Genomic DNA, 56,031 nt, shown 5'->3' with positions numbered 1-56,031 from the left:
CCCCCTTGTCGCCGCGAACGCGGGACCGGCATACCCTGTTTGAAATACTATATTAGCATTTACTGGTTGGAAACCATAAAACCGTCTGATGGTAAACCTGAACAGCTTGTCAGGGACTCATCTTGACAGCGACAGACAAACCTCTGCCGAGGCGGGCCTTAGATCAGCAGCAGGCCCTTCATCGAGGCATTGCCCTTGCGGCCGATGATGATGTGGTCATGAACCGCGATGCCAAGCGGTTTTGCCGTGTCGATGATCTGCTTGGTCATCTCGATGTCGGCGCGCGAGGGCGTGGGGTCGCCAGACGGATGGTTGTGTACCAGGATGATGGCGCTGGCGGAGAGTTCGAGCGCGCGTTTCACCACCTCGCGCGGATAGACCGGCGTGTGGTCGACGGTGCCGGTCTGCTGCACCTCGTCGGCGATCAGCCCGTTCTTCTTGTCGAGGAACAGGATGCGGAACTGCTCGCGGGCTTCGAAGGCCATGGCCGAGCGGCAATAATCGAGAAGCTGCGTCCAGTTGGACAGGACCTCGCGGCCCTGCACCTGGCCGCGCGCCATGCGCTGGGCGGTGGCGGCGATGACCTTGAGATCGGTCGCCACCGTCGGCCCGATGCCTTTCACCTCCTCGAGCAGGGATGCCGGCGCGCCGAGCACCTCGGCCAGCGAACCGAAGCGGGCGATCAGCGCCTTGGCGATCGGCTTGGTGTCGACGCGCGGGATCAGCCGAAAGAGGAGGAGTTCGAGCAGTTCGTAGTCGGGCAGGGCGTCGGGTCCGCCGGCGAGAAATCGTTCGCGCAGGCGGTCGCGATGGCCGTGGTAGTGCGGCTTCTCCGCTTCCACGGTCTTTTTCTGCGACTTTTGTGGCGGTTCGATCCAGGCTTCGGAAAAGAACGCCCGCTCGTCCTCGATATTCCCCATGGCCCGCCCACTCCCCCTTCAGGCTTCGGCCGAAGACTAGGCCGGCAGGCCGGGGCGGTCGAGCTTTTTCGGCGACAGCGTGAAGATCTCGCAGCCGGTGTCGGTGACGCCGATCGTGTGCTCGTATTGTGCCGACAGCGAGCGGTCGCGAGTCACCGCCGTCCAGCCGTCCGACAGCACCTTCACATGCGGGCGGCCGAGATTGATCATCGGCTCGACGGTGAAGATCATGCCGGGCCGCATCTCGACGCCTTCGCTGGCCGTGCCGTAATGCAGGATGTTCGGCGCATCGTGGAAAAGCTGGCCGACGCCGTGGCCGCAGAAATCGCGCACCACCGAGCAACGCTCGGCCTCGGCGTAGGTCTGGATCGCGGCGCCGATCACGCCGGTGCGGGCGCCCGGCTTGATGGCGGCAATGCCGCGCATCAGGCATTCGTAGGTCACCTCAAGCAAGCGCTCGGCGGCACGCTTGATGGTGCCCACCGGGTACATGCGCGATGAGTCACCGTGCCAGCCGTCGAGGATGTAGGTGACGTCGATATTGACGATGTCGCCGTCCTTCAGCGGCTTGTTGTCGGGAATGCCGTGGCAGACGACGTGGTTGATCGAGGTGCAGGACGATTTGGTGTAGCCTCGGTAATTGAGCGTCGCCGGCAATGCGCCGTGGTCCATGCCGAACTCGAAAACGAAGCGGTCGATGGTCTCGGTGGTCACGCCGGGCCTCACCATCGATACCAACTCGTCGAGGCAGCGCGCGGTGAGGTCGCAGGCCTTGCGCATGCCCGCAAAACCTTCCTCGCCGTAGAGGCGGATCTGGCCGGTGTTTCTTAAGGGGGCGGTGGCGGCGTCGAGATAGGTAACCATTTTGTCCGTTTGCGGGTTGGCTCCTGACGCGAGCCGGTGCGGAAAATTTCCTCCAGATTTGGCACTGGAAGCCGCAAGGTTCAAGGACGAAGTGCCATCAACGGGCCGCTGCGGGAAATATTCGTTGGCGCAAGGTTGGCGCCCCAGGGTTAGCGCAACGCTTTCCTTTCGACATCCCATCGGGTAGGGCGGGTCTGGATAAGGAGATTTGCTCCGTTGACGGCATCGCAACGTGCAAGATCGAGGCTGGCGCCAGTCAGGACCGCATGCTCGGCTCTGATAGCGCTGCTTGTGCTTGCGCTTGTCGGCTTCGCCCAGGCTGAGGTCTCCGCCTCGACAGCCGCGGTCTCGGGCGGCGCCGGCATCAGCGTGACGCGGCAGGGCGAAACGCTTGCATTGCCGAGGGCCATTGGCAAGGCGCAGGCGGTCGAAGTCCGCGCCGGGCGGCCGCTGCCCGCAAAGGTCGGCAGCGGCGATCCCGGTTTTCTCGCTCCAGCCTGCGATTTCCTCATTGTTGGCCAGGCTTGGCCGGCGCAGGCGAGCATCGCGCCTGTCTTTGTGGCCGCGCCGCTCTCGCATGCCAACCAGCCTCGGGCGCCACCAGCCGCCTGAATCCGGCGGTCGTTGACCGCAGTTTCAACACCCCAAACATTCATTCGCGTCACGAACTGGCGACGGCCGACGGCTGTCCGCCGGCCGCTTGGCGCGTCATCCGGACGAATCCCAATGCAACGCATCAAGACATTCAAAACCCTCACACGCGCGGCTGCCGCCGCTTCGTTTCTCTCCGTCCAGGCAATCATCTGCATCGGCACCATCCACTGGGCCATCGCCGAAACGCTTCGCATGGAAGGGACGGCGGCGATCGTGCTCGGCGTCATCTTCGCCGGGCCGTCCGCCTATCTGCTGATGGCGGTATCGCGCATGGCCTACGAGGCGGAGACGGATCCGGCGAACCAATAGGCCCAATGACATGCGGATACGTGTGACGGGGCGATGCCGGTGCATCGCCCGGTCGACGACCGGTTATTTCCACACAGAATGCGGGCGGGGCGCCGATCCGCCGCACCCGGCCTCGATCTGCCGACCGCACTGACGTCACATTCCTGCGTCAGAAATCGGCCAAAGCAACTTTTCTGAACGAACGGCATCGACGCCCCAACTTCGCCAGTTCGGGAGACAGGGGAATGGACAGACTGCAATTCGAGGTGCCGGTGCGCATCACACCCGCGCCCGGCCTGCCGGTCGAGGAGATCTACAGCGTCGAGCAGGCGCTCGATTTCCTGCAGGATTGGCCGAAGCGCCGGCAGGGCAAGGTCTATGAGGCGGCCTTCAACGCCTGCTTTGGCGCAACGGTCGACGTGGCAGGCGCCGAGGAAGCCTGCCGGGCATTCATGGCGTTCTGTCGCGTCAGCGGGTTGCTCGCCAGGGATATGATGCTGCCGGTCAAGCGCGGCGGCAGCGCGAGGGGGTTTCGCGAAGCGCGGGCGTAAGGTTCAACCGCCGGTTCAGCCGGCGAAAGACACGCCCCGGTAATGCATTCCGACCTGCACGCTGCGCACGATCAGCCGCGAGAGGATTTCCATGTCCAGCGGCATCTGCGGGCGCCATACGTCAAGCAGCAAGGCAATGCGCGCCTGATCGGCGTTATTCATGACCTCATGCTCGAACGTGTCGTCCCAAAGCATGCACTCGCCGTCGGAGATCCGCTTCTCCTGGCGGTTGATCATCATGATCGTTGCCGGGCGGCCGTCCGCCTGCTTCGGGATGACCAGACCGAGGTGAAATCTCATGATGCCGCGAAAAGGCCCGCGATGGGGTGGGATATGCTTATGCGGCGCCAGGAACGAGACGGCGGCCGATTTGACCTCGGGGCATTCGGACAGCAGCCGGCTGAGGGTAGGCATCCGCGCGAGGTTTTCCGGGATCGTCATGTCATAGGCCTTGAGCACAAACATACGCCAATCGAGCCCGTCATTGGCCGATATCTCTGCCTGCTCCGGCATGATGTCGTGGAAGCGCGGCACCCTGTTCAGCTGCACCGAAAGCGCTTCGTCGCGAATGCTCTGCCAGGCAGCCTCGAACTTCGTCGCATTTGGAAAATGCGTGCTGGTATCAAGAATCGCCGGTGCATCTATGCGCTTTTCATAGATGCGGCGTATCAGGTCGGTCCCAAGATCGTAGATGTTCGACATCGCATTGCCTCGACCGGTTTATAGTATAGTGGATGATTGCTTTCAGCTATTGCTCACGCAGATTTGTTCCGCGGGTTCAGGCAGGCGTTCGGTTTCGTATCATTGCGTCTTCGACGCCAGCCGCGGACCAGTCCCGGCGTCGATGACTTCGGGCTTGGTGCTGTCGATCGCGCCGTCCCAGCCGCCGCCGAGCGCTTTGTTGAGAGCGATGTAATCGGTGGCGATCGACACCCGGCTCTGCAGCAGCGTGTCTTCGGCCGAATAGAGCGACCGCTCTGCGTCCAGCACGTCGAGAAGGCTTGTCTCGCCAGCTTCATAGAGCGTGCTTTCGAGCTTGGCGGCATCGCCGTAGGATTTCGCGGAAGAGGCGAGCTTGCCGTTTCTGATGCGCTCCTGCGACAGCGAGACAAGAGCGTTTTCCACGTCCTCCAATGCCGTCAGCACGGCGGCCTTGTAGGCAATGAAATACTGGTCGCGCTGGGCTTTGGCGATGTCGACAGCGGCCTGCAACCGGCCGGCGTTGAACAGCGGCACGCTGAGCGTCGGCCCGAAGGACCAGCCGATGGTGTGGAATCCTTGCCGAGGTCGCCGAGCTTCAAGGCGGTGGTGCTGATGCGCGAGGAGGTGAACCAGGACGCGGTGGAGGCGGTGGAGCTCGACAGGTTGGTCCGCGACATCGAGACAGAAATGGTGTCGCTCGGCTACGCGGTATCGATCGACCATCTCGATCATTTATCGGTCAAGGCCGGCGCGCTCGGCCTGCGCCGCGCTCTGCGCAACCCGATCGTCAACGCCGCGACGCACGGCAAGAGCTGCACCGTCTCGCTCGCAGGGCAGGGCGGCCGGGCTGTCCTCACCATCGCCGACCGCGGCCCCGGCATCCCGACGAACCTGCTGAACAAAGCCTTCGAGCCGTTCTTTCGGGTCGATCCGGCGCGCACGCAGTTTATTCCCGGCGCGGGAATGTGCTTGGCGATCGCGAAGGAGATCATCGAGCGCTACGGGGGGACGATCCGGCTGGAGAACAGGCAGGGGGGAGGGTTACTGCAAACGGTGGTTTTCGACGCTGTTTCCTGAGGGAATCGGCACCATCGAGATTGCTTATTTGGCCTTTTTGATCACCGGAGCCGGCTGCTGGTCAGTTGCTGGAGCCGGCGTGCAATCTTGCCCCTTGCACTGCTGGACAGGGTTATCCTTCGGGGGCAAGCAATTTTGCCCCTCGCAGTGTTTTGCCCGCTGTTCTTGCGCCGCCTCACTGTTCGGCTGGGCAGGCTGATCCTCGGCGCGGAGGGGCTGCAGTCCTGCGAGGCTGATGGCAATGCACGAGAGCGCGGCCCGAAGCAAGTTCATCCCGGCGCCTCCTCGGTTGAGAGCGCCCATAATTCTACACTTGCGGGCTGAGGCTGATATACCGTCGCTCACGAACGAAGTTAACGGCGCGTTTTCGCCCACGCTCGATACAGATCTCGCGCACGTTGTCGATTCTCGTGGGAAGCCTGGTACGCCCAAGGGGAATCGAACCCCTGTTACCGCCGTGAAAGGGCGGTGTCCTAACCGCTAGACGATGGGCGCGCTCAGACGAAGCGGCTTATAATTGCGTTGTTGGCAACCGGCAACCCATGCGCAGCCGCCTGCGACAACTTTTTTCCAAGGGTGGCAAAACGCACGATTTTGGCCAGCCATTGTGGCGCCGCGTTCCTTCGCACCCCCCTCTGTCCTGCCGGACATCTCCCCCGCAAGGGGGGAGATCGGGCGTCACTGCCGCTTTCGCCAATCGCCTACGTTGGAGGAAGAGCGCCGTTGATGAAGCTGCCAATCTCCCCCCTTGCGGGGGAGATGTCCGGCAGGACAGAGGGGGGTACTGTCCCGCCGGTGTCTCAAAGATTCTCCACCACCGCGACGCTCTGAGGTAACGACATGGATCCTTGGGTCTGCGCTGCGCGTTGCGTCGCTCCGCCCAAGGATGGCGAGGGCGGAGAGTATCAGCCGTCCTCGCCGCTGCTGGCGCGGCGGCGGCAGCGCCAGTTCCAGTCGCGCTCGGGGCCGACGTCGACGTGGATCGATTCGGTGTGGCAGTAGGTGCCGACGCCGCCGCGGCCGGGCATGGAGCGGACATAGCTCGCCAGTTCCCATTTGGAGACGCCGGGCACCTGGATGTCGGCGGCGGCACAATACATGTGCAGCGAGTTCTTGGCGCCGTTGGCGCGGAGGTTGCGGGCGGGATCGCGATAGCCGGAGGTGACGATCATCTTGCGGCCGAAATGGCCCTCGATCGTTTTGAGCACGCGGACCAGCGACGGTTTCAGGCAGGCGACATCGACACTTTCGTTCTGCTTCAACAGGCCGTTGGGCGCGAGCCGCGCCATGCCGGCGGCGGAGGCCACCTGGTAGGAGCCGCCGCCTTCGTCCTCGTTGAGGTCGACGTCGCTCTCGTCGTCGATGCCGGACTTGCGCTTGATCTCGAACAGCGCCGTCTGCCGCACGCCCGGCAGGGCGTCGGCGCCGGTGATGTGGCCGCTTTCTTCGCCGAGGGAGGCCAGTTGCACCGGCTTGTCGCCCGGCGTCGCGGAGGCGAGGTTGACGATCGGCTTGGCCGGCTCCGGCGCGGTCTTGGCCTGCGCCGCGGGCTGCTCGCTCGAGCGCGTGTTGATCAGAGGGGCGGGCGCGGCGGAAGCCGGCGTGGTGCTGAACAGCGAGGCGAACAGACCCTTCTTCGGCGCGGCGATCGGCTGCTGCTGCGGCTCGGCGGCCGTCACATAGACGCCGGTGTTCATGGCCGGCGCGGCCTGAGCCTGCGCCTGCGAGGTGGCCGCGGCGGCATCGCCGGCCGCGACCTGCTTAGCAACGGCCTTCGTCTCATCGGCCGTTTGCGCCTGCTGAACCAACGGTTGCGGCGTATTGCCTGCGATCGTGGTGGCGCCCGCGGGAACGGCGACGGAGGGGAAGGCAGCGCCGGGGCGCGTCTCCGGCACATAGGCAACCTTTTCGGGCAAAGGCGTGTCGCCCTCGCTCATCACGGTCGACGCCGCTTCAGGCGCGGCCGAGGCCACCTGCAGCGACGAATCGGTCGAGGTCACGGGCTTGGCACTGGTGGCCGCGCTCATCTCGGTGGCGGTTGTATTGTAGGCGGGTGTGACGACCGACAGCGTCGGATCGCTTGTCGAGGTGCAGGAGGCCAGGAGCACGGAGAAAAGCGCTGCCACAATGCTGCGGCTTTCCCTTCGTGCGAGACGCCAACCTGCTGGTTTCAAAACAAAATTCCCCCTCGGCATCCGGTCCGTTCATCATCGCCGCGGCGCTCCAGTGCCTTGGCGACGACCTCCTGTTCCCGAACCGGAAACGGGATCTGTGTCGAATCTGCAAGCCTCGTATTTGTTCTGCGTCTGAAGGCGAATTGAGGTTGCGAAAACGATTAACGCCACCATTTCGCCCTGTTTTGGCGGCCCGTCAACTCACCAGACATTACAGTCCGTTACACACGCACCTTCACATAGGTGCCCGGCGCATCCCCCAAGGTTTTCATGCGCTTGCCGGGTTTGCGGGCAGGTACATGCACATTGTCCTGGCTTTCGATCCAGTGCTGCCAGTGCGTCCACCAGGAGCCCGGATGCTCGTGCGCCGCGGCGAACCACTGGCCGAAGTCGCCCACCGGCTTGGCGCCGGTCCAGTACTGGTATTTGTGCGCCGCGGGCGGATTGACGACGCCGGCGATGTGGCCGGAGCCCGCCATCACATACTCGACGTCGCCGCCGAAGTATTGGGAGCCCAGGAAGACCGAGAGCGCCGGGGCGATGTGGTCCTCCTTAGTGGCCAGGTTGTAGACCGGTATCGTGATGTCGGCCAACGAGACCGTGCGCCCCGCAAGTTCCATCGTGCCGCGCGAGAGATTGTTCTCGAGATAGCAGTTGCGGAGATAGAAGGAGTGGTTGGCCGCCGCCATGCGGGTCGAATCGGCATTCCAATAGAGCAGGTCGAAGGGCAGGGGGTCCTTGCCGCGCATGTAGTTGTTGATGACATAGGGCCAGATGAGGTCGCCCGAGCGCAGCATGTTGAAGGCGGTCGCCATCTTGGTGCCTTCGAGATAGCCCTTCTCGCTCATCGAACGCTCGACTGCGGCGACCTGGTCCTCGTCGACAAAGACCTTTAGGTCGCCGGCATGGGTGAAGTCGACCTGGGTGGTGAAGAAGGTCGCCGACTTGATGCGGTGGTCGCCTTCCTGCGCCAGCAACGCAAGCGCGGCCGCAAGCAGCGTGCCGCCGACGCAATAGCCGATGGCGTTGACCTCCTTCTCGCCGGTCGCCTTCTCAACCGTGTCGAGGCCATATTGCAGGCCCTCGCGGATATAGGCCTCCCAGCCCTTGGCGCCGTGGCGCTCGTCCGGGTTTATCCAGGAGATCACGAAGACGGTGTGGCCCTGCTCGACCGCCCAGCGGATGAAGGATTTCTGCGGGTTGAGGTCGAGGATATAGTATTTGTTGATCCAGGGCGGGCAGACGAGCAGGGGGTGCTTTAGCACCGTCTCGGTCGCCGGATCGTACTGGATGATCTCGGCCACGTCGCTGCGGCCGATCACCTTGCCGGGCGTCGTGGCGATGTTCTTGCCGATTTCGAACGGCGCGTAGTCGGCCTGCCTCAGCTTCAGGTCGCCTCGGCCGGCGGCGATGTCCTCGGCCAGCATCTTCATGCCGCGCACCAGGTTCTCGCCGTTGGAGGCGACGGTCTCGCGGAACAGTTCCGGATTGGTGAGGATGAAGTTCGACGGCGCGATGGCGTTGGAGACCTGCTTGACGTAGAAGCCCGCCTTGTGGCGGGTGTGCTCGTCCAGTCCCTCGGCGTGCTCGACGAGGTCCGTGGCCCAGCGCGAGGTGACGAGATAGGCCTGTTTCAGGAAATCGAAGAAGGCGTTGCGGCCCCATTCCGGATCCTGGAAGCGCTTGTCGCCGCGCTCGGGCTTCACCGCGTCCTCGGGAGCCTCGGCATTGGGGTTGACCTTCTGGATGGCGTTCGCCCAGACCGTCATGTAGCCGGCGAAGAGCCGCGTCTGCGCTTCCAGCGCGCGCTGCGGGTCGGCCAGCCAGTATTCCGAGAGCTTCGAGAAGGTCTTGACCATGTCGACCACGGGTTCGGCGACATGATCGCGCACCTCACCCTTCTCGCGCGGCTCGGCCCAGGCGGAGGCCGCCTTGCCTGCCTGCTCGATCATGCGCGCCATGTTGAGCGCAAAGCGCTCGGGATCTTTCACCAGATATTGCTCGACGGTCGAAGGTCCGCCATTTTCCGCTTTGTCCGAATCGGGCGCTTTGGACATGGTTCGCGGGGTTCCTCCCGGAGCGTTTTGTTGACATATTATCATGGGACATCTGACCGGGTCCAACACGCTCTAACCCGGCTGCCAGGAAAACAATATGACGATTAATGTTGGCGGGACTCATTTTCTCGGGGCCGGTTCGATTTGCCGCATCGCCGCCGCGGCCGTGCTGCTCTGCGCGCCGCTGCTTACGGGCGGCTGCACCACCAGCAATACGAACAATTCGGCGCCGACGGCGCTGACCGAGGGGCCGAAGGACACCGGCTCCTATCCGAACCTCAACATCAAGCCTCAGGTGGCCGCCAAGCAGCTGAGCAAGGAAGAGACCGCCGCCAAGCTCGGCGAGCTCAAGGCCGACCAGCAGGCGCAGCTTGCCAAGGGCGGCAGCGCCAAAACGCCTGCCAGCACGACGGCGCTCAACACGCTCGCCAGGACGCATGGCAACGACACGCTGAAGCAGATCGAAGGCAAATGCGATCCCGCCCTCGACCCTAACTGCAATTAGGTTTATATCGCGCGCCGATAGCGCCCCCGTTTGATCGTCTGGAACTGAAATGGAAGAATTTCACAAGGTCCGCCGGCTTCCGCCTTACGTGTTCGAGCAGGTCAACCGGCTGAAGGCCAGCGCCCGCTCGCGCGGTGCCGACATCATCGACCTTGGCATGGGCAATCCGGATCTGCCGACGCCGAAAGCCATCGTCGACAAATTGTGCGAAGTGGTGCGCGATCCGCGCACGCATCGCTATTCGTCCTCGCGCGGCATTCCAGGCCTGCGCCGCGCCCAGGCCAACTACTATGCCCGCCGCTTCGGCGTGAAGCTCAACCCCGACACGCAAGTGGTGGCGACGCTCGGCTCGAAGGAGGGCTTCGCCAACATGGCCCAGGCGATCACCGCGCCGGGCGACGTCATCCTTTGCCCCAACCCGACCTATCCGATCCACGCTTTCGGCTTCATCATGTCGGGCGGCGTCATCCGCTCGCTGCAGGTCGAGCCCGATGACGGCTTCATTCCGGCGGTCGAGCGCGGCATCCGCCACTCGATCCCGAAGCCGCTGGCGCTGATCCTCAATTACCCGTCGAACCCGACGGCGCTGGTCGCCTCGCTCGATTTCTACAAGGACGTGGTCGCCTTCGCGAAGAAGAACGACATCATCATCCTGTCGGACCTCGCCTATTCGGAGATCTATTTCGACGGCAATCCGCCGCCTTCGGTGCTGCAGGTGCCGGGCGCAATGGACGTCTGCGTCGAGTTCACCTCGATGTCGAAAACCTTCTCCATGCCAGGCTGGCGCATGGGCTTCGCGGTCGGGAACGAGCGGCTGATCGCGGCGTTGACCAGGGTCAAATCCTATCTCGATTACGGCGCCTTCACGCCGATCCAGGTGGCGGCCGCGCATGCGTTGAACGGCGACGGCGCCGACATCGCCGAGGTGCGCGAGGTCTACCACAAGCGGCGCGACGTCATGGTCGATTCCTTCGGCCGTGCCGGCTGGACTATTCCGGCGCCGGCGGCCTCGATGTTCGCCTGGGCGCCGATCCCGGAACAGTTCCGCCAACTGGGCTCGCTCGAATTCTCCAAGCTGCTCATCGAGCATGCCGACGTCGCGGTGGCGCCTGGCATCGGTTTCGGCGAGCATGGCGACGACTTCGTGCGGCTGGCGCTGGTCGAGAACGAGCACCGGATCCGGCAGGCGGCGCGCAACATCAAGCGCTTCCTCGCCTCGACCGCCAAGCAGCCCAACAATGTGGTGCCGCTTTCGGCCCGCCGCTAAGCTCGCCGCACATCACACCGACCAAATCTTTGAGGGGCGTCGCCGGACATGGCTGAAGCGTTGCGTGTTGGAATTGCCGGCCTCGGCACGGTTGGCGCCTCGGTGGCGCGCGTGCTCCGCGAAAAGGCCGCCGAACTCACCCGCCAATGCGGCCGCGACATCGTCGTCGCAGCCGTCTCGGCCCGCGACGCGAGGCGCGACCGCGGTGTCGACCTTAGCGCCGCCAAGTGGTTCGACGATGCCGTGAAGATGGCCGAAACGGCCGACATCGATGTCTTTGTCGAGCTGATCGGCGGCGACGAAGGACCCGCCCACGCATCGGTGAAGGCGGCGCTCGAGGCCGGCCGCCATGTGGTTACCGCCAACAAGGCACTGCTTGCCAAGCATGGCGTTGCGCTTGCCGAGATCGCAGAGAAGAAGGGCGTGCTGCTCAACTACGAAGCGGCCGTTGCCGGCGGCATCCCGGTCATCAAGACGATGCGCGAGGCGATGGCCGGCAATCAGGTCACCCGCGTCTTCGGCATCCTCAACGGCACCTGCAACTACATCCTGACCCGCATGGAGGCCGAAGGCATCTCCTTCGACGCCTGCCTCAAGGACGCGCAGCGGCTCGGCTATGCCGAGGCCGACCCGACCTTCGACATCGAGGGCCACGACACGGCGCACAAGCTGTCCATCCTGACCAGCCTTGCCTTCGGCACCAGGATCGCCGCCAACGACATCTATATGGAAGGCATTTCCAACATCACCCAGGCCGATATCCGCGCGGCGGCGGAACTCGGCTACCGCATCAAGCTGCTCGGCGTCGCGCAGCGAACCGAAAGCGGCATCGAGCAGCGCGTGCACCCGACCATGGTGCCGACGGCATCGGTCATCGCGCAGGTGCACGGCGTCACCAACGCGGTGGCGATCGAGACCGACATTCTGGGCGAGCTGCTGCTCTCGGGTCCCGGCGCCGGCGGCAACGCGACGGCCTCGGCTGTGGTCGGCGATATCGCCGACATCGCCAAGAGCCGGCCGGGCTTCCAGCACGCACCAGTCTTCGGTTGGCCGGCGAGGGAATTGAGGCCCTACAAAAAGGCGCAGATGCGCAGCCACGCCGGCGGCTATTTCATCCGCCTGACGGTGCATGACCGCATCGGCGTCTTCGCGGCGATCGCCAAGCGCATGGCCGACAACGACATCTCGCTGGAATCGATCGTGCAGCAGGGGGCCGGGCCGGAAACCGAGGCGCAGAAGACGGTGATCCTCGTCACCCACGAGACGACCGAGGCTGCGGTGCGCAAGGCGGTCGAAGGCGTCACCAAGGACGGCCATCTGACCGACAAACCGCAGGTGATCCGGATCGAACGGGCGGAATAATTCTAGCCACAATTCGCCTTCAATCGATTGATATTGCTGTGGTTTCAAAAATTGCCGCGGCAAGTCTTGCCGTTGTCATGGAGCTTTGCCAGAAGAACCCCGCCTCTGGCGGGAGGCGCGAGCAATTCCAGGAAAAGTGCTTGGCGGTTTTCCGTCCGGAATTGCTCGAAGCAACAGTCAACGAGGAATATTGATTCATGAACATAGCCCAGAACATCGCTGCCGGCCTCGACCGGATCCTCACCATGGAGGTGGTGCGCGTCACCGAGCGAGCGGCGGTGGCGGCCGCCAGGCTGCGCGGGCGCGGCGACGAGAAGGCCGCCGACCAGGTCGCTGTCGACGCGATGCGCCAGGAGCTCAACCGCCTTGCCATCAAAGGCACGGTGGTGATCGGCGAGGGCGAGCGCGACGAGGCGCCGATGCTCTATATCGGCGAAGAGGTCGGCACCGGCAAAGGCCCGGCGGTCGATATCGCGCTCGATCCGCTCGAAGGCACGACGATCTGCGCCAAGAACCTGCCCAACGCGCTGGCGGTCATCGCCATTGCGGAAAAGGGCAGCCTGCTGTTCGCGCCGGATGTCTACATGGACAAGATCGCCATCGGGCCCGGCTACCCGGATGGCCTGATCGACATCGACGCGCCGCCGGCCGAGAACATCGCCAATCTCGCGAAGGCCAAGGGCGTGGCGGTAACCGAGATCACCGCCTGCATCCTCGACCGGCCGCGCCATGCCAAGCTGATCGACGCCGTGCGCGCGACGGGCGCCGCCATCCGGCTGATCGGCGACGGCGATGTCGCCGGCGTCATCCACACCACCGATCCGGAAGAGACCGGCATCGACATCTATCTCGGCACCGGCGGCGCGCCGGAAGGGGTGCTGGCCGCGGCAGCGCTGCGCTGCACCGGCGGGCAGATGCTGGGCCGGCTGATCCTCGACACGCCGGAGAAGGTGGCGCGGGCCGAGAAGATGGGCATTTCCGATCCGAAGCGGATCTATCGCGCGCAGGACATGGCGCGCGGCGACGTGCTGTTTGCGGCAACCGGCGTGACCGATGGCAACCTGCTCGATGGCGTGAAATTCGGCCGCACCTTCATCACCACACACACCATCGCGCTGCGCTCGTCCTCGCGCACCGTGCGCGAGATCAAGGCGCGTCACCAGGATCTGGAAAAGTTTTGATTTCGCCCTGCTTGAACTCTTTTGACGCAATTCCAGAGGGAAAACCGCTTTACACTTGTCCTGGAATTGCTCCGGACGTCGCATATTGATATCGCTGACATGACAATATGCAGACGGCGCGTCGCGTGACGGGGGAAAAACGCTTCTTTCTCGATGTCAGACAATCGGCGACCGGTGTCTCCTGGGAGCACCGGCTGACCGAACGGCAGGACATGGCCGCTTTAGCCATCGCGCAGGGCCATGGCGTGCCGGACATCGTCGCAAGGGTGCTCGCCGGGCGCGGCGTGACGGTTGAGCAGACCGAGCGCTTCCTCGATCCGACCATCCGTGAGTTGCTGCCGAATCCGGCCTCGCTCACCGATATGGAGAAGGCGGCGGCGCGGCTGGCGGGTGCGATCGTGGCCGGCGAGAAAGTGGCGATTTTCGGCGACTACGATGTCGACGGCGCGGCCTCCTCGGCGCTGCTCAAGCGCTTTCTCGCGCATTTTTCGGTGCCGTCCGAAATCTATATTCCAGACCGCATCTTCGAAGGTTACGGCCCCAATCCCGAGGCCATGCGCGAGCTCATTTCGCGCGGCGCGAAGCTGATCGTCACGGTCGACTGCGGCACCAACAGCGCCGCGTCGATCGAGGCGGCCAAGCAAGCCGGCGCCGATGTCGTGGTGCTCGACCACCACCAGGTCGGCGGGCCGCTGCCGGCGGCGGACGCGGTGGTCAACCCGAACCGGGAGGACGATCTTTCCGGGCAGGGGCATCTCTGCGCCGCCGGCGTCGTCTTCCTCTGCCTGGTGCAGACGGCGAAGGTGCTTCGCGAAAAGCTGCCGGACGCAGCGCCGCCGGATCTGCTCATGATGCTCGATCTCGTCGCTCTGGCGACGGTTTGCGACGTGGTGCCGCTTACCGGCGTGAACCGCGCCTTCGTGGTCAAGGGGCTGCAGGTGGCGCGCCAGCAGAAGAATGAGGGACTGGCGGCGCTTGCGCGGGTCTCGCGCATCGGCGAGCCGATCAACACCTTCCATCTCGCCTATCTGATCGGGCCGCGCATCAATGCCGGCGGGCGCATCGGCGATGCCGCGCTCGGCAGCCGGCTGCTCGCCACGGACGATCCTGTGGAGGCTGCGAGCATTGCCGAAACGCTCAACGGTCTCAACCAGGAACGGCAGCAGATGGAGATGGAGATGCTGACCGAGGCGCGGGCCGAGGCCGATGCCGAGCTTGCCGGCGGCAGCGGTCCGGCCATCGTCGTCACCGCCAGCAACAGCTGGCATCCCGGCATCGTCGGGCTGCTTGCCTCGCGGCTCAAGGAGCATGCGCGCCGTCCGGCCTTCGCCATTGCCTTCAACGCCAACGGCATCGGCACCGGCTCGGGACGCTCGGTCTCCGGTTTCGATCTCGGCCGGCTGGTGCGCGAGGCGGCGGATGCCGGGCTGATCGTCAAGGGCGGCGGCCACGGCATGGCGGCCGGCATCACCGTCGAGCGCGCCATGCTCGGCGCGCTCAGGGCCTTCTTCGAAGAACGCGCCGCGGCCGACGTGTTCCGGCTGCAGAACGAGGAAAGCCTGGCGATCGACGGCGCTTTAGCCGCCGAGGGCGCAACGCTGGCGTTGCTCGACGCGCTGGAGAAGGCCGGTCCGTTCGGCGCCGGGCATATCGCGCCGGTGTTCGTGCTGCCACGCCACAGGCTTGCCGATGCGCGGCCGGTCGGAACCAACCACATCCGCGCCGACCTCCGGTCGCAAAGCGGCGGCAGTATCCAGGCGATCGCATTCCGGGCCGTCGATACCGCGCTCGGCGAATTCCTGTTCAGGAACAGGGGCAAGACCGTGCATGTTGCCGGCTCGCTGTCGGGCAATTACTGGAACGGCAATCGCACCGTGCAATTCCGCATTACGGATGCGGCGATCGCTTGAATTCGAAGCTTCGGATCAGGCGAGGACCGTCTGCAGCCGCGTCAATTCGCCGATCTGGGACATGGTCGCCTGATAGCCGAGGCGGATCGCCTCGTCGGCGCGGTGGAATTCGGTCAGGCCGATATGGCTGAGCTTCGGCTGAAGCGACATGTCAGGCGGATCGCCGGCCAGCCTCGCGCGCGAAATCCGGTCCTGGATGATGTTGAAGGCCTCGACCATGACGCCGGTGATGCCGAGGCGGGTCTGGTGCGGCTGGTGGTGAGGATTGGCCTGGCCGGGACGCGGCGCATCGTTCTCGATGACGAGCTCGCCCGCGCTGTGCTTGATCACCGCGGCACGGCCGAACAGGTCGTAGTGCAGGTTGACGGCCACGACGAGCGGCTGCTCATAGGCACGGCAGACCGAGACGGGCACCGGATTGACCAGCGCGCCGTCGACCAGCACGCGGCCGTTGCAGTCCACGGGTTCAAAGACGCCGGGCAGCGCGTAGGATGCGCGCATGGCGGTGATCAGCGAACCGTTCGACAGCCAGATTTCGTGGCCGGTGCGGATTTCCGAAGCGACGGCGACAAACGGCTTCGACAAATCCTCGAAACGGATGCCGTTCATATGCTCGCGCAGCCGGGCGTCGAGCTTCATGCCGCCAAACAGGCCGCTGCCGCGCAGATTGAGATCGAGAAGGCCGAAGAGACGCCGCTTGTTGGTCAGGCTTCTGGCGAATTCCTCCAGCTCGTCCAGTTTGCCGGCAAGATAGCAGCCGCCGACGAGCGCGCCGATCGAAGTGCCTGCGATCATCGAGACTTCGATGCCTGCTTCGTCCAGCGCGCGCAGGACACCGATATGGGCCCACCCGCGGGCACAGCCGCCGCCGAGCGCCAGCGAAATGCCCGTCTTCCTCGTGGTTATCGGCTCGGGCACGCCGCCGGACGATGCAGGGCCGTTGGCCTCCTGAACGTCAGGTCTGCTGCGCAATGACGCCCATTCGAGCATCACGATCTCCCCTTGTCCCGTATCCCTTCTACATCAAGGATGTTTGAGAATAGTGAATGTGTGTGGTTTGTGAATATTGAATGGTTCACACCGGCTTCCGATACGTTTTTTCCGCATCGAACAGCGGTTTGCTGCCATCGTCGGCAAGCGTTGCCTTGCCGTCGCTGAGCCCCACCGTCCGATAAAAACAGGAACGTCTCCCGGTGTGACAAGTTGCGTCGTGGCCCTGTACTTTGACGGTCAACCATATCGCATCCTGGTCACAATCCGTGCGCATCTCGACGACGCGCTGGAAATTGCCAGAGGTCTCGCCCTTCTTCCAGATCGCGTTGCGCGAACGCGACCAATAGTGGGCGATGCCCGTCTCAAGCGTCAGCGCCAGCGCTTTCGCGTTCATATGCGCGACCATAAGAAGCATGCCGTCGCCAGCGTCGGTAACGACCACGGTCACGAGGCCCGCGGCATCGAAGCGCGGAGAAAGAACAGTGCCTTCCTCCAGCGCCTTCTTGTCTGCAGGAGCTTTGGGAAATTCGAGTGCCGACATGGCCGGTCCTTGATTTAAAGCCGTGCTGATATCCAGGGAGGCCGGGCCTGCGAAAATGGCGGCTTGCTTCCGGAGCTCACGTACTTCAAATACGCTCAGCTCCGGACCTTGGAAACCACCATTTTCGACTCAGTCTACGCCTTTAGCAGGTGGCGGCAGACGATCAGCCACGCACCATGGTGACGAAGCGCACCTGTTCCTCGGGGGTGTCCTTGAAGACGCCGGTGAAGGTCGAGGTGAGCGTGGTCGAGTCCTGTTTGCGGATTCCGCGCATGGCCATGCACATATGCTCGGCCTCGATCATGACGGCAACGCCGCGCGGGTTGAGCACGTCCTGGATGACGCCGGCGATTTGCGCGGTCATCGCCTCCTGGGTCTGCAGGCGATGCGCGAAGATGTCGACGACGCGAGCGATCTTCGACAGGCCGACGACCTTGCCGTCCGGCAGGTAGCCGACATGCGCCTTGCCGATGATCGGCACCATGTGGTGCTCGCAATGGGAGTGGAACTTTATGTCCCTGACGATCACAAGATCGTCATAGCCGGCGACCTCCTCGAAAGTGCGGCCAAGCTCTTCGGCCGGGCACATGTCGTAGCCATTGAACATCTCGCGGAAGGCCTTGGTGACGCGCTTCGGCGTATCGACCAGGCCCTCGCGATCAGGGTTGTCCCCCGTCCAGCGCAAAAGCGTGCGCACGGCGGCTTCGACCTCGGCCTCGCTCGGTCGGTCCGTGACCGGCTTTTCCATATAGGAGGAAGGGGGCATGAGTTTCTTGATGACGGCATCCATAAAGGCGTCTCCCGTAGTCCCGCTCAAAGGCGGAACGAGTTGAACGGACCACGACCTTTCGGGTGAAACTCGCCCGGTTTCCAGCCCGCAAGCGGCGTGAACACATGAGCAATGACAATGGCTTGAGCTTGCCTTGTCGATGCCCGACTGCCAGCATTATATATGCTCGTGCAGAGCGAAAGGAAGACGCAACAGCGGCAAACGCTGTTCGCTCGGCGGCGACGGATTGGAAAAATATGATCGACGACGTCTACAATGCGAAAATTCTGGGCTTCGCTGGAAACATCGCCCGGATCGGCCGTCTCGATCACCCCGATGCGACCGCCAGGGCGCATTCCAAATTGTGCGGCTCGACCGTCACTGTCGATCTCAAAATGGACGGCGATGTGGTCACCGATTTCGCCCATGACGTGAAAGCCTGCGCGCTCGGCCAGGCCTCCTCGTCGATCATGGCCCAGCATGTGATCGGCGCGAACGCCAACGAGTTGCGCGCCGTGCGCGAGACCATGCTGAAGATGCTGAAGGAAAACGGCGCGCCGCCGGAAGGCCGTTTTGCCGATCTCAAATATCTGGAACCGGTGCGCGACTACAAGGCGCGCCACGCCTCGACCATGCTCACCTTCGATGCGGTGGTCGACGCGATCGGCCAGATCGAGAAGAAGCGCGCCGGCCAGGCCGCCTGACGACACCGTCCTAAACCATACTTCTGCATTCGGCGAATTCGTCTCGTATCCAGTCGGCGAATGCCGCGGCCGGCTCGGAAAGGTCCGCCAAGTTCCTTGCCACCAGCCAGTAGGCGCCTGACGCGACATCGATGTCGAAGGGTTTTACCAGCGCGCCGGAAGCGAGCTCTTCGCCGATCTGCAAGAGATCGCCGAGCGCCACGCCGTGGCCGAGCAGCGCCGCCTGCTTCGACAGCGAGGCGTCGGCGAGCATCGGGCCGCGTGCCGGGATGGCGTCGGCCGGCACGCCGGCCGCCTCGAACCAGCGCGTCCAGCTCTGGCGGTTTTCCTCATGCAGCAGCGTGTAGTGACGAAGGTCTATCGGCTTCTCCAAGGGAGGGCCGGACGCCAGCAGCGCCGGCGACAAGACCGGGGAATCGACGGTCGAGGCAAGGCGCTCTGCATCGCTGCGCGGCCAGGAGGTCGCGCGCTGGCTGAAGCGCAGGGCAAGCTCGGGCTGGCCGCTGCGGAATTCGATCAGCCTCGGATCGACATCCAGGGAGACGTCGATATCGGGTCGCAGCTGGCGAAAGCGATTGAGCCGCGGCACCAGCCATACGGCGGCAAGCGAGGGTTCGACGCTGACGCGCACCACCGACTGCGCCGGCGAGGTCGCCAGTTCCGATAGCACCCGGTCGATGTCGTCGAAGCTCTTGACCAACTGGTCGAGCAGCCGGCGACCGGCATCCGTCAACTCGACGCGGCGGTGGAGGCGGAGAAAGAGGGGTTGGTGCAGGAAGGTCTCGAGCTCGCGGATCTGCCGGCTGATCGCGGCCTGCGACACATAGAGCTCCTCCGCAGCGCGGCTGAAGCTCAAGTGCCGGCCGGCCGTTTCGAAACTTCTCAGCGCCGTCAGCGGCAGCCGGCCACGCTTCATCACGCATAACCTCAAGTTATCCGTGGCGGAAATTATACTCGTTTGAGGGCGAAGGCCAGCGGCAGTCTAATCGAGCTCGAAGGAGCAACTGCCATGAACCAGTTCCTGGCTATTTTGAGCGACGTCATACGAGTCGCGACCTTTCAATGGCATGGCGAAGCCCGGCCCGGGCGAGGTTGCCATGATCATCGACATAGTTCATGTCACCGTACGCCGTGGACGGACCGGTATCCTAGTCGCTGCTCCAGACCATGAGGGCAAAAGATCATTGCGTTGACGGTTCGAAGCTCACATCTTTCGCGAAGAAGAACGCTGTGGAGCAAAGCGGTTGGCTGACCACCATGGGCATACGCATGGCGTCCGGCGGGTCCAGCACGGGCGCAACTGGCCGGGACCTTGGCGCAAGACGCCGGGTCGTGTCCTTGGCACGTCGCTGGTGCGACTTTACCAGCTGACGCTCTCCGGCTTCGTCGGCAACAATTGCCGGCATTTGCCGACCTGTTCCGAATATGCGCATGAAGCGATCGCCCGCCATGGCCTGTGGGCCGGAGGCTGGATGGCGCTGTTTCGGGTCTCGCGCTGCGGACCGTTCGGAACGCACGGCATCGACCGCGTGCCGGAGACTCTTGCCCACCGCTACGTCTGGTTTATGCCGTGGCGCTACTGGCAGATCGGCAGGAAACGCGGGGAGACGGACCGCTAACGGCGAAACACCGACCGAACAGTCGGCCGGAAACGGGTGGCGACGCTCTCGCGCCGAAACGACACTGGAGCATCAGAACATGAGGTGTTTCCATGATGTCGCTGTTTCTGGCCATTCACGTCCACGCCGCCCAACGAGGCGATGGACTGCTTCCCGAATTCCTGGGAGGTGCGCCGCAGCCGCGCGACGTGGCGAAGGCGAAGGACGAAAATCCCGCTGTCGGTGAGCAGGAGCCGAAAAGCACCGCCAAGCACGATCCGCGGGAGCGCAGGCGCCGGTCCGAAAACCGGTCGTCCTGTAGCTCTTGTGCATCGAGATCGGGGTCGGTTTTAACGGTCTGGTAGGGTTAATGACAAGCTGCACAAACGCTGCGAATTTGAGACAAAATCGAGACAAGACGCCTCGCTAAGCCGCTCCCCGCAATTCCTTCCCAGAGTGAGCTTCGCATGCGCCAGATCGACCGCTATCCCTTCATTATTGCCATTGTCCTCTTCCTTCTGGCCTGGATGCTCGGCCTGCCGATGCGGGCGCAATCGGCGCCGCTCGAGGACATCCACTGCACGCTGATCCAGGAATCGGAAAGCGGCGCGACGCTTTACCAGGACGGCGTCTGCGACCGGCGCGTCAGCCCGGCTTCGACCTTCAAGGTGCCTCTGGCCTTGATCGGCTACGATGCCGGGATCCTGAGCGATCAGCATACGCCGAGCTGGGACTACAAGCCGGAGTTCAACGCGGTGAAGCGCGATCGCAAGACCGTCGATCCGACGATTTGGGAACGCGATTCCATCATCTGGTATTCGCGCGAGGTCACGCGCAGGTTGGGAGCGGATCGTTTCGCTGGCTATGTATCCAAATTCGGCTACGGCAATGCGGATGTCTCAGGCAGCGCCGGCAAGAATGACGGCCTGACCAATTCCTGGGTGGATTCCTCGCTCGAAATCTCGCCCGTCGAGCAGACGGCTTTCCTGCGCCGGCTGCTTGCCGGCAAGATGCCGGTCTCGGTGAAGGCGCATGAGATGGCGAGAGCGATCATCCCGAGCTTCAAGGCGGGTGACTGGAGCGTGCAGGGCAAGACCGGCAGCACGGGGCTCGACAAGAACAAGCGGTCGCTCGCCTGGTTTGTCGGCTGGGCCGAGAAGGACGGCCGCCGGATCGTGTTCGCCCGATTGGTTGTCGATGGCACGCGCGGCGACAAGCCCAAGGGGCTCGCCACGCGAGCCGGCTTCCTGAAGGATCTGCCGCAACTGGCGAAATGATCGGCTTCAGGCGTTCCGGCGGGCGCGCAGCAAGTGCCCGCCGGAATTGCTTCGCCCGGCGTTAGGGGCGCTGGAGAAGCGGGCGGCGATGGCGCTGCTCTCGAGATCCTCGACTTCGTCGAAGCCGAGGTCGTTGAGGGATGTAGCCAGCGCATCGGGATCAAAGAAGCTGATCCAGGGCTCGCCGACAGATGCGACACGCGCGGCATAAAAGGCAAGCGCTGCCTGTCCCGGCACATCGCGGTTCTCGGCCGGTTCGCTATAGTCGAACACGACCTCGGAACCGGGAGTACCGGCGATGTAGGACAACGTGCCGAAGATCGCTTCCTTGGTTAGGTAAGGCACGACCCCCAGCCACATGAAGAAGCTTGCCTCGGTCGGCTTCAGACCGGCGGACGACAATTCTTCCGACAGACGCTGCCGCTCGAAATTCACCGGCACAAATGTGGCGCCCCGCGGCTCCGCGAGGCCGGCATCGGCGATGAGCCGGCGTTTCCAGGCTTGCGTTGCCGGGTGGTCGACCTCGAAGACAGCGAGGTCCGGGTGCGGGTTGCGCAGCGAAAATGTGTCGAGACCGGCGCCGAGTACCACGAGCTGGCGCACGCCGCGCCGCACCGCTGCAGACAGCCAATCCTCGGCGAGCCGGGCACGCGCCGCCACGAATAGGCGCATGCGACGGCTGTGCTCGTCTTCCTGCTCGATATCCTGTGCCGCCGGGGCGGCGTCACCCAGGATCGCGATGGCGTAGGGGTCGCGAAACAGCCCGGCCTGTGGCGAAGACTGGTGCACTGCCCGCAAGCGGGCGACGCGCAGGGCGGTTCGGCTGGGTGTTGCGTCTTCCATAGCGGTCATCCAAAGCTGTCGCGCGATCATTCGCAAGCCTTCGCGACCGGCCTGCGACATCGATGGCGACATTTCCTGACAGCTCAACCGATGACCGCTCTTTACCTCACGCCATACTGCCTCTAAAACCGCGCCCGCCGGGCATCGTCCATGTGATTGGCGCTCCCGGCTAACCCTCTGCATGCTCCAGCCGACATGCATTTTCACCACCCGCGCTCGTTTGCGGGACTGGATAGGAGAACTCTGATGCTGAATTCTGTTTCCCTGACATTTCCCGATGGCTCCGTCCGCGACTACGACGCGGCGATGACCGGCGCCGGCCTTGCCGAATCGATCTCGAAGTCGCTGGCCAAGAAGGCCGTGGCCTATGCGATCGACGGCACCGTTCGCGACCTTTCCGACCCGCTCGGCAAATCCGGCAAGGTCGAGATCATCACCCGCGACGATCCGCGCGCGCTCGAGCTTATCCGCCACGATGCGGCGCATGTGCTGGCCGAGGCCGTGCAGGAGCTGTGGCCGGGAACGCAGGTGACCATCGGTCCGGTGATCGAGAACGGATTCTATTACGACTTCGCGAGAAACGAGCCGTTCACGCCGGACGATTTCCCGGCGATCGAAAAGAAGATGCGCGAGATCATCGCCCGCAACAAACCGTTCACCAAGGAGGTCTGGTCGCGCGAGAAGGCCAAGAAGGTCTTTGCCGAAAAGGGCGAGCGCTACAAGGTCGAGCTGGTCGACGCCATTCCCGAAGACCAGGACATCAAGATCTACGCGCAGGGCGACTGGTTCGATCTCTGCCGCGGTCCGCACATGGCCTCGACCGGGCAGGTCGGCAACGCCTTCAAGCTGATGAAGGTGGCGGGCGCCTACTGGCGCGGCGATTCCAACAACCCGATGCTGACGCGCATCTACGGCACCGCCTTTGCCGACCAGGCACAGCTCGATGCCTACCAGACGCTGCTGGAGGAGGCCGAGAAGCGCGACCACCGCAAGCTTGGCCGCGAGATGGACCTGTTCCATTTCCAGGAAGAGGGACCCGGTGTCGTGTTCTGGCACGCCAAGGGCTGGAAGATGTTCCAGAACCTGGTCAGCTATATGCGTCGCCGCCTCGACGAGCACGGCTACCAGGAGGTCAACGCGCCGCAGGTGCTGGACAAGAGCCTGTGGGAGACCTCCGGTCACTGGGGGTGGTACCGCGACGCGATGTTCAAGGTGACGGTGGCCGGCGACGATACCGACGACGACCGCATTTTTGCGCTGAAGCCGATGAACTGTCCGGGCCACGTGCAGATCTTCAAGCATGGGTTGAAGTCTTATCGCGAACTGCCTGTGAAGCTTGCGGAGTTCGGCAATGTGCATCGCTACGAACCGTCGGGCGCCCTGCACGGGCTGATGCGCGTGCGCGGCTTCACGCAGGACGATGCGCATATCTTCTGCACCGAGGAGCAGCTGGCCGCGGAATGCCTGCGTATCAACGACCTGATCCTGTCGACCTATGCCGATTTCGGCTTCGACGAGGTCGCCGTGAAGCTGTCGACGCGCCCGGACAAGCGTGTCGGCACCGACGAGGCCTGGGACCATGCCGAGGCGATCATGAGCAATGTGCTGGAGACCATCCGCACGCGCTCCGGCAATCGCATCAAGACCTCGATCAATCCGGGCGAGGGCGCCTTCTACGGTCCGAAGTTCGAATATGTGCTGAAGGACGCCATCGGCCGCGAATGGCAATGCGGCACCACGCAGGTCGACTTCAACCTGCCGGAGCGTTTCGGCGCCTTCTATATCGGCTCGGATTCGGAGAAGAAGCAGCCGGTCATGGTGCATCGCGCGGTGTGCGGCTCGATGGAACGCTTCCTCGGCATCCTGATCGAGAACTATTCCGGCCATTTCCCGCTGTGGTTCGCGCCGCTGCAGGTGGTGGTGGCGACGATCACCTCGGATGCCGACGACTATGCGATCAAGGTCGTCGAGCGGCTGAAGGCGGCCGGCCTGCTGGCCGAGGCCGACCTACGCAACGAGAAGATCAACTACAAGGTGCGCGAGCATTCGCTCGCCAAGGTTCCGGTCATCCTCGTCTGCGGCAAGCGCGAGGCGGAAGAGGAGACCGTCAATGTCCGCCGGCTGGGCTCCCGCGACCAGGAATCGCTGAAGCTCGCCGACGCGGTGACATTGCTGGCCGACGAGGCGATCTCTCCGGACCGCAAGCGCCGCGCGGCTTGATTTTCCTCCTAAAGCGCGTCGCGCTGCGACGCGCTTTAGGTCTTCGTTTTGATGCATGTCGCTTTCCCAAAACCGCTGCACACTTTTGGGCGACATGCATGGGAAACGGCGCTGGCATGATCCACCGCCATTTTCATACGCCTGTCACGCCCACCCTGTAACGAGCCGCCATGCTCAAGCTGAAACTGCGGGAAAGGCCGTTTCCCGAGCTCTCCTACGCCAACCAGCATCAGCCGGCGCTGACGCGGTGGTTCATCCACTCCGTCGAGGGTCTGTCGGGCCGCGACCGCTTTGCCGTGCTCTATGACTTCTGGCGCCGCCAGGTTGTCCCAACCGGCGAAGGCGTGTTCAGCCGCATGCTGGAGCTGATCGACGTGAGGGTGCGCAACGCTGCCGAGTGGCCGCCGACGAGTTTGCCGGACACGCCGCTGGTGATCGTGGCCAACCATCCGTTCGGCATCGGCGACGGCATCGCCGTCCTGTCGCTGGCCGAGCAGCTCGGCCGTCCCTTCCGGGTCATGATCCATAAGGATCTGCTCAGGATCCGCGAGATGGAAGCCTATTCGCTGCCGATCGATTTTTCCGAGACCAAGGAAGCGCTGAAGAACAACATGGCGGTGCGCCATGAGGCGGTCCGGCTGTTGAAGGAAGGCGTCACCATCGTCGTCTTTCCGGCTGGCGGCGTCGCCACGGCGCCGAAGGGGTTCGGCCGGGCGATCGATCTGCCGTGGAAGATGTTTCCCGCCAAGCTTATCCAGGAGGCCAAGGCCTCGGTCATCCCGATGCATTTTTCCGGCCAGAACGGCCGTTTGTTCCATCTGGTCAGCGGGCCGATGAACATGGCCGAGCGCGACAACCGCGTGGCGAAGTTCGTCGGCAAGGCCTCGCTGACGCTGCGCACGTCCTTGCTCATCCGCGAGTTTGCGCGCCTTTCCGGCAAGGCGATCGAGGTGCGCATCGGCGATGTGCTGAGATGGAGCGAACTGGCGCCGCTGCGCGACCGCAAGGCGCTATTGGATCGGCTCTACCAAGCGGTCTTCGATCTGGCGCCGCCTGCTGCGCCGCGCGGGCGCGTGCCGTTCCTGCCAAAGCGGATGCGCAGGGCCGCCTGAGCAGACCGACTAGTCCGCGCCTTCCTCGGGGTCGATGGCGGAGGATTCGTTGGCCACGACCTCGATCTCCTGATTCTGGCCGGCCACCACCGTGAAATCCTTCTGGTAGATACGGTCGCGGTTCTTGGCGATAATGGTGTATTGGCCTTCGGCCAGCACCATTGAGGCGAAGGCGCCGACGGCTTCCTTGATCGGATCGCCGGATTCGTTGAGCAGCGACCAGGAGGTGTCGGCAATAGCTTCGCCGCCGGGCTCGCGCACCAGCTTCATCGTCATCTCTGCCGCGCGGTGCTCGACGGTCGCCTCCGTCAGCTTGCCGGCCTCGACGCGGATGTCGGAGCGGATCACGGCATTGACCGCGCCGTAGGTGGAGACGACGTGGTAAGTTCCGGCGTTCAGCCGCACGACGGTGTTCGGCTCGACATCGGGCGCGATCAGCGCGCGGTCGCCATTGGGCTCGGCATGACCCTCATAGATCGCGAAACGGAGCTTCTTCGGCGGGATATGCGCGCCTCCGGAGGTCACTGCGTCGAGTTTCAGGCCGCCGGCGTCGAGCACGAGGCTCTCGCGCTTGGCATCCTTGCCGACGGTGATGCGCTTGGTAGCGCCGGCACGGCCATAGGAGGCATGGACGAGATAGCTGCCGGGGTCGAGCTGGAACACCGCCGTGCCACCATGGGAAGACGCCACCATCGGCAGCTTGCCGTCGCTGGCGGGTCCGGGCTTGAACACGCGCCAGACGATGCCGCGGGTGATGTCCGCGCCCTTGTCGGTCAGTTGCGCCGAAAGGGTGATCGTGCCGCCGCTGCCGAGCGCCAGCGACCTCTCGCTCTTCGGCGTCGCATAGTTCGAAATGCCCGGCAGTTTAAGTTTGTCGACCTCGTTGGCGTTCTGGGCCAGCGCGAAGGAAACCGGCACCGCGAACAGCGCGGCGACCAGCCAGACCACGACAAAGCGCAGAGTCCCCTCAAACATGCCTTGCGTTGAAGCCCAAGGCGGTGGCAATTTCAAGGCTCAAGAGCCTGCCGCGCTCCGCCAGGGCTCTTTATCCGGCGCATAATGCGTCATTGCCCGAGCCGCCCGACCTCCCGATGGCGCGCTTCAGCCCAAAATTGAACGTTGTAGGAGACTTGCGCCCATGGCGTCGCCGATCATCGATTTCCTGCTGACCCGCAATTCCGTGCCCATACCCGACCTCAAGGCGCCGGCGCCGAGCGACGCGGAAATCGCCACCATGATCGCCGCTGCCTCGCGCGTTCCCGATCACGGCCGACTCGAACCCTGGCGGTTCATCCTCTATCGCGGCGAGGCGCGGGTCGAGATCGGCAGGAAGCTCGCCGCGCTTGCCGAGCAGCGCGAGGGGCCGCTGTCCGAAGGCCGGCGCAACCAGGAGCTGGCGCGTTTCTCGCGCGCGCCGCTGGTGATCGGCGTGGTGTCAGTGCCGAGGGAGAACCCAAAAATCCCGCAATGGGAGATGTTCCTGTCGGGCGGAATGGCGGCTATGAATCTGATGATCGCGGCCAACGCGCTGGGCTACGGCACCAACATGATCAGCAACTGGTATTCCGACGTTGCGGAGGGCAGGGCGATCCTCGGATTGTCGCCGCAGGAGCGCGTCATCGGCTTCGTTCATATCGGCTCCTACCAGGGGCCTTCGCCGGAGCGGCCGCGGCCCGATCCGGCGAAGCTCTATGCCGACTACTCCGGGCCCTGGATCGGCTGACATGTTCTACGAGCCTTCGAAGGGGCATGGCCTGCCGCATGATCCGTCGAAGGCAATCGTAGCGCCGCGCCCCATCGGATGGATCTCGACCATCGACAGGGAAGGCCGGCTCAACCTCGCCCCCTATTCCTACTTCAACGCCTTTTCGACGCGTCCCTTCATCGTCTGGTTCTCATCCGAAGGCCAGAAGGACAGTGCGACGGTCGCGGCGGAGACGGGTGAATTCGTCGCCAACCTCGTCAGCCGCGAGCTCGCCGATAAGATGAACCGCACGGCGGTCGATGCGCCGCGCGGCGTCAGCGAGTTCGCCTATGCCGATCTCGCCATGGCGCCGTCGCGCCTCGTCGCGCCGCCGCGCGTGGCGGAAGCGCCCGCCGCCCTCGAATGCAAGGTGACGGAGATATTTCGGCCGCGGGCGCTGGACGGCACCGAGACCAGCGCCATCGTCGTCGCCGGCGAGGTCGTCGGCGTCCACATCGACGACGCCTATCTCAAGGATGGCCTGTTCGACATCGTCAGAGCCGGCAATGTCGCCCGGCTCGGCTATATGGACTATGCCAGCGTCAACGAGATTTTCTCGATGCGGCGGCCCCGCTGGGGGAAGGACTAGCACGATGCGCAGTCATGACGGCGCGCACATAGCCCGGCTCGCCGATCCGGATGCTGCCGTCGGGAAGCCCGAGAATGCGGTCGAGGGCGATCTCGTAGAGCCTAACGCGCCTCTCCAGGGCTTCGATCGCGATTTCCATATCGGCATCCCTGCCTCCCGCAAATGCCTTGGCGATGACGTCATGCGTGGCCGTGCCGAACTGCATGACGATGTCGGCGACGCCTTCCGGGTCGAAGGTGCGGAACGTGCCGTCCTCGACGCCTTGCCGGATGATCTCGACCAGCACAGGCGAAAACGATGCGCTCGCCGCCAGATTGATGCGGTGGAAGAGCACCAGGTTTTCCGGCCGGAACAGCGTCTCGAACAGCGCCCAGGCCTCCGCCGCGGTCTCGATCTTGGCCTGCCGCGATTTTGCGAGCAGGGCATTGAGGCGACCGAGCGGATCGAGGGCCGGATCGGCGACTATGTCCTGGACACCCGCGAGCGCCTGTCTCGCGAAGCGCTCGGCCAGCGCCTCCAGCAGCGCCTCCTTGGACGGAAAGTAGTGGTAGAAAGCGCCCTTCGAGATGCCGGCGGCGGCAATCACGTCATTGAGGCTCGCCTTGTCGTAGCCATGCGTGAGGAACAGGGCCTGGGCATAGTCCAGCAATTCTTCGCGCCTCAGTTCCGGGTGCTTGACGATACGGGGCATGGCGAAACCTTCTGCACGCGACGACCGTTCCCATCCAGATGCCTGAACGTCGATCGGGGTTGATAATAGACCGCCGGTCGGTATAATAGACCAATGGTCGGTTTCGACCAATAGCAGGGCATGTCACGCAAGGTTGGCCATGGTCGCGAAATTGGTTGTCCAGACATTTTTGTGGTTCGGCGTCATGGGCGCGCTGCTCTTCGTGTCGGCCGGAACGCTGCATTGGCTGGGAGCCTGGGTATACATAGTTGCGATGGTCGGGCTCAGTCTTACCATGGGTGTGGCGCTCGCCCGGCGTGACCCCGGCCTGATGAATGAGCGCCTTCGCCCGCCGATCCAGAAGAGCCAAACCGCAGCCGACAAGATTCTGCTGAGCATACTGCTGCTGGGCATCTTCGGTTGGTTGGCAATGATGGGGTTCGACTTCCGTTTTGGCTGGTCGGTGGCTCCTGTCTGGGTGCAGGCCGTTGGGGCGCTGATCCTGCTCATCGGCATCTGGATCTGCTATCTCACAATGCTGGAAAACAGCTTCGCCGCGCCCGTCGTGAAGATCCAGGAGGAGCGCGGCCAGAAGGTGATCACCACAGGGCCTTATAGCTATGTCCGCCACCCGATGTATGCCGGCGCCATCCTCTATTTCGCCGGCACGGCGCTGCTGCTCGGCTCCTGGTGGGGGCTGGCCTCGGTGCTTGCCTTCATCGTGCTTCTTGCCATTCGCACCTTCATCGAAGAAAAGACGCTGCGCACCGGCCTGCGCGGCTACGACGATTATGCGGCACACGTTCGCTACCGGCTGATCCCGATGGTCTGGTAGCGGCGCGCGCGGCTCAGCCCAAGATTCCCGCCGCTTTGGCGCGCGCCAGCAGCCGTTCGGCGAGACGCAGATGCGGACGGTCATACATCTTGCCGTCGATGCCGACCACGCCCGGATTTCCCGCCGCGGCGAAGGCGTCGACGATCGCCTGCGACCGCTCGACCGCTTCGGCCGAAGGCGTGAAGGCGGCGTTGATGACCGGCACCTGCGCCGGATGGATCGCCATCTTGCCGGTGAAGCCGTCGCGCTCGGCCTCGCGGCATTCCGCCTCGAAGGCGGCCATGTCGCGGAAATCCGGAAACACGGTATCGATCGCGGCAACTTCCGCGGCGCCTGCTGCAAGGAGGGTCATGGTGCGCGCCAGGCGGAACACGTCGGCGTAGTGGCCGGTCTCGCCGCGCGCCGAACGCGCGCCGATCGCCGCGGACAGGTCCTCGGCGCCCCAGGTCAATCCCGCGAGGCGCGCGCTTGCGCCGGCATAGCTCGCCGCCGCCAGCACGCCAGCCGCCGTTTCGGTGATGATCGGCAGGATTTTTATGCCGCCATCCGGCAACCCGCTTTCGGCTTCATGCACCCGAAGCTTTGCAGCAAGCTGCTGGACATCCTGGCCGCTGTTCGACTTCGGCAGCATGATGCCGTCGGGTTTTGTCGGGACAAGTGCCGCGAGGTCGTCGTCGGTCAGGCCTGTCGACAGGTCGTTGACGCGCACATAGATGGCGGAACTGGTCTGCTGCCTCTGGCTGGCGATGAAGCGCGCCGCGACTTCACGCGCTGCCGTCTTGTTGGCTGCGGCGACGGAATCCTCCAGGTCGACGATGACCACGTCGGCGCCGGCGCCAAACCCTTTTTCCAGCTTCCGCTCGGAATCGCCGGGCACGAAGAGCAGCGAGCGCATCAGGCCGCCTTCTTCATCATCATCGCCTGCCTCGTGCATTTGGCGACGAGCATGTCGTTCTGATTATAGGCGCGATGCTCGAACTCGACGATGCCGCGATCCGGCTTCGACTTGGACTCGCGCACCGAAACGACCGTGGTCTCGACCCGGATGGTGTCGCCGTGGAAAACCGGGTGCGGAAACACGGTCTCCTTCATGCCGAGATTGGCGACAGTGGTGCCGACGGTGATGTCGTTCACCGAGATGCCGATCATCAGCCCGAGTGTGAACAGCGAATTGACCAACGGCTTGCCCCATTCGCTTTTTGCCGCGAAGTCGAAATCGATGTGCAAGGGCTGCGGGTTCAGCGTCATCACCGAAAACAGCATGTTGTCGCTTTCGGTGACGGTCTTGCGCAGCGTGTGGCGGAAGACGTGGCCGACGACGAACTCCTCGAGATAAAGCCCGGCCATGGTCGATCTCCTGCGCTTATCCTTGCTTGATAGGCGTTGGCTGCGGCCCCATCAAGCCGGTTAAGAAACATGGTGAACCGTTCGTAAACCATTTCCAGCCTACCGTTCCCAGCGGGGCCGGGAAACGTTCCGGCAAGGGCGTAGCTGATCGGCATGGTTGTTTCGCATTTTCTGAAATGGATCGATAAGGCAAGGGTCTCCGAGCGCGCCGCCGCCGCAAGCGCGCTGGCTCGCGCCTACATCAATTCCGACCTGCCGTTTGAGGATCGCTGTGCCGCTGAGGCGGCGCTCACATTCCTGCTCGACGATGTCTCCGCCAAGGTCCGGCAGGCGCTCGCCGAAGCGCTGTCGATGAGCCACCACGCGCCGCCGCAGGTGATCAGCGCGCTGGCCTCCGACCAGCCGGAAGTGGCGGCGCTGGTGCTGGCGCGTTCGCCTTTGCTTACCGATGCAGATCTCGTCGACCGCGTCGCCTGTGGCCAGAAGGCTACCCAGAAGCTCATCGCCAACCGTCCGGTAGTCTCGATGTCGCTTGCGGCCGCCATAGCGGAGATCGGCGAGCCGGAGGCCTGCGCCACGCTGATCGCCAACAGCGGCGCCGACATCGCATCGCTGAGCTTCCGCCGCATGGCCGAGCGGCACGGTCACCTGCCGCTGGTGCGCGAGGCGCTGATCGCCGACGCGCGCCTTCCCGCCGAGTGCCGGCACATGCTTCTGGTCAAGCTCGGCGAGACGCTGAAAGGTTCGCCGCTGGTGCTGGCGCTGATGGGGGCCGCCCGCGCTGACCGAGTGATGCGCGACGCCTGCGTGAAGGCTTCGGTGACGGTGATCGAGGGCACGCGCGCCGAGGAGCATGCCGCGCTGATCGAGCATCTGCGACTGCGCGGCGATCTCACCGCGAGCTTCATCATCCGCACCATCGCGCATGGCAAGGTCGACTTCTTCGGCTCGGCGCTGGTGGCGCTTGCGCAGCAGTCCGAGCAGCGGGTGAGAGCGCTGCTTGCCGGCGGGCATGACGTGGCGCTGCAGGCGCTGTTCCGCAGCGCCGGCCTCGCCGCTGCCACCCACGGCATCATCCTGCGCGCGCTGAAAGTCTGGCGCGAGGTCGCCAATGGCAAGCGCGTCGCCGGCGTGCAGGAAGTGAGCTGGCTGATGCTGAAGGAGCTTGGCGGGCAATCGGCCGAGGGCGACCTTGCCGGGCTGGTGAAGTCGATTCACCTCGATGCGCTGCGCGAAAACGCGCGCGGCCACGCGCTGGCGATTGCCGCGGCATGAGCCCTCAGCCTCGCCCCTTCGCGAAGAAATCCGGATAATCCTCCATCGCGGCGGCGATGATGCGCAGCGAGGCGGCGACTTGCAGCATTTCGGGTCGGTCGCTGCGGTCGGCGATGCTGGCCGCATATTGCCTTGCCACGGCGATGGTTGAGGTCTGCGGCTCGCCATGTCCAATGAACAGCAGATCACGCGCCAGGCCGCGCAGGAAGTTGCCGATCGATTCCACCGTTTCGTGCGGTACGGCGGAATTAAGCTGCGCACCGCGCAGCCGCAGCACTTCGAGGCCGACGGTGACGGCGGCGATGCTGCCGCCCAGAATGGGATCGCCTTTCCTGCCTGTGCGCTGCAACTGCGGCATCAGCTGGTTGATGCGGTCGTAGGCAAGGCTTTCGAAGGCGGAACGTCGCGGAATGCGTTCATGCAGGCAAAGGCGCGCCAGGTCTTCCCGCATCGCCTCCGAGATACGCTCGACGGTGACCCAGGGGTCGGCCGGTACCACGACGACAAAGACACCGATGGCAATCAGGATGCCGACCAGAATCGACGCCGACCCGGCAAAGAACGGGCCGGGATCGTAGGTCATCAGCTGGTGTGGGCTGAGGAAAGCCAGGAAATTGATGGCGAAGGCTGTGGCGACGCCGACATGGCGCGGATTGGCCATGCCGAGCGCCGCCGGCACTATGATCGGCACGACAAAGATCGTGAACCAGCCGAAGCCGGGGAGCGCCGGCAGGGCGATCTGGCCGACGAGGAAGGCGAAGGGCAGCGCCAGCAGCGTTCCGGTGAAGAAGCCCCAGGCCGACTGGACCGGATCTGGACGCGCCGCGAACAGACTGGAGACGACGGCGACGAGGATGACGGTGCCCGCGGTCTCCGACCATTTTGTCGTCAGCCAGAAGGCCGCCACCAGGAGCGTGGCGAGCGCGGCGCGCACGGCATTTCGCCATGCGGCATGGTAGTCGCGATGCACTACCAGCGCCGGCTGCCGCCGCTCGCGCGAAGGCTTGGCAACCGGCGAGCGAAGCGCGTCGAGACCTCGCATCACCTGCTTCAGCGCCTCCGCGAAATCGGCCGCGATGGTGAGGCGGGTGATGGTGCCGACCCGGTCTTCGCCGGGTTCGGCGGGCGTAGCCGGCGCCTCCCGCGCCTTGGTCGCGATCGCGTCGAGGCGCGCCACCCAGGGGCCGGTGTCGTCGAGCGCGCCGGGCGTTGCAGACAACTCGCCGACGAAAGCCTGCAACTCGCTGCGCACGGGGATGAGCGTGGCGTTTTTCGGCGCGGCATGGGTATGTAGCGCGCGGGCCGCCGACAGCGTCCACAGGAGCTGTCCGATCGTGCGTCGCACCGGATGGGCGCGCGTGCCGAAGCTCGGAGCTTCCAGCCGCGCATAGGTGCGCATCTCGGCAAGCGTCTGGGCATCTGTGATCAGCTTGCGCTGGAGAGCCGCAAGACTTGCAGGATCGCCACCGGAAAAAGCGCCTGAGGCATAGTCGGCAAGATCGAGGATGCTGCGCTTCAGCCTTGAGATGATTGCGTCTGCCGCCAGCTTCGGCAGGATCAGCCGGCTGGTCACGCCGGCGCAGACGATGCCAATCACGATTTCGGCGCAACGCGCGATGGCGAGGTCGACGACGAGGTGCGGCTGCCCGAAAGACGGCAGGCTGATGATCATCGCCGAGTAGCCGGCAAGTGCGGCGCCGTAGGCCTCCGGATTGCGCAGCAGCGAGGAGACGAGCGTGCAGACGCCGATCCACAGCGCCAGCCCAGTCACCAATAGCCAGGGATTGGTGCCGAAGAGCGAGGTGATGCCGATGGCCGCCAGGCCGCCAGCCAGCGTGCCGAGCAGCCGGTAGAAACCTTTCGCCAGCACCATGCCGGCCACCGGCTGCGCGACGATGAACACCGTCATCATTGCCCATTGCGGATGGTCGAGCTTGAGGGCATAGGCGGCAAGCAGCGCGATCAGCCCGGCCGAAACCGTGCGCAGGGCAAAGATCCAGTCTGAGCGCGTCGGCTGCGTGAGGCCGTTCAGCGGTATCCCGACAAGTTCCTTCAGCCGCATCCAGGTCACATCCAAGTCTCCGTACCGGAGCCTGTTATGACCGGCAGGTGCTCAGATATCCAGCACGTCGGCCTCGGCGAATTCGGCGCGTTCCTGGATGAAGCGGAAGCGCGCCTCGGGCTTGGTGCCCATCAGCGCATCGACGGCATCCTTGGTCGCCCCCTCGGCGTCGATCACGTCGACCCTGAGCAGCGTGCGCTTCTTCGGGTCCATCGTGGTCTCCTTGAGCTGCGAGGCCATCATCTCGCCCAGGCCCTTGAAACGGCCGATCTCGACCTTGCCGCGCCCGGTGAATTCGGTGCGCAGCAGTTCGTCCTTGTGCACGTCGTCACGGGCATAGGCGACCTTGCCGCCCTGCCGGATCGAATAGAGCGGCGGCACGGCCATGTAGAGATGACCACCGCGGATCAGGTTCGGCATCTCCTGATAGAAGAAGGTGATCAAAAGCGAAGCGATGTGCGCGCCGTCGACGTCGGCGTCGGTCATGATGATCACACGGTCGTAGCGCAGGTCCTCGTCGCGGTATTTCGCGCGCGTGCCGCAGCCGAGCGCCTGGATCAGGTCGGAAATCTGCTGGTTGGCGGCCAACTTGTCGTTGCCGGCGCTGGCAACGTTGAGGATCTTGCCGCGCAGCGGCAGCACCGCCTGGCTGGCGCGGTCACGCGCCTGCTTGGCCGAACCGCCGGCCGAGTCGCCCTCGACGATGAAGATCTCGGCGCCGGCGGCGGCATTCTGCGTGCAGTCGGCAAGCTTGCCTGGCAGCCGCAGCTTACGCACGGCGCTCTTGCGCGAGACTTCCTTTTCCTGGCGCCGTCGCACGCGCTCGTCGGCGCGCGCGATCACCCATTCGAGCAGCTTGGAAGCTTCCTGCGGATTGTCGGCCAGCCAATGGTCGAACGGATCGCGGATGGCGCTTTCGACGATGCGCATCGCCTCGATCGTCGCCAGCCGGTCCTTGGTCTGGCCGACGAATTCCGGCTCGCGGATGAACACCGACAGCATGCCGGCAGCCGAGATCATCACGTCTTCCGTCGTGATGATCGAGGCGCGCTTGTTGCCGATCAAGTCGGCATAGGCGCGAAGCCCGCGCGTCAGCACGTTGCGGAAGCCGGCCTCATGCGTGCCGCCTTCGCCGGTCGGAATGGTGTTGCAGTAGGAGTTGAGGAAGCCGTCGCCGCCGAACCAGGTGACGGCCCATTCGAGCGAGCCATGGCCGCCTTGCCTGTCGGTTTTTCCCGCGAAAATCTCGCGCGTGACCTGGAATTCGTCGCCGAGGGTCGCCTTGAGATAGTCCTTCAGGCCGCCAGGGAAATGGAACTCGGCCTTGGCCGGCGTCTGGTCCTTCTCCTTGATCAGCGACGGGTCGCAGGTCCAGCGGATTTCGACGCCGCCGAACAGATAGGCTTTCGAGCGCGTCATGCGGTAGAGGCGCGCCGGCTCGAAGGCGGCGCCCTTGCCGAAGATCTGCTCGTCGGGGTGGAAGCGGGTCCTGGTGCCGCGGCGGTTGTGCACCTCGCCGAGATGCTCCAGCCCGCTCACCGGAATGCCGCGCGAGAAGCGCTGGCGATAGAGCTGGCGGCCGCGCGCGACCTCGACCTCGAGGTGATCGGACAGCGCATTGACGACGGAGACGCCGACGCCGTGCAGACCGCCGGAGGTCTCGTAGACCTTGGAGTCGAACTTGCCGCCCGAATGCAGCGTCGTCATGATGACTTCGAGCGCCGGCTTCTTGAATTTCGGATGCGGGTCGATCGGGATGCCGCGGCCATTGTCGGTCACGGTCAGGAAGCCGTCGGCGGAAAGCTCGACATCGATGAAGGTGGCGTGGCCTGCGACAGCCTCGTCCATCGAGTTGTCGATGACCTCGGCGAATAAATGGTGCATCGCCTTGTCGTCGGTGCCGCCGATATACATGCCGGGTCGCCGCCGCACCGGCTCCAGGCCCTCCAGCACCTCGATGTCGGCGGCGCTGTAGCTCTCGCTGCCGTCACGGGTGGCAGTCGAGCGCTTGGCGGCCTGAACGAGCGGATCCGCCGGGCGCGACGGCGCGCGCACTTGCTGCGGCTGCTTGTCCCGATTGCCGAAAAGATCGCTGGTGTCGTCCATGCTGGCCATTAAGTCCGGTACTGCGAATCACTGCTCGATACTGCCACGCTTTTGGTGGGCGAACGAGGTTCCTGTTCCGTTCAGGGATCAAAGTCTCCCTTATTCTAAAACCTTTCGATAACCAAGCCGCCGGAAATAGGGCGATCCGCATATCCCGGGATTCCTGATTCTTTAACATTAACGCCTAGCGTGAGCCGCAACGAACAAAAGACCACGGGGCGTCAGGGGTTTCGGCGTGAGAGGCAGGGCCATTACCATGATCGGTATCGCAGCCGTTTTCGGCGCGATCTCGATCTTTGCCGCGGATTTCTGGGTCAAAAGCCAGGCGAAAGCCGAGTCTGGGCAGAAGGTGGCGTCGGTCGTGGCGCCGCAGCAGCCCAAGGTCGAGTTCAAGACCATCGTGGTGGCAAGCGCGCCGCTGCGCTACGGCATGGAACTCGGGCGGTCCCAGTTGGCCGAAATTCCCTGGCCGCAGGATTCGCTGCCGCAGGGCGCGTTCCCGACCATCGACAAGCTGCTTGCCGAAGGCGGCCGGGTGGTGCTGTCGCCGATCGAGGTCAACGAGCCGGTGCTGCTCACCAAGCTGTCGGGGCCGAATGGCCGCGCCACACTTTCCAACATGCTCTCGCCGGGCATGCGGGCCGTCACCATCCGCACCGACGAGATCGCCGGCGTCGGTGGTTTCATCACGCCGGGCGACCGTGTCGATGTGGTGCTGACGCGCGATGCCGGCGACATCCAGGAAGTGGCCAAGAACGCCCAAGGGGCGTCGGGGTCGACGGTCACGTCGGAAATCGTCGTCGCAGACGCGAAGGTGCTTTCGGTCGGGCAGGGCGCGGACGAGCGCAAGACCGAGCCGCAGGTCGCCAATTCCGTGACCATCGAGGTGACGAACGAAGGAGCGCAGAAGGTCGCGCTCGCCCGTACCGTCGGCACCCTGTCGCTGTCCTTGCGCTCTGCAGCCGATGCCAGCGCTAACGGCAACGGGCTCACCACTATCTCCTCCTTCGGCGGCTCGGTTGCCGCGAGCGCCCAGGCGAGCGCCGCCTCGCTGGTCAATGCGGTGGCGGCGAGGGAGCCGGAAGAGCCGAAGTTCAAGACGGTGATCGTGACGCGCGGCGACAAGGTCGAGGAATACAAGGTTCCTTCGCGGGAACCGCAGCAGCAATAGCCGGTGGGGACCGGTCGGGGACGGAAAAATGTTTGGGCTTGATGGAGTTCGGACGGCCAAGGCACGGCGCCTTCTGCGCGCGATCGCTTTGGCTGTGCCTTTGGCAGTGCTCGGCTTCTGCGCTTCGGCCAGGGCCGACAACGATGTCGTATACGTCTCGGCCAGCAAGAACGCCTCGATCAAGGTCGCCAAGGGCAAGCCGAAGACGATCATGACCAGCGCCGCCTTTTACCAGATCGTTATCGGCGATCCGGAAATCGCCAACGTCAATCCGCTGACCGACAAGTCCTTCTATGTGCTGGGCAACAATCTCGGCACCACCGGCATCGCGCTGTTCGACCAGGACAAGCACCTCGTCGGCACCATCGACATCGAGGTGACGCTGGACACCGACCAACTGGCCAGCACCATCCGCGCCAGCGTGCCGGACGCCAAGATCAAGGTCGGCTCGGCCAACGGGCGCGTGGTGCTGTCGGGCGAGGCCGAGGATGCGGTCGCGGCCGAGAAGGCAAGCAAGATCGCGTCGCGCTTTTCCGGCAACGAGGAAGTGATCAACTCGGTCAACATCTCGTCGTCGCAGCAGGTGCAGCTCAACGTCCGCTTCGTCGAGATCAACCGCCAGGCGGGACAAGATCTTGGCGCCAAATATGGCGCCAACTTCGCCTTCGGCGTCGGCGGCCGCGACGTCATCATCGATCCCGGCACCGTACCGACGGCCGGCACCGGCGAGATCATCGGCCGGCTGCTCTCCAACGGGGTTTCGATCGACATAGCCATCAAGGCGCTGGAGGAGCGCGGCCTGGCCCGGCGGCTGGCCGAGCCGAACCTGATCGCCCGTTCCGGCCAGACGGCGAGCTTCCTTGCCGGCGGCGAGTTCCCGATCCCGGTTTCCGAGGACAACGGCAAGATCAGCGTCACCTACAAGAAATATGGCGTCGGCCTGGATTTTACGCCGACCGTTCTGAAGGACGGGCTGGTCAGCCTCGACATCGCGCCGGAAGTGTCCTCGATCGACCCCTCCGCCTCCATTGAAGTCAGCAACGGCATTTCCATTCCGGCCTTTATCGTGCGCCGCGCCAGGACATCGATCGACCTGAAGAACGGCCAGAGCTTTATGATCGCCGGCCTTTTGCAGTCGCAGAACGACATCACCACCTCACGCCTGCCGGGCCTCGGCAAGCTGCCGGTGCTGGGGCCGCTGTTTTCGTCGAAGTCCTATCAGCGTCGCGAGACCGACCTGGTGATCATCGTCACGCCTTATCTGGTCAAGCCGGTCGACCCATCGAAGAAGATGGTCGAGCCGACCGATGGGACCCGGCCGCCGAGCACGGCCGACTATTTCCTCAACAACACGGAGGAAGTGGATGCGTCGGCGCCCAAGCGCCCGGTGGCCCTGGCCGACGGCAGCGCCGCGCGCCCGGTGGCCGCCACGACGTCCGGCCACTTCCTCGATCTGCCGAAGGATTGAGCCCATGCGTCTGGCTCCCTGCATCGCTCTGCTCATTGCCGGCGCCCTCGTTGGATGTACCAGCGACGACTATGTGCGTACCGAAGGCGTGACGCCGGCGGCCGGCAACGCGCAGGCTTCCAACACCGCCATGCAGATGGTCGATCCCTGGCTGTACGGCGTCCAGAACACCAGGCTTCTGGTGCCGGCTCAGCGCACCAGCTCCACGGCCAGCGCCGCAGATCAAGCGGCCAGCACGAAGGGCACCCAGACGTCGACATCGACGACATCCAACTGACGGATTGACTGCCATGGCATCGGGCACCAAGACCAAAAAGATCCTGCTCGTTTCCACCGACAGGGGGTTTTCGCAGGATACGCGGACGGCTTTCGCGGCTTCCGAGGTGATCGAACTTCTGACGGTGGAGAAGAGCGTCAACGAACTCCGCGGCGAGGTCCTGGAGGCCGATTTCGGCACCGTCATCGTCGACATGGATGCGGCCAAGCTCGAGGAAATCGAGTCGCTGCAGCGCGTCATGCGCCGGCTCGAAGGCCGCATTCCGGTGGTCGTCGTCACGCAGGAATTCAATGCGGCGGCGGTGCGTATCCTGGTGCAGCTCAAGGTCGCCGATTTCCTGGTGAAACCGATCACCACCGCCGATCTGGTGCGCTCCGTCATCCGCGCACTGCAGGGGCCGGGGCGGGAGGAGAACACCGAGTCGCAGATCTACACCTTCATGCCTGCCGCCGGCGGCGTCGGCACCACCACGCTTGCGCTCCAGACCGCCTTCCAGCTGCACCATTCGGTGACGCGCGGCGCCTCGACCTGCGTGGTCGATCTCAACTTCCAGCAAGGCGCCTGCGCCGAATATCTCGACCTCGAACCGCGCTTCGACATCACCGAAATCGAGAACCAGCCCGAGCGTCTCGACCGGCAGCTGCTGGACGTGATGCTCTCCAAGCATGCGAGCGGGCTTTGCGTGCTTGCGGCACCCACGCGCCCTTCGGATATGCGCTCGTTCAAGACCGATGTCGTGGTGCGCATGCTCGATCTCGTGGCGGCCTATTTCGACAACGTCGTCATCGATATGCCGCGCACCTGGTTCCCATGGACCGAGACGGTGCTGCTCGGCTCCAACAAGCTCTATATCGTGGCTGAGATGACGGTGCCTTGCCTGCGCCACACGCAGCGCCTCATCCAGGCGATCTACGAGACGGCCGGCAAGGAAGTGAAGCCCAACGTCATCGTCAACCGCTTCGAGCAGAAGATGTTCGACAGCGGCATCAAGCAGGCCGACGTGCAGGACATTCTCGGCGAGCATTTCGTCGGCGGCATCTCCAACAATTATCGGCTGGTGCGCGAGGCCGTCGACCGCGGCGTGCCGCTGCATGACATCGATCCCAACGCCAATGTCGTCAACGACCTGAAGAAGATCATCCTACCTGAGGAGGCGGTAGCGACGACGGCAAAATCGAAGTCGCTATTCGGCCTCGGCAAGGGCTTCCTGAAGAGGAAAACAGGATGAGCACCCGCTTCTCCAACCTGCAGAACCGCGATGTCCGTCCGCAGCGGATGCCCGAGCCCGCGCCCGTGCAGCACCATGCCGTGACCATTCCGACGACCCGCAAGCCCGCGGCGCCGAAACCGGAAGCGGCACCCGCAAAGAGCGCCAACAAGGTGCTCGACGCGCGCGTGCGCATCCACCGCATGCTGCTCGAAGAGATCAACCTCGTCGCGCTGGAACGCCTGCCGAAGGACGAGATGCGCCGCCAGGTGCACGACTTCGTGTCCGAAAAGACGCGCGAGGAGCGGATGGCAATCAACACCGCCGAGCTCGACGCGCTGGTCGACGACATCGTTGACGAAATGGTCGGCCTCGGTCCGCTGGAGCCGCTGCTCAAGGATCCGGAGATCAACGACATCCTGATCAACGGCCATCAGAACTGCTTCGTCGAAAAGCGCGGCAAGCTGCAGCAGGTTCACATCCCGTTCAAGGACGAGGCGCATCTGCTTCGGATCATTAACAAAATCGTCGCCGCGGTCGGCCGTCGCGTCGATGAATCGCAGCCGATGGTCGACGCCCGCATGCTCGACGGCTCGCGTTTCAACGCCGCCATCCGGCCGGTCGGCGTCGACGGGCCGCTGGTGTCGATCCGCAAGTTCTCCAAGAACAAGCTCGGCCTGCACAAGCTGGTCGAGTTCGGCGCCATCACCCAGAACATGGCCGAAGTGCTGGCCGCAGCCGTGCATGCCCGCAAGACGACGATCATCTCCGGCGGCACCGGCACCGGCAAGACGACGATGCTCAATGCCTTGTCGGCGTTCATCCCCGAGGACGAGCGGCTGATCACCATCGAGGATGCCGCCGAGCTGCAATTGCAGCAGCCGCATGTCGCGCGCATGGAAACGCGCCCGGCCAACATCGAGGGCCATGGCGAGCTGAAACAGCGCGACCTGGTCAAGAACGCGCTGCGCATGCGGCCCGACCGCGTCATCCTCGGCGAGTGCCGCGGCGAGGAGGCCTTCGACATGCTGCAGGCGATGAACACCGGCCATGAGGGCTCGATGGCGACCATCCACGCCAACACGCCGCGCGACGCCATCTCGCGCCTCGAGCAGATGCTCGGCATGACCGGCATGCCGATGACGGTGCAGTCAATCCGCAGCCAGATCGCCAGCGCCCTCGACATCATCGTGCAGCTGACGCGCCTGTCCGACGGCAAGCGCAAGGTGACCAGCGTCGCCGAGGTGACGGGCATGGAGGGCGACGTCATCCAGATGCAGGAAATCTTCCGCTTCGTGCGCACCGGCATGGAGGCGGACGGCAAGATCGTCGGCCATTTCGAGGCGACGGGTATCCGCCCGCGCTTCCTCGAGGACCTGCGCAACATGGGCATCGAATTTCCGGGCAAATATTTCGAACCCGGCCGGCCGCAGGAGTAGCCGGTGTTCGAAGGGTTCAGCCCGATCTACGCCGTCTACGCAGCGGCGGCGCTGACCGGCATCATGATCGCCGAAGGGTGCTACCTGCTCTATGCCGGCCGCAGCGACAAACGCACGGCGATCAACCGCCGCATGAAGCTCGCGGAAAACAAGATCAGCCAGGAGCAGGTGCTGATCCAGCTGCGCAAGGAGCGCGGCGTCGAAGGTGCGAGGTCGGTGTTTTCCCTCGACGCCTTTCGCGCTCTGCGCACGCAGTCCGGCATGATCATGCCGCTGCCCAGATTCCTCGCGATTTCGTCGGGGGTGGCATTGGCGCTGGCGCTTCTCGCCGTCTGGTACGGCCTGCCTTTGCTTTTCGGCCTGGTCCTGTTCCTGGTGCTTACGCCGCTCTTGCCAGTGATGGCGATGCGTTTTCTGCGCAAGCGCCGGCACAAGCGCTTCGGCGTGCAGTTGCCGGAAGCGCTGGAGCTGATCACGCGCGGCCTCAAGGCCGGCCACCCGGTGCCGGTGGCGATCTCGATGGTGGCGCGCGAGATGGCCGATCCGATCGGAACCGAGTTCGGCGTCGTCGCCGACGAGGTGACCTATGGTTCCGATCTGGTTTCGGCGCTCAACAACCTGTTCGACCGGGTGGGTCACGAAGACCTGCCGCTCTTCGTCACCGCCGTGTCGATCCAGAGCAGCTCCGGCGGCAATCTGCGCGAGATCCTGGACGGGCTGTCGGCGACGATCCGCGAGCGCGGCAAGCTGCGCCGCAAGGTGCGCGCCATTTCGACCGAAGGTCGCATATCGGCCTATATCCTGACCGCGGTGCCGGTGCTTTTGTTCACCGCCATCATGGTGCTCATGCCGCAGTTCTACCGGGACGTCTGGGGCATACCAAAGACCTGGTACATGTTGGGCGGCTCGGTCATCTGGCTGCTGCTCGGCAACGCCATCATGTTCAAGATGTCGAATTTCAGGTTCTGAGATGGAGGACATCGTCCGCTTCCTCGCCTCGCTCGCGCCGACATCGCCGATGCCGGTGGCAATCCTGCTGCTGGTCTTGGGCGGCGGCGCGGTGGCCTGGCCGCTGGTCGTGGCCAAGGGCGATCGCAACGAGGTCAAACGCCGGCTGAAAGTCGAGGTCAGCCAGCCGGTCGAGCAGGCGGAACCGGCGCCCAGGAAAAACGCAAACGCCGTGCGCGAGAAGGCAGTGAAGCGGGCGCAGGAATTCTATGCCAAGAGCGATCCTGAGAACGTCGCGCGGCTGCGCATGAAGCTCATCCAGGCCGGCTACATGGAGCCGCGCGCCGTCGGCATGTTCTTCCTGATCCGTTTTGCCGCGCTTGTGGGCGCAGCGCTTGGCGCGTTCCTGGTCAACCATTGGGCGGCCAGCGCCGAGTCGACCATGACCAGCCGCTGGACCTTCGTCATCCTGTCGGGAGCCGCCGGCTATTTCCTGCCGGGCCTGGTGCTGACACAGAAGGTGCGGGAAAAGATGCGCGAATACCGCAACGGCTTTCCCGACTTCATGGACCTGATGATCGTCTGCTCCGACGCCGGCATGAGCATGGAAGCCGGCATCGAGCGCGTCTCGAAGGAGCTCGCCAGGACCTATCCGTCGCTCAGCCAGAACCTGCAGCTGGTGTCGCTGGAGCTCAGGGCCGGCCGCAGCCTCGACGATGCGCTGAAGGCGCTTGCCGACCGCCTCAGCCTCGACGAGGTACGCTCATTCGCCACCCTCCTGCAGCAGTCCAAGGAGCTCGGCACCAGCCTGTCGGGCGCGCTGCGTGTGTTTTCCGATGAAATGCGCCACAAACGCATGTCGCTCGCCGAGGAGAAGGCGCACGCCTTGCCGGCCAAGATGTCGGTGCCGGTGACGGTCTGCATCCTGCCGGTGGTGCTGATGGTCGCGATTATTCCCATCGTCGTGAAGCTGACTGCTCACTGAAGCATGTCTATATTCAGGAGATACCGGCCTGACCCGAATCTCAACATGCATCAAGCCTGGAGACGTGCTGGTTAACGCATCCTTTGCGGGCAACCGAAATTTAGCTGCATTTCGGCACCGAAGCTTAATCGCTGTGCTTTATGGTCCTTGCTGAAGAACGACCCGGCAAATCGGGCGATGGGGCAGGGGCATGCGTCACGGACTTCCCACGGCAGCGGCGGCGTTGGCAGCCGTCTTGATGATCACCGGCTGCACGACGAACAACAACGTCGACACAACCAAGACCACCGCGATCCAGCCGAAGGCCAAGGACGTCAGCGCCGCCGACCTGGCGGAGGGCAAGGCGCAGTTCCGCGAGGCGAATTTCGGCCTTGCCGAGCAGCATTTCCGCAAGGCGGTGGAGCTCAAGGCCGACAATGCGGAAGCCTGGATGGGACTGGCCGCCTCCTATGACGAGCTCGGCCGCTTCGACTTCGCCGACCGCGCCTATGACCAGTTGCTTAGGGTCGCCGGGCGCAAGCCGCAGATCGTCAATAACATGGGCTATTCGCAGCTGTTGCGCGGCAATAAGAGGAAGGCAAGGGCGCTGCTGCTCGAAGCCAAGGCCGGCCTGGCCGACCAGACCGTGGTCAATGCCAATCTCGCGCTGCTCGACAAGAGTTGATCCAGTTTCCAGGTGACCGATGCCGCTGGAAATTTTGCCTGGCAAGTCGACGTTTTGTAAACCCTGTATTGAAGTCAAGTCGATCGACCGGTCGAAAACGTTTTTCGGCGGGCGTTAACGATTTACAATATACGGTAGCGGCGACTCCCTGAGAGGCAGTTCTTTACCGATGTTGGATTTCAGCTCGCTCCTGCTTGCGGCGGCGCTGTCTGGCGCATGCCTCAGCGTCACCATGTTTGCGATCTGGTTCACCGCGCCGCGGGCGCGTTTCGTCCTGATGGTTGCCTGCGGCATTCTCGTGCTGGTTGCCCATGTCGTCCTGTTCTGGCGCTACACCAAGGATGCCGACCCCTGGCTCTGCCAGATCGTGCTTGCGCTGCTCAGCCTCGGCTTTCTGGTCATCTGCCTGTCGGCCATGCAGTATCTCGGTTTCCGCCACTATCGCCGCGCCATTCTGCCGACGTTTGCGGCCATGGCTGCGTGCGCTGCCGTCACCTATCTCGGTTTCGATGGTATCGGCTTCCAGATCACTTACGCGGCTGTGACGGCGCTGCTCGCTGCAATCGGAACGATGTTTTGGATGAAGGGGGATCACGATCGCCGCATCCTGCTCGTCGTCTCGTTCCTCAGCGGCGCCTGTGGCGTGTCCTTCGCGCTGTGCGGCCTGGAGCTGCTCGTCCACGGGCAATGGGTCCTCGGCGCCGCGCCCGACAACTGGGCGGAGCGGTTGAATTCCGTCGTCGCGGTCGCCTGCATGACCGGCCTCGGGGCACTCACGCTTTCGCTGCACCATCTGCAGGCGCAGATCGAGCTCAAGGCCGAGACGATGACCGATCCGTTGACCGGCCTGATGAACCGCAGGGCGCTCAACCAGCTTTACGGCGATCGCAGCTTCGGTCCGTTCATGGCGGTGGCGATGTTCGACCTCGACCACTTCAAGACGACCAACGACGTCTTCGGCCATCCGGTAGGCGACCGGGTCCTTTGCCGTTTCGCGGCGGTGATCAAGAAATACAGCAGGTCCGGCATAGACGCTTTCCGGCTGGGCGGCGAGGAATTCGCGATCGTGATCTCGCGCATGACGCCGGAAAAGGCGCATGACATGGCAAGCAGGATCGGTGTCGCTTTCGGCACCGAAATCGTTCCGACCCATCGCGGCCCGCTGCGCAGCAGCGTCAGCGGCGGCGTGGGTTTCGGCGCGGCCGAGGGGCGGAGCCTGGACGAGGTTCTGGCCGAGGCCGACGCCGCGCTCTACGAGGCCAAGCGCGCAGGGCGCAACCGCGTCATCGCCCAGCGCAAGGAGGGCCAGCCCGATGCGGGGCCGGCCCTGAAAACCGCCTGAACGACACGTTGGAGCAGTTCATCGTTTCGCGGAAACGCCGAACTGCTCCAACTATTTGTTTTCACGCAATTCCGGACGGAAAACCGTTCCTGGAATTGCGCTAGCTGCTATTCGGCGGCGCCGAGATATTCCGTCAGCGGCGGGCAGGAGCAGACAAGGTTGCGGTCGCCCGCGACATTGTCGATGCGAGATACCGGCGGCCAGTATTTTGCCGACAGATCGGCGTCGCCCGCCGGATAGGCTGCCTCCAGCCGCGAGTAGGGATGCTTCCACTCGCCGGCGAGCGCCTCGGCGGCGGTGTGCGGGGCATTGACCAGCGGATTGTCGTTGAGCGGCCACTCGCCCTTCGCCACCTTCGCCGCCTCGCCGGCGATCGCAACCATCGCCTCGCAGAAGCGATCGAGCTCGCGCTTGGGTTCGGACTCTGTCGGCTCGACCATCAGCGTGCCGGCAACCGGGAACGACATGGTCGGCGCATGGAAGCCGTAGTCGATCAGGCGCTTGGCGATATCGTCGACGCTTATGCCGGCGCTTTCCTTCAGCACGCGGGTGTCCAGAATGCACTCATGGGCGATGCGATCGTGCCTGCCCTTGTAGAGCAGCGGAAAGTGCGGCGCGAGCCGGGTCGCGATGTAGTTGGCGGAGACGATCGCCGTCTCCGTCGCCTGCTTCAGGCCCGAAGCGCCCATCATGCGGACGTACATCCAGGTGATCGGCAGGATCGAGGCGCTGCCGAAGGGCGCCGCCGCCACGGCATGGGTCGTGCCTTCGGTCACGTGGCCCGGCAGATAAGGCTTGAGATGCGCCTTGACGCCGATCGGACCGACACCCGGCCCGCCGCCGCCATGCGGAATGCAGAAGGTCTTGTGCAGGTTCATGTGGCAGACATCGGCGCCGATATCGCCCGGACGGGCGAGGCCGACCAGCGCGTTGAGGTTGGCGCCGTCGAAATAGACCTGGCCGCCATGCTCGTGGACGATGGCGCAAAGGTCGCGCGCGCCTTCCTCGTAGACGCCGTGCGTCGACGGGTAGGTGAACATCAGCGCCGCAAGGTCCTTCGAATGCTCGTCCGCCTTGGCCTTGAGGTCCTCCATGTCGATGTTGCCTTCCTCGGTGCAGCGCACCACCACCACGCTCATGCCGGCCATGGCCGCGCTTGCCGGATTGGTGCCGTGCGCTGAGGATGGGATCAGGCAGACGGTGCGATGGCCTTCGCCGCGTGCGCGGTGGTAAGCGCGGATGGCGAGCAGGCCCGCATATTCGCCCTGGCTGCCGGCATTTGGCTGCAGGGTCACGGCATCGAAACCGGTGATCTCCGACAGCCAGGCTTCCAGGTCGCCGATCATGGCGCGATAGCCGGCCGAATGGCCGGCCGGCGCGAAGGGATGCAGATCGGCGACATTCGGCCAGCTGACCGGCATCATCTCAGCGGCGGCATTGAGCTTCATGGTGCAGGAGCCGAGCGGGATCATCGCACGGTCGAGCGCAAGGTCCTTGTCGGCCAGCCGGCGCAGGAAGCGCATCATCTCGGTCTCGGAGCGATTCTCGTGGAAGACCGGCTGAGTGAGGAACTCCTTGCCGCGCGGATTGCCCGGCATGGAGCTGCCTTCCGCCGCGGCCGGCTTGGCCCCGAAGAGAGCCGCGATGGCCTCGAGGTCCGCTTCCGTCGAGGTCTCGTCGAAGGCGATGCTGATCTTGTCGGCATCGATGACACGCAGCAGCCGGCCGGTCTTTTCGGCGGCTGCGGCGATGGCGCTCGCCTTGCCCTTCACTTCGGCCGTCACCGTGTCGAAGCGGTGCGCGCCAAGGACAGCGATGCCCGCCGCCTTGAGGCCTGCCGCAAGACGGCCGGCAAGCCCATGGATGCGCTCGGCGATCGCCTGCAGTCCGGCGGGGCCGTGCCAGATCGCGTAGGCCGTCGCCATGTTGGCAAGCAGCGCCTGCGCCGTGCAGATGTTGGAGGTCGCTTTGTCGCGGCGGATGTGCTGTTCGCGCGTCTGCAGCGCCAGCCGGTAGCCCGGGCGGCCCTTGGTGTCGGTCGACTGGCCGACGAGGCGGCCGGGCATCAGACGGGTCAGCTTATCGGAGACGGCGCAATAGGCGGCATGCGGGCCACCAAAGCCCATCGGCACGCCGAAGCGCTGCATCGAACCGACGGCGATGTCGGCGCCGAGCTTCGCCGGAGCATCGGTCAGCGCGAGCGCAAGCGGGTCGGCGATGAACACGACCAGCGCGCCGGCGGCGCGAGCCTTCTGGATAGCCGCCTTGTGGTCGCCATAGACGCCGAAGGTGTCCGGCCAGGAGACGAGCAGTGCGGCGGTGTTGTCGTCGATGGTCTCGCCGTCGACATCGGTGCCGAGCGGCTCGGCGCGGGTGCGCACGACGTCCAGCGTCTGCGGATGCGGCGTGCCGGCGAGCGCCACCTTGGTGCGCTTGTCGCGATGGTGGCGCAGCGCAATCCCCACGGCTTCGGCGACCGCGGTCGCCTCATCGAGAAGCGAGGCCGACGCCACAGGCAGGCCGGTCAGTTCGGTGACCAGGGTCTGGAAATTGAACAGCATTTCCAGCCGGCCCTGGCTGATCTCTGCCTGATAGGGGGTGTAGGCCGTATACCAGGCCGGGTTCTCGAACATGTTGCGCTGGATGACAGGCGGCACGTGGACGCCGTGATAGCCGGCGCCGACGAAGCTCTTCAGCACCGTGTTGCCGGCCATCTTGGCCGACAGTTCCGCAAGCGCCTCCGCTTCGCTCGCCGGCGCCGGCAGGTTGAGCGGCCCGTCCAGCCGGATCGACTTCGGCACGGCCTGACTGATCAGCGTCTCGACGGACGGGACGCCGATGGTTGCCAGCATTGCTCTGACATCGTTGAGGCCCGGGCCGATGTGGCGGGTCGAGAAGGGGATGGGTGCTGCGGTCATTTTCCTGGTCCTGGCATCAGCCGATATGGGCTTTGTATGCGGCCTCATCCATGAGGCTGGCGAGCTGGCTTTCGTTGGAAAGCTTCATCTTCCAGAGCCAGCCGTCGCCGGTCGCCGCCGAATTGACCAGCGAAGGGTCGGACGACAGTGAGGTGTTTGCTTCGATGATCTCGCCGTCGACCGGCGCGTAGACGTCGGACGCCGCCTTGACGGACTCCACGACCACGGCAGTGTCGCCCTTGGCGAGCTTGCGGCCGATTTCCGGCAGTTCGACGAAGACGAGATCGCCGAGCTGCTCCTGCGCGTAGTCGGTGATACCGACAGTGGCAACGCCGCCTTCGACGCGCAGCCATTCATGGTCTTCAGTGAAATAGGTATTTGCCATCGGGAAATCATCCTTTGCGGTAGCGATGTGGCGTGAAGGGCAGCGATGTGACGTCGACCGGGATTTTCGTCCCGCGGACATCGGCGAAGAGTCTGGTGCCGGGCTTGGCCAGCACGGTGTTGACATAGCCCATGGCGACCGGGTGCCCCGTCGACGGGCCGAAGCCGCCCGAGGTGACGTGGCCGGCCGGATTGCCGTCAGCGTCGGCCAGCGCTGCGCCGGCGCGCACCGGCTGGCGGCCATCCGGCTTCAGCCCAACGCGCCTCTGCGACGGTCCGCGCTCGAGGATCGAGCGCAGCGCGTCGGCGCCGATGAAGCCGCCGGAGGCGCGGACCTCCCTGGGGACGGCCCACATCAGCCCGGCGCTTGCCGGATCGATCTCAGGGGTAAGGTCCTGGCCATGAAGGCAAAGTCCGGCCTCGAGCCTGAGACTGTCGCGTGCAGCGAGTCCGATCCACTGAACGCGCTCGTCCTGCAGCAGCTTCGCGACGAAATCGCGGGCATCCGCCTCCGGAAGGCCGATCTCAAAACCGTCCTCGCCCGTGTAGCCGGAGCGGCTCATGAACCAGTTTGGCCGGGGCTCGATGCCATGCATGAACAGCAGAGAGCCGGTCTCGATTCCAGCGCGCGAAAGGGCTGCCCAGGCGTCCGGGCCCTGGATGGCCAGGAAGACGCGGTCGAGCGGTTCGACCTTGGCATCGAAATCGGCGGCCAGCGCGCGGAGATGCTTTTCGTCTTCGACCGCATTGCCGGCATTGGCCACCACCATGAAGCGATTGTCGCCCAGCCGGGTGACGATCAGGTCGTCGATGATGCCGGCCGCCTCATTGAGGATGAAAGTGTATTTGGACTGGGAGATTTCCAGCGTACCGGCATCGAGCGGGCAGGCGCGGTCGAGAAGGGCGGCGGCGCCCGGGCCGCCGACCTCGAACAGCTTCATATGCGAGATGTCGAACAGGCCGGCATGCTCGCGCGTGTGGAGGTGCTCCTTCATCACGCCCGCCGGATAGGTCAGCGGCATCGACCAGCCGGCGAAGGCGCCAAAGCGCGCGCCCGCGGCGTTATGCAAATCCTCGAGGGGTAGGTGTTTGGTGGCTTCGCCCGTCATGTCTTCTCCAGAGTCGCACGCAATCGACCGCCATTGGCGGTCCAGTCCGTGCCCCTCTGTCTGAAGCCTGAGAGACTTGCGCCCCGGAACTCTGTCGGCAGCGCTTACACCTTCGGCGCGGGACGAATCCCGACTTTCCAGAGTTGTCTTTCCCGTCCACGGTTCTTTTGCCTGAGAGATTTCGGGCGATTTCCCCTTCGGCGGCAGCTCTCGCTGCTCTCTCCCGCAAACAGGTGGGACTCAGTCGCCTGAATCCCCGACGCGCCATCCATAGCCCGTCGGCGACACCTTGTCACCTCCCAGCGACATCTAAGGTGTATCGATATTCAGGTTATGCCGGACACACCTTAGAGCACGCCGCGCTGAAACGACTTCAAGCGCCGCGACCTGCGTTGGCCGACAAGTCTTCGCTAACCAAGCCATTTGCCGGTTTCTCAAGACACTTTTGATATGCCTGTCGAAAGGGCGCACAGAGTCCGCCGGCAACAGGTGAAGGGCAGGGACGGCAATGGGCGAATTGATCATGAGCGCTGCGGTGGCGGGGCTGACCTCCAAAAACAAGATCACGGCCGAGGACGTGCCGATGCTGCGGCGCGAAGTGTTCGCCGACGGCGTGGTGAGCCGCGACGAGGCGGAGGCGCTGTTCGCGCTCGACCAGACGGCACGGGACAAGTGTGCGGAATGGGCGCCGTTCTTCGTCGAGGCTGTGACCGACTACATCGTGCACCAGGAAAAGCCGGAAGGCTATATCTCCGAGGAGAACGCGACCTGGCTGGTGCGCATCATCTCGCGCGACGGCATGGTCGACAGCCGCACCGAGCTCGAGCTTCTGGTGCATGTGCTGGAAGAGGCGAAATCGTCGCCGGCCCAATTGTCGGCCTATGCGCTGGAGCAGGTCGCCAACGCGGTGATCGACGGCAAAGGGCCGCTGATGCTCGGCGGCAGCCTTGTGCCCGGGCTGATTGCGAAGGCCGAGGTCGAGCTTCTGCGCCGCATCCTTTACGCCTATGGCGGCGACGGCAACATCGCCATCACCAAGGCCGAAGCCGAGGTCCTGTTCAGGATCAACGACCGGACCGCGGCCGCCAGCAACGATCCGTCCTGGAACGACCTCTTCGTCAAGGCGATCGCCAATTACGTCATGTGCTCGGCCGGCTATGAGCCGCCGACGCGCGAGGTGGCGCTGCGCCACGAAGCCTTCCTGGAGCATGCAGAGCCGGAGATCGGCGGCTTCTTCAGCCGCATGGTGTCGGGTGGACTTGCCGGTATCCTGGGAGCCTACCAGCCGCCCGGCGACATCGAGGCCGAGTGGGAAGCCAAGAACCGGGCGGCCGAGGCGCTCGCCCGCCGTGCCGAAACGATTGACGCGGGCGAGGCCAGATGGCTGGCCGAGCGCGTCGGCGACGGCCGGCGCCCGCTGCGCGACAACGAGCGCGCGCTGCTGACGCTGATCAAGCATGCGTCACCCGAAATCCATCCGGCGCTCAAGCCGTTGATCGACAAGGTGGCCTAACCTTCCGCGGCGATCGTCTTGCAGAGGACGACGTTGGAATGGCCCTCGGGCCATCCCGCCAATTCGACCATGCGCTCGAAGCCAGCCCTTGCGTAAAGGCCCGGCGCCTGGAAATCGTGTGTCGAAACCCAAATTCGCCCAGCGCCTCGAGCGGCGGCCTCGGCGACGAAGGCATCGAGCATGTCTCTTCCGTAGCCCCGGCCTCGATGGGATTCGTCGACCCACATCAACTTGAGCTCGGCGATCCCCGCCCAGGAATAGCCGGCGGCGATGCCGATCGCGCGCCCGGTCTCGTCCCGCAGCGCAAAGACGAGGCTCCGGTCGTCATCGCGGCCTGTCAGCCGCCGGTTGTCGCTGTTGAGACGTTCCTCGATGGCGTTGAGCTCGGCCGGCGAAAGATCGTGCTCGGCCTGCAAGCGAGGGGCCATCAGATGCCGCCGTACCAGTCGTAGCCGTTGTCCTCCCAATAGCCGCCGCGGCCGCCGCCTATTTTGGTGAAGCCATCGACCAGCTCGATCTTGTAGAGGTATTTCGGCATCTTGTAGCCGAGCTGACGCTCGACGCGCACGCGCAGCGGCGCGCCGTTCTCCACCGGCAGCGGCTTGCCGTTCACGCCATAAGCAAGGATCGTCTGCGGGTGGCGGGCATCGATCAGATCGATGCTGCCGTAGTATTTGATGTCGCCTGACAGGCTTTGCTCGATCGTGTCCAGGCAATGGAACATGACGTAGCGCGCCTCAGGCTTCACCACGGCCTGGTCGAGCACCAGCGACAGCGGCGTTCCGGTCCATTTGGCGATGCAACTCCAGCCTTCGACACAGTCGTGGCGCGTGATCTGGGTGCGGCTCGGCATGTTCTGCAATTGCTCGCGGGTAAGCGACAGCGGTTTTTCGACGAGACCGGTCACCTCCAGCCGCCAATCGGCGAAATTGTTGGCGAGAAGGCCCTTGTAGGTGTCGTCGTCGGGCGCGGTTACGCCGTTCGGCCGCTGCGGCTGGCGGATGTCGGCCTCGGTGAATTCCGGTGCCAGCGCGCCACGTCCGGCAAGCAGGCGCTGCGCGCGCCAGGTCAGGCCGTTGGCGTTTTCAAGGAAGCTGCGCAAGCCGCTGCCGACGCCCAAACCGCTGTCGAAGGCATCGCAGCCCGACAGCATGATGCCTGACAAGCCGAGGCTGGCCGAGGTGAGGAACTTCCGACGGCTGATCTGGAACTTGGGGCTGATCTGGAATTTTGACATGTCAGACGCTCCCTTCGGCCGGCTCAACGTGCTTTGCGGGCGGGTCGGTGCGGTACCAGCCGGTGATGATCGAGCGCAACTCGTTGATGGGGCCGGCTGCGAGGATCATCAGCATGTGGATGATGAAGAAGAGGACGAGCAGCACCATGACGGTGAAGTGAATGGTGCGCGCCGTCTGCCTGCCGCCCAGAATTTCATTGAGCCAGGGCAGCACCGAGTCCATGCTGGGCGACATGGCAAGCCCGGTGACGATCATCAGCGGCAGGAGAACGAACAGCACGCCGCCATAGGCCATCTTCTGCAGTGTGTTGTAGTCGCGCGTGTGGTGGAACCTCAGCTTCGCATGGTCGATGATATCGCGCGGCAGCTTGCGCAGGTCATCCAGGCGCGGGGCAAGGTCGCGGCGGATATGGCCGTTGATCAAGCCTGCGACCAGCCAGATCAGCAAGGTGGCGGAGAGCACCCAGGCGAAGAAGAAATGCACTACGCGCGCGGTGCCCAGGTCGTAGTAGGACGGGATCGTCGCCCAGGCCGGGAAGGCGCGCGGCGTCTCCTGGCCCGGAGGGCCGGACCAGCCGAGCACGCCGGTGGTGTCGAAGCGATGCCCGAAGATCTCGGTGTAGCCGCGTGGCCCGTTGTCAGTGTTCTCGGCACCGATCTGGAGGATCGTGTTGTTGAACTGGAAGCCGGACTGCTTGCCGATATAGAGCTGCGGACGCGCGTTGAAGATCTGCAGGCCGGAAAGCAGCATGAAGAACAGCGAGAAGGCCCACAGCCAATGGGTCAGCCGCGTCCAGCGCGACTGCCGGTAGATGAGGGTGGTGTCCTTCGCGTCCGCCTCGGCGGCGGGTTGGCTGGTGCCGACAGAGTCCATTTTCATCCTCCGGCCGCATCATGCGATGCGGCCTCCTCAGGTCATTGTCTTTCCCCCAATACGTCGCGGCGCAAGGCAATGTTTCATACGATCACGGATTTATTACGGAGCGCCTAGGCTGACCGCGAGATTGACCGCCGCGGCGACGATCACCGTGTTGAAGAAGAAAGCCAGGATCGAATGAACAAGCACGACAAGGCGCATGCGCGAGGTCGTGACGGCGGTGTCAGCCGTCTGCGCGGTCATGCCGATGACCGTGGCGAAGTAGAGGAAATCCCAGCCTTCCGGATGTTTGTCGCTCGGGAAATCGAGGCCGCCGACCGGTATCTTCTTGTTGGTTTTCTCGTCGATCTCAACGCCGTCCATCCAATAGACATGGGCGTAATGTAGCGCCGCCATGGCGTGGATGGTGAACCAGCCAAGCGGGATCGACAGCATCGCGAAGCCGAGTTCCAGCGGATGCGCGCTTTCCTTCTGGTTGATCAGTTGGAAGAGCGAAACGATGGCGATGCCGACGACGAAGAGGGTGACGGCAAAGATCAGGAATACGGGAAGGTCGGTGGCGCGGGCGTTCTTGCTGAGGTAGCGGCCGGTGAGCCTCGGCATCAGCTTGAGAACCAGGATGATGTAGGTGGCGAAGAACACATTGGCGCCGATCGAATAGGGGAGCGGCGCACGCAGGAGCAGTGCAAGCAGCAGCGCGACGATGCCAAAGGCTGCGGACAACACGAACTGCATGTGCCGATGCATCGACGTGTTGGCGGATGTGTCGTCGCCCATGGCCCGGCCCTTCGAAGGCGTTCGGATCAGCCCGGTGTGACGGATTTGAGCGCCCGCCGCAAGATGCGGTCGAGCTCGCCGAGAAAGTTCGACCTGTCCTTCTGCGTGAAGGCGGCGTTGAAGCCGCGGCTTTCGCCGGTCTCGCGCAGATGCTGCTTGAGGTCGCGCATCGCCACCGCCATGCCGATGGTCTCGGGCGTGAAAGGGCGGCCGGTCGGTCCCAGAACATGCGCGCCGAGCGCCACAGTGCGCGCGGCAAGCGGAATGTCAGCCGTCACCACGATGTCGTTCGCCCTGGCGTTCTCGACGATCCAGTCGTCCGCGGCATCCGCACCTTTGGAGACGACGACGTTGCGGATCATCGGATCGCGCGACGGGCGCAGGCCGCCATTGGAGACATAGGTGACGACGACGCCATGGCGCTCCGCCACCTTCTCGACCTCGGCCTTAACCGGGCAGGCATCGGCATCGACATAGATGATGGGCGCAGGCAATCGTCTCTCCAAATGTGCAAAGGGGCCGGCGAAGGCCGGCCCCTTGCCTGAAATTTCGGGAATTGTCAGGCCGGCAAAGCGCCGGATTTCTTGGCCGTCCAGGTGGCGATGTAGTCCATCAGGCCGGGGCTGAGGCAGTCATAGGGCTCGAGCCCGATCGACTTCAGCTGGGCGCGGATGCCGTCCATGCGGCTCGGGTCGACGCCGGATTCGATGATCGAGGAGACGAAGGCGGCGAAGCCCGGCGGCGACCAGCCATCCTCCTCGAAGCGCTCGGGATGGATGAAGGACAGGCCCTTGAAGGCATGGTCGCGCTCGACCGGGCCGTACATGTGGACGCCGCAGCCGGTGCAGGCATGGCGCTGGATGAGGGCCGAGGGGTCCACCACCTTCAGCTTGTCGCCGTTCTCGGCGACGGTGACATCGCCGGTGGCGGCGACGGCAACCACCGAGAAGAGGGCGCCTTCCGGCTTCCAGCATTTGGTGCAGCCGCAGGCGTGGTTGTGGGCGATCTGGCCCTTGACCTTCACCTTGACCGGATTGCTGGTGCAGGCGCAGACCAGCGTGCCGCCGGTGAAGGAAGCACTTTCCTTGGGCAGCCCGTTGTCGATCTTCGGATGCAGTTTTTCGGCCATTTCCTTCCTCCCATGTTGAACCACAACGGTCGCGGGCAGGATCGCCCGCGGCCCCCTTGGCATTGCTTCAGTAAATCACGACGCTCCTGATCGACTTGCCCTCATGCATGAGGTCGAAGCCCTTGTTGATGTCGTCCAGCGTCAGCGTATGGGTGATCATCGGGTCGATCTGGATCTTCTTTTCCATGTACCAGTCGACGATCCTCGGCACGTCGGTGCGGCCGCGCGCGCCGCCGAAGGCGGTGCCCATCCAGGTGCGGCCGGTGACCAGCTGGAATGGCCTGGTCGCAATCTCCTGGCCGGCGCCGGCGACGCCGATGATGACCGACTTGCCCCAGCCGCGATGCGAGGCTTCCAGCGCCTGGCGCATCACCTTGGTGTTGCCGGTG

General features: G+C 64.3%; 52 protein-coding genes, 1 tRNA gene, 3 pseudogenes and 1 riboswitch. Of the genes and pseudogenes, 28 read left to right on the top strand and 28 right to left on the bottom strand.

Going from position 1 to position 56,031, the window contains the following annotated elements:
• Window positions 1-158: 158 nt before the first annotated feature.
• Together radC and map are read right to left on the bottom strand one after the other, a co-directional pair.
• Entirely contained in the window at window positions 159-920 is a 762-nt protein-coding gene (radC, locus tag RFN28_RS27935) for a RadC family protein (RefSeq protein WP_320290359.1), read from the bottom strand.
• 36 nt (window positions 921-956) lie between these two features.
• Window positions 957-1,784, bottom strand: coding sequence for a type I methionyl aminopeptidase (gene map, locus RFN28_RS27930; RefSeq protein ID WP_320290358.1), 828 nt, complete (start codon window positions 1,782-1,784; stop codon window positions 957-959).
• Between the two features lie 216 nt (window positions 1,785-2,000).
• On the opposite strand from map, the gene RFN28_RS27925 reads away from it, so the two are divergent.
• From RFN28_RS27925 to RFN28_RS27915, 3 genes are all read left to right on the top strand, one after another.
• Window positions 2,001-2,396: a hypothetical protein gene (locus RFN28_RS27925; protein ID WP_320290357.1), complete on the top strand. Its 396-nt coding sequence runs from the start codon at window positions 2,001-2,003 to the stop codon at window positions 2,394-2,396.
• A 114-nt stretch (window positions 2,397-2,510) separates the two neighbouring features.
• A complete protein-coding gene (locus tag RFN28_RS27920) occupies window positions 2,511-2,747 on the top strand; it encodes a hypothetical protein (RefSeq protein WP_320290356.1) in 237 nt (78 codons plus the stop codon).
• 224 nt (window positions 2,748-2,971) lie between these two features.
• The gene (locus RFN28_RS27915) at window positions 2,972-3,277 is read left to right on the top strand and encodes a DUF982 domain-containing protein (RefSeq protein WP_320290355.1); all 306 of its coding nucleotides are present in this window, start codon (window positions 2,972-2,974) and stop codon (window positions 3,275-3,277) included.
• 15 nt (window positions 3,278-3,292) lie between these two features.
• Here the strand turns inward: RFN28_RS27915 and RFN28_RS27910 are convergent, their stop codons facing one another.
• Together RFN28_RS27910 and RFN28_RS27905 are read right to left on the bottom strand one after the other, a co-directional pair.
• Window positions 3,293-3,979, bottom strand: a complete 687-nt coding sequence (locus RFN28_RS27910) for an aspartyl/asparaginyl beta-hydroxylase domain-containing protein (RefSeq protein ID WP_320290354.1) — start codon at window positions 3,977-3,979, stop codon at window positions 3,293-3,295.
• A gap of 99 nt (window positions 3,980-4,078) precedes the next feature.
• Window positions 4,079-4,593, bottom strand: a pseudogene (locus RFN28_RS27905) (TolC family protein); the annotation flags it as partial.
• Here RFN28_RS27905 and RFN28_RS27900 point away from each other — a divergent pair.
• Entirely contained in the window at window positions 4,592-5,056 is a 465-nt protein-coding gene (locus RFN28_RS27900; RefSeq protein ID WP_320290353.1) for an ATP-binding protein, read from the top strand. The pseudogene RFN28_RS27905 and the gene RFN28_RS27900 overlap by 2 nt on opposite strands.
• Before the next feature lie 420 nt (window positions 5,057-5,476).
• Here the strand turns inward: RFN28_RS27900 and RFN28_RS27895 are convergent.
• The 3 genes from RFN28_RS27895 to phaC form a co-directional block, all read right to left on the bottom strand.
• A tRNA-Glu gene (locus tag RFN28_RS27895) sits at window positions 5,477-5,551 on the bottom strand.
• Between the two features lie 410 nt (window positions 5,552-5,961).
• Window positions 5,962-7,182 (bottom strand): YcbK family protein, encoded by a 1,221-nt coding sequence (locus RFN28_RS27890; RefSeq protein ID WP_320290352.1) that lies wholly within the window; start codon window positions 7,180-7,182, stop codon window positions 5,962-5,964.
• Window positions 7,183-7,451: 269 nt separating this feature from the next.
• Window positions 7,452-9,287, bottom strand: a complete 1,836-nt coding sequence (phaC, locus tag RFN28_RS27885; protein ID WP_320290351.1) for a class I poly(R)-hydroxyalkanoic acid synthase — start codon at window positions 9,285-9,287, stop codon at window positions 7,452-7,454.
• A 97-nt stretch (window positions 9,288-9,384) separates the two neighbouring features.
• Here phaC and RFN28_RS27880 point away from each other — a divergent pair, with 97 nt between their 5' ends.
• From RFN28_RS27880 to recJ, 5 genes are all read left to right on the top strand, one after another.
• Window positions 9,385-9,792 carry a hypothetical protein gene (locus RFN28_RS27880; protein WP_320290350.1) on the top strand — a complete coding sequence of 136 codons (408 nt, stop codon included), beginning with the start codon at window positions 9,385-9,387 and terminating at the stop codon, window positions 9,790-9,792.
• A 49-nt stretch (window positions 9,793-9,841) separates the two neighbouring features.
• Window positions 9,842-11,059: an LL-diaminopimelate aminotransferase gene (locus tag RFN28_RS27875; RefSeq protein WP_320290349.1), complete on the top strand. Its 1,218-nt coding sequence runs from the start codon at window positions 9,842-9,844 to the stop codon at window positions 11,057-11,059.
• A 48-nt stretch (window positions 11,060-11,107) separates the two neighbouring features.
• Window positions 11,108-12,421, top strand: a complete 1,314-nt coding sequence (locus RFN28_RS27870) for a homoserine dehydrogenase (RefSeq protein WP_320290348.1) — start codon at window positions 11,108-11,110, stop codon at window positions 12,419-12,421.
• Window positions 12,422-12,618: 197 nt separating this feature from the next.
• Window positions 12,619-13,602, top strand: a complete 984-nt coding sequence (gene glpX, locus RFN28_RS27865) for a class II fructose-bisphosphatase (RefSeq protein WP_320290347.1) — start codon at window positions 12,619-12,621, stop codon at window positions 13,600-13,602.
• 125 nt (window positions 13,603-13,727) lie between these two features.
• Window positions 13,728-15,512, top strand: a complete 1,785-nt coding sequence (gene recJ, locus RFN28_RS27860; RefSeq protein ID WP_320290346.1) for a single-stranded-DNA-specific exonuclease RecJ — start codon at window positions 13,728-13,730, stop codon at window positions 15,510-15,512.
• Window positions 15,513-15,527: 15 nt separating this feature from the next.
• Here recJ and RFN28_RS27855 read toward each other — a convergent pair whose 3' ends face one another.
• From RFN28_RS27855 to folE, 3 genes are all read right to left on the bottom strand, one after another.
• Window positions 15,528-16,502, bottom strand: a complete 975-nt coding sequence (locus RFN28_RS27855) for a patatin family protein (RefSeq protein WP_320290345.1) — start codon at window positions 16,500-16,502, stop codon at window positions 15,528-15,530.
• 85 nt (window positions 16,503-16,587) lie between these two features.
• Window positions 16,588-17,046 (bottom strand): phosphoribosyl-AMP cyclohydrolase, encoded by a 459-nt coding sequence (gene hisI, locus RFN28_RS27850; protein ID WP_320290344.1) that lies wholly within the window; start codon window positions 17,044-17,046, stop codon window positions 16,588-16,590.
• Window positions 17,047-17,209: 163 nt separating this feature from the next.
• Window positions 17,210-17,836: a GTP cyclohydrolase I FolE gene (gene folE, locus RFN28_RS27845; protein WP_126093445.1), complete on the bottom strand. Its 627-nt coding sequence runs from the start codon at window positions 17,834-17,836 to the stop codon at window positions 17,210-17,212.
• 236 nt (window positions 17,837-18,072) lie between these two features.
• Here folE and RFN28_RS27840 point away from each other — a divergent pair, with 236 nt between their 5' ends.
• A complete protein-coding gene (locus RFN28_RS27840) occupies window positions 18,073-18,519 on the top strand; it encodes an iron-sulfur cluster assembly scaffold protein (RefSeq protein WP_320290343.1) in 447 nt (148 codons plus the stop codon).
• A gap of 10 nt (window positions 18,520-18,529) precedes the next feature.
• On the opposite strand, the gene RFN28_RS27835 is transcribed toward RFN28_RS27840, so the two are convergent.
• Complete coding sequence (locus RFN28_RS27835) at window positions 18,530-19,435, bottom strand: LysR substrate-binding domain-containing protein (protein ID WP_320290342.1); 906 nt, start codon at window positions 19,433-19,435, stop codon at window positions 18,530-18,532.
• A 328-nt stretch (window positions 19,436-19,763) separates the two neighbouring features.
• Between RFN28_RS27835 and yidD the strand changes: the two genes are divergently transcribed.
• The gene (gene yidD / locus RFN28_RS27830) at window positions 19,764-20,138 is read left to right on the top strand and encodes a membrane protein insertion efficiency factor YidD (RefSeq protein ID WP_320290341.1); all 375 of its coding nucleotides are present in this window, start codon (window positions 19,764-19,766) and stop codon (window positions 20,136-20,138) included.
• Between the two features lie 446 nt (window positions 20,139-20,584).
• Window positions 20,585-21,394: a class D beta-lactamase gene (gene blaOXA, locus RFN28_RS27825; RefSeq protein ID WP_320290340.1), complete on the top strand. Its 810-nt coding sequence runs from the start codon at window positions 20,585-20,587 to the stop codon at window positions 21,392-21,394.
• Window positions 21,395-21,400: 6 nt separating this feature from the next.
• Here the strand turns inward: blaOXA and RFN28_RS27820 are convergent, their stop codons facing one another.
• Complete coding sequence (locus RFN28_RS27820) at window positions 21,401-22,438, bottom strand: SAM-dependent methyltransferase (protein WP_320290339.1); 1,038 nt, start codon at window positions 22,436-22,438, stop codon at window positions 21,401-21,403.
• A gap of 45 nt (window positions 22,439-22,483) precedes the next feature.
• Between RFN28_RS27820 and thrS the strand changes: the two genes are divergently transcribed.
• Window positions 22,484-24,457 (top strand): threonine--tRNA ligase, encoded by a 1,974-nt coding sequence (gene thrS, locus RFN28_RS27815; protein ID WP_320290338.1) that lies wholly within the window; start codon window positions 22,484-22,486, stop codon window positions 24,455-24,457.
• 170 nt (window positions 24,458-24,627) lie between these two features.
• Window positions 24,628-25,569: a lysophospholipid acyltransferase family protein gene (locus RFN28_RS27810; RefSeq protein WP_320290337.1), complete on the top strand. Its 942-nt coding sequence runs from the start codon at window positions 24,628-24,630 to the stop codon at window positions 25,567-25,569.
• Window positions 25,570-25,578: 9 nt separating this feature from the next.
• Here RFN28_RS27810 and RFN28_RS27805 read toward each other — a convergent pair whose 3' ends face one another.
• Window positions 25,579-26,544 carry an RgsD C-terminal domain-containing protein gene (locus RFN28_RS27805; RefSeq protein WP_320290336.1) on the bottom strand — a complete coding sequence of 322 codons (966 nt, stop codon included), beginning with the start codon at window positions 26,542-26,544 and terminating at the stop codon, window positions 25,579-25,581.
• Window positions 26,545-26,707: 163 nt separating this feature from the next.
• Here RFN28_RS27805 and RFN28_RS27800 point away from each other — a divergent pair, with 163 nt between their 5' ends.
• Together RFN28_RS27800 and RFN28_RS27795 are read left to right on the top strand one after the other, a co-directional pair.
• Window positions 26,708-27,292: a nitroreductase family protein gene (locus RFN28_RS27800; protein WP_320290335.1), complete on the top strand. Its 585-nt coding sequence runs from the start codon at window positions 26,708-26,710 to the stop codon at window positions 27,290-27,292.
• Window position 27,293: 1 nt separating this feature from the next.
• Window positions 27,294-27,902: a flavin reductase family protein gene (locus RFN28_RS27795; RefSeq protein WP_320290334.1), complete on the top strand. Its 609-nt coding sequence runs from the start codon at window positions 27,294-27,296 to the stop codon at window positions 27,900-27,902.
• Here the strand turns inward: RFN28_RS27795 and RFN28_RS27790 are convergent.
• The gene (locus tag RFN28_RS27790; protein WP_320290333.1) at window positions 27,856-28,593 is read right to left on the bottom strand and encodes a TetR/AcrR family transcriptional regulator; all 738 of its coding nucleotides are present in this window, start codon (window positions 28,591-28,593) and stop codon (window positions 27,856-27,858) included. The two genes, RFN28_RS27795 and RFN28_RS27790, sit on opposite strands and share 47 nt — an antisense overlap.
• A gap of 139 nt (window positions 28,594-28,732) precedes the next feature.
• On the opposite strand from RFN28_RS27790, the gene RFN28_RS27785 reads away from it, so the two are divergent.
• The gene (locus RFN28_RS27785) at window positions 28,733-29,407 is read left to right on the top strand and encodes a methyltransferase family protein (protein ID WP_320290332.1); all 675 of its coding nucleotides are present in this window, start codon (window positions 28,733-28,735) and stop codon (window positions 29,405-29,407) included.
• A 13-nt stretch (window positions 29,408-29,420) separates the two neighbouring features.
• Here RFN28_RS27785 and RFN28_RS27780 read toward each other — a convergent pair whose 3' ends face one another.
• Window positions 29,421-30,302: an HpcH/HpaI aldolase/citrate lyase family protein gene (locus RFN28_RS27780; protein ID WP_320290331.1), complete on the bottom strand. Its 882-nt coding sequence runs from the start codon at window positions 30,300-30,302 to the stop codon at window positions 29,421-29,423.
• A pseudogene (locus RFN28_RS27775) lies at window positions 30,302-30,763 on the bottom strand (MaoC family dehydratase); the annotation flags it as partial. The pseudogene RFN28_RS27775 and the gene RFN28_RS27780, both read right to left, overlap by 1 nt.
• A gap of 144 nt (window positions 30,764-30,907) precedes the next feature.
• Between RFN28_RS27775 and RFN28_RS27770 the strand changes: the two are divergent.
• Window positions 30,908-32,029: a DUF2336 domain-containing protein gene (locus RFN28_RS27770; protein ID WP_320290329.1), complete on the top strand. Its 1,122-nt coding sequence runs from the start codon at window positions 30,908-30,910 to the stop codon at window positions 32,027-32,029.
• A 4-nt stretch (window positions 32,030-32,033) separates the two neighbouring features.
• Here RFN28_RS27770 and RFN28_RS27765 read toward each other — a convergent pair whose 3' ends face one another.
• Window positions 32,034-34,100, bottom strand: coding sequence for an FUSC family protein (locus tag RFN28_RS27765; RefSeq protein ID WP_430679041.1), 2,067 nt, complete (start codon window positions 34,098-34,100; stop codon window positions 32,034-32,036).
• Window positions 34,101-34,142: 42 nt separating this feature from the next.
• The gene (parE, locus tag RFN28_RS27760; RefSeq protein WP_320290328.1) at window positions 34,143-36,197 is read right to left on the bottom strand and encodes a DNA topoisomerase IV subunit B; all 2,055 of its coding nucleotides are present in this window, start codon (window positions 36,195-36,197) and stop codon (window positions 34,143-34,145) included.
• Between the two features lie 256 nt (window positions 36,198-36,453).
• Here parE and cpaB point away from each other — a divergent pair, with 256 nt between their 5' ends.
• The 9 genes from cpaB to RFN28_RS27715 all read left to right on the top strand — a co-directional run bounded on the left by cpaB (window position 36,454) and on the right by RFN28_RS27715 (window position 45,698).
• A complete protein-coding gene (gene cpaB, locus RFN28_RS27755) occupies window positions 36,454-37,368 on the top strand; it encodes a Flp pilus assembly protein CpaB (protein ID WP_320290327.1) in 915 nt (304 codons plus the stop codon).
• Window positions 37,369-37,396: 28 nt separating this feature from the next.
• Window positions 37,397-38,836: a type II and III secretion system protein family protein gene (locus RFN28_RS27750; RefSeq protein WP_320290326.1), complete on the top strand. Its 1,440-nt coding sequence runs from the start codon at window positions 37,397-37,399 to the stop codon at window positions 38,834-38,836.
• Window positions 38,837-38,840: 4 nt separating this feature from the next.
• Entirely contained in the window at window positions 38,841-39,113 is a 273-nt protein-coding gene (locus RFN28_RS27745; RefSeq protein ID WP_320290325.1) for a hypothetical protein, read from the top strand.
• Between the two features lie 13 nt (window positions 39,114-39,126).
• On the top strand, window positions 39,127-40,341 hold the full coding sequence (locus tag RFN28_RS27740; RefSeq protein ID WP_320290324.1) for a CpaE/TadZ family protein: 1,215 nt from the start codon (window positions 39,127-39,129) through the stop codon (window positions 40,339-40,341).
• Complete coding sequence (locus RFN28_RS27735) at window positions 40,338-41,759, top strand: TadA family conjugal transfer-associated ATPase (protein ID WP_320290323.1); 1,422 nt, start codon at window positions 40,338-40,340, stop codon at window positions 41,757-41,759. Before RFN28_RS27740 ends, RFN28_RS27735 begins: the two co-directional genes overlap by 4 nt.
• Window positions 41,760-41,762: 3 nt before the next feature.
• Window positions 41,763-42,728, top strand: coding sequence for a type II secretion system F family protein (locus tag RFN28_RS27730; protein ID WP_320290322.1), 966 nt, complete (start codon window positions 41,763-41,765; stop codon window positions 42,726-42,728).
• Window position 42,729: 1 nt separating this feature from the next.
• Window positions 42,730-43,692: a type II secretion system F family protein gene (locus RFN28_RS27725; protein WP_320290321.1), complete on the top strand. Its 963-nt coding sequence runs from the start codon at window positions 42,730-42,732 to the stop codon at window positions 43,690-43,692.
• 190 nt (window positions 43,693-43,882) lie between these two features.
• Window positions 43,883-44,356, top strand: coding sequence for a tetratricopeptide repeat protein (locus RFN28_RS27720; RefSeq protein WP_320290320.1), 474 nt, complete (start codon window positions 43,883-43,885; stop codon window positions 44,354-44,356).
• Window positions 44,357-44,525: 169 nt separating this feature from the next.
• Window positions 44,526-45,698, top strand: coding sequence for a GGDEF domain-containing protein (locus tag RFN28_RS27715; RefSeq protein ID WP_320290319.1), 1,173 nt, complete (start codon window positions 44,526-44,528; stop codon window positions 45,696-45,698).
• 107 nt (window positions 45,699-45,805) lie between these two features.
• Here the strand turns inward: RFN28_RS27715 and gcvP are convergent, their stop codons facing one another.
• From gcvP to gcvT, 3 genes are read right to left on the bottom strand one after another with little or no spacing between them, the layout of a single operon-like run.
• Window positions 45,806-48,616 (bottom strand): aminomethyl-transferring glycine dehydrogenase, encoded by a 2,811-nt coding sequence (gcvP, locus tag RFN28_RS27710; RefSeq protein ID WP_320290318.1) that lies wholly within the window; start codon window positions 48,614-48,616, stop codon window positions 45,806-45,808.
• Window positions 48,617-48,632: 16 nt separating this feature from the next.
• Entirely contained in the window at window positions 48,633-49,001 is a 369-nt protein-coding gene (gene gcvH, locus RFN28_RS27705; protein ID WP_126093472.1) for a glycine cleavage system protein GcvH, read from the bottom strand.
• 7 nt (window positions 49,002-49,008) lie between these two features.
• The gene (gene gcvT / locus RFN28_RS27700; RefSeq protein ID WP_320290317.1) at window positions 49,009-50,109 is read right to left on the bottom strand and encodes a glycine cleavage system aminomethyltransferase GcvT; all 1,101 of its coding nucleotides are present in this window, start codon (window positions 50,107-50,109) and stop codon (window positions 49,009-49,011) included.
• 149 nt (window positions 50,110-50,258) lie between these two features.
• Window positions 50,259-50,345: riboswitch (glycine riboswitch) on the bottom strand.
• A 272-nt stretch (window positions 50,346-50,617) separates the two neighbouring features.
• Between gcvT and RFN28_RS27695 the strand changes: the two genes are divergently transcribed.
• Window positions 50,618-51,622: a hypothetical protein gene (locus RFN28_RS27695; protein ID WP_320290316.1), complete on the top strand. Its 1,005-nt coding sequence runs from the start codon at window positions 50,618-50,620 to the stop codon at window positions 51,620-51,622.
• On the opposite strand, the gene RFN28_RS27690 is transcribed toward RFN28_RS27695, so the two are convergent.
• The 7 genes and pseudogenes from RFN28_RS27690 to RFN28_RS27660 all read right to left on the bottom strand — a co-directional run.
• The gene (locus RFN28_RS27690; RefSeq protein WP_320290315.1) at window positions 51,619-52,050 is read right to left on the bottom strand and encodes a GNAT family N-acetyltransferase; all 432 of its coding nucleotides are present in this window, start codon (window positions 52,048-52,050) and stop codon (window positions 51,619-51,621) included. The two genes, RFN28_RS27695 and RFN28_RS27690, sit on opposite strands and share 4 nt — an antisense overlap.
• Window positions 52,050-52,859, bottom strand: a complete 810-nt coding sequence (locus RFN28_RS27685; RefSeq protein ID WP_320290314.1) for a molybdopterin-binding protein — start codon at window positions 52,857-52,859, stop codon at window positions 52,050-52,052. The genes RFN28_RS27690 and RFN28_RS27685 overlap by 1 nt, the downstream gene beginning before the upstream one ends.
• Window position 52,860: 1 nt before the next feature.
• Window positions 52,861-53,733, bottom strand: a complete 873-nt coding sequence (locus RFN28_RS27680) for a cytochrome b/b6 domain-containing protein (protein ID WP_320290313.1) — start codon at window positions 53,731-53,733, stop codon at window positions 52,861-52,863.
• A 102-nt stretch (window positions 53,734-53,835) separates the two neighbouring features.
• Entirely contained in the window at window positions 53,836-54,513 is a 678-nt protein-coding gene (locus RFN28_RS27675; RefSeq protein ID WP_320290312.1) for a DUF1345 domain-containing protein, read from the bottom strand.
• 26 nt (window positions 54,514-54,539) lie between these two features.
• Complete coding sequence (locus RFN28_RS27670; RefSeq protein WP_320290311.1) at window positions 54,540-55,007, bottom strand: YaiI/YqxD family protein; 468 nt, start codon at window positions 55,005-55,007, stop codon at window positions 54,540-54,542.
• Between the two features lie 65 nt (window positions 55,008-55,072).
• A complete protein-coding gene (gene gfa, locus RFN28_RS27665) occupies window positions 55,073-55,642 on the bottom strand; it encodes an S-(hydroxymethyl)glutathione synthase (protein WP_320290310.1) in 570 nt (189 codons plus the stop codon).
• A gap of 67 nt (window positions 55,643-55,709) precedes the next feature.
• A pseudogene (locus tag RFN28_RS27660) lies at window positions 55,710-56,031 on the bottom strand (S-(hydroxymethyl)glutathione dehydrogenase); the annotation flags it as partial.

This window comes from Mesorhizobium album (assembly GCF_033977205.1).
Classification (GTDB): Bacteria; Pseudomonadota; Alphaproteobacteria; order Rhizobiales; family Rhizobiaceae; genus Mesorhizobium; species Mesorhizobium album.
The sequence above is the reverse complement of the archived record's forward strand: the minus strand, read 5'-3'. Positions and strand labels throughout refer to the sequence as shown.

Excerpts from the sequence above, each read along its gene's own strand:
- radC (WP_320290359.1), bottom strand. The coding sequence starts at position 920 with ATGGGGAATATCGAGGACGAGCGGGCGTTCTTTTCCGAAGCCTGGATC.
- map (WP_320290358.1), bottom strand. The coding sequence starts at position 1,784 with ATGGTTACCTATCTCGACGCCGCCACCGCCCCCTTAAGAAACACCGGC.
- RFN28_RS27920 (WP_320290356.1), top strand. The coding sequence starts at position 2,511 with ATGCAACGCATCAAGACATTCAAAACCCTCACACGCGCGGCTGCCGCC.
- RFN28_RS27915 (WP_320290355.1), top strand. The coding sequence starts at position 2,972 with ATGGACAGACTGCAATTCGAGGTGCCGGTGCGCATCACACCCGCGCCC.
- RFN28_RS27910 (WP_320290354.1), bottom strand. The coding sequence starts at position 3,979 with ATGTCGAACATCTACGATCTTGGGACCGACCTGATACGCCGCATCTAT.
- RFN28_RS27900 (WP_320290353.1), top strand. The coding sequence starts at position 4,592 with ATGCGCGAGGAGGTGAACCAGGACGCGGTGGAGGCGGTGGAGCTCGAC.
- phaC (WP_320290351.1), bottom strand. The coding sequence starts at position 9,287 with ATGTCCAAAGCGCCCGATTCGGACAAAGCGGAAAATGGCGGACCTTCG.
- RFN28_RS27880 (WP_320290350.1), top strand. The coding sequence starts at position 9,385 with ATGACGATTAATGTTGGCGGGACTCATTTTCTCGGGGCCGGTTCGATT.
- RFN28_RS27875 (WP_320290349.1), top strand. The coding sequence starts at position 9,842 with ATGGAAGAATTTCACAAGGTCCGCCGGCTTCCGCCTTACGTGTTCGAG.
- RFN28_RS27870 (WP_320290348.1), top strand. The coding sequence starts at position 11,108 with ATGGCTGAAGCGTTGCGTGTTGGAATTGCCGGCCTCGGCACGGTTGGC.
- glpX (WP_320290347.1), top strand. The coding sequence starts at position 12,619 with ATGAACATAGCCCAGAACATCGCTGCCGGCCTCGACCGGATCCTCACC.
- RFN28_RS27855 (WP_320290345.1), bottom strand. The coding sequence starts at position 16,502 with ATGCTCGAATGGGCGTCATTGCGCAGCAGACCTGACGTTCAGGAGGCC.
- hisI (WP_320290344.1), bottom strand. The coding sequence starts at position 17,046 with ATGTCGGCACTCGAATTTCCCAAAGCTCCTGCAGACAAGAAGGCGCTG.
- folE (WP_126093445.1), bottom strand. The coding sequence starts at position 17,836 with ATGGATGCCGTCATCAAGAAACTCATGCCCCCTTCCTCCTATATGGAA.
- RFN28_RS27840 (WP_320290343.1), top strand. The coding sequence starts at position 18,073 with ATGATCGACGACGTCTACAATGCGAAAATTCTGGGCTTCGCTGGAAAC.
- RFN28_RS27835 (WP_320290342.1), bottom strand. The coding sequence starts at position 19,435 with ATGAAGCGTGGCCGGCTGCCGCTGACGGCGCTGAGAAGTTTCGAAACG.
- blaOXA (WP_320290340.1), top strand. The coding sequence starts at position 20,585 with ATGCGCCAGATCGACCGCTATCCCTTCATTATTGCCATTGTCCTCTTC.
- RFN28_RS27820 (WP_320290339.1), bottom strand. The coding sequence starts at position 22,438 with ATGCATGTCGGCTGGAGCATGCAGAGGGTTAGCCGGGAGCGCCAATCA.
- thrS (WP_320290338.1), top strand. The coding sequence starts at position 22,484 with ATGCTGAATTCTGTTTCCCTGACATTTCCCGATGGCTCCGTCCGCGAC.
- RFN28_RS27810 (WP_320290337.1), top strand. The coding sequence starts at position 24,628 with ATGCTCAAGCTGAAACTGCGGGAAAGGCCGTTTCCCGAGCTCTCCTAC.
- RFN28_RS27805 (WP_320290336.1), bottom strand. The coding sequence starts at position 26,544 with ATGTTTGAGGGGACTCTGCGCTTTGTCGTGGTCTGGCTGGTCGCCGCG.
- RFN28_RS27800 (WP_320290335.1), top strand. The coding sequence starts at position 26,708 with ATGGCGTCGCCGATCATCGATTTCCTGCTGACCCGCAATTCCGTGCCC.
- RFN28_RS27795 (WP_320290334.1), top strand. The coding sequence starts at position 27,294 with ATGTTCTACGAGCCTTCGAAGGGGCATGGCCTGCCGCATGATCCGTCG.
- RFN28_RS27790 (WP_320290333.1), bottom strand. The coding sequence starts at position 28,593 with ATGCCCCGTATCGTCAAGCACCCGGAACTGAGGCGCGAAGAATTGCTG.
- RFN28_RS27785 (WP_320290332.1), top strand. The coding sequence starts at position 28,733 with ATGGTCGCGAAATTGGTTGTCCAGACATTTTTGTGGTTCGGCGTCATG.
- RFN28_RS27780 (WP_320290331.1), bottom strand. The coding sequence starts at position 30,302 with ATGCGCTCGCTGCTCTTCGTGCCCGGCGATTCCGAGCGGAAGCTGGAA.
- RFN28_RS27770 (WP_320290329.1), top strand. The coding sequence starts at position 30,908 with ATGGTTGTTTCGCATTTTCTGAAATGGATCGATAAGGCAAGGGTCTCC.
- parE (WP_320290328.1), bottom strand. The coding sequence starts at position 36,197 with ATGGACGACACCAGCGATCTTTTCGGCAATCGGGACAAGCAGCCGCAG.
- cpaB (WP_320290327.1), top strand. The coding sequence starts at position 36,454 with ATGATCGGTATCGCAGCCGTTTTCGGCGCGATCTCGATCTTTGCCGCG.
- RFN28_RS27750 (WP_320290326.1), top strand. The coding sequence starts at position 37,397 with ATGTTTGGGCTTGATGGAGTTCGGACGGCCAAGGCACGGCGCCTTCTG.
- RFN28_RS27745 (WP_320290325.1), top strand. The coding sequence starts at position 38,841 with ATGCGTCTGGCTCCCTGCATCGCTCTGCTCATTGCCGGCGCCCTCGTT.
- RFN28_RS27740 (WP_320290324.1), top strand. The coding sequence starts at position 39,127 with ATGGCATCGGGCACCAAGACCAAAAAGATCCTGCTCGTTTCCACCGAC.
- RFN28_RS27735 (WP_320290323.1), top strand. The coding sequence starts at position 40,338 with ATGAGCACCCGCTTCTCCAACCTGCAGAACCGCGATGTCCGTCCGCAG.
- RFN28_RS27725 (WP_320290321.1), top strand. The coding sequence starts at position 42,730 with ATGGAGGACATCGTCCGCTTCCTCGCCTCGCTCGCGCCGACATCGCCG.
- RFN28_RS27720 (WP_320290320.1), top strand. The coding sequence starts at position 43,883 with ATGCGTCACGGACTTCCCACGGCAGCGGCGGCGTTGGCAGCCGTCTTG.
- RFN28_RS27715 (WP_320290319.1), top strand. The coding sequence starts at position 44,526 with ATGTTGGATTTCAGCTCGCTCCTGCTTGCGGCGGCGCTGTCTGGCGCA.
- gcvP (WP_320290318.1), bottom strand. The coding sequence starts at position 48,616 with ATGACCGCAGCACCCATCCCCTTCTCGACCCGCCACATCGGCCCGGGC.
- gcvH (WP_126093472.1), bottom strand. The coding sequence starts at position 49,001 with ATGGCAAATACCTATTTCACTGAAGACCATGAATGGCTGCGCGTCGAA.
- gcvT (WP_320290317.1), bottom strand. The coding sequence starts at position 50,109 with ATGACGGGCGAAGCCACCAAACACCTACCCCTCGAGGATTTGCATAAC.
- RFN28_RS27695 (WP_320290316.1), top strand. The coding sequence starts at position 50,618 with ATGGGCGAATTGATCATGAGCGCTGCGGTGGCGGGGCTGACCTCCAAA.
- RFN28_RS27690 (WP_320290315.1), bottom strand. The coding sequence starts at position 52,050 with ATGGCCCCTCGCTTGCAGGCCGAGCACGATCTTTCGCCGGCCGAGCTC.
- RFN28_RS27685 (WP_320290314.1), bottom strand. The coding sequence starts at position 52,859 with ATGTCAAAATTCCAGATCAGCCCCAAGTTCCAGATCAGCCGTCGGAAG.
- RFN28_RS27680 (WP_320290313.1), bottom strand. The coding sequence starts at position 53,733 with ATGGACTCTGTCGGCACCAGCCAACCCGCCGCCGAGGCGGACGCGAAG.
- RFN28_RS27675 (WP_320290312.1), bottom strand. The coding sequence starts at position 54,513 with ATGGGCGACGACACATCCGCCAACACGTCGATGCATCGGCACATGCAG.
- gfa (WP_320290310.1), bottom strand. The coding sequence starts at position 55,642 with ATGGCCGAAAAACTGCATCCGAAGATCGACAACGGGCTGCCCAAGGAA.